Origin of the sequence: Enterococcus sp. C46 (assembly GCF_040887565.1) — a bacterium.
Classification (GTDB): Bacteria; Bacillota; Bacilli; order Lactobacillales; family Enterococcaceae; genus Enterococcus_B; species Enterococcus_B lactis.
The window spans coordinates 1-57,671 of sequence record NZ_JBFOGA010000009.1 but is presented as its reverse complement, the minus strand read 5'-3'; the positions used below and the strand labels follow the sequence as shown (position 1 = coordinate 57,671).

Sequence of the window (57,671 nt, the reverse complement as noted above, 5' to 3'; positions counted from 1 at the left end):
TATTTAGCAATTTGCTTTTTATCTAACGTATTAAGCAAATCGACAGCATTATCTGTATACATCTCAGAAAGCATATCTGCTGCATAGCTAGGACGCATCTCATCCAGATATTCTTTCATATGTTCGTTGTCTTCTTCAATCACATCGAACATATCCGCTAATTCTTTAGGCGACAGATAGGAATAGATCAGCTGCCTGTTCTCTTCTGTAAGAGATTGGTAGAATTGCCCCTGCTCATAGATATGCATCTCTAAAAAACTGTTTCTGAATGCCTGAATATTATTTTCCCTTAAATCTTGAGTCAACTGGGCAAATCTTTCCTCTAATTCTTGATTTTCATCCAAACCAATCTCACCTCGCCTTATTCTTCAAACCGTCTCACAACTGCCTCCATGTCTGCGGCTAAAGGCTGCTTGAACTCTAGCAGCTCTTCTGTAAATGGGTGGTAAAAACGCAGATCATAACAATGAAGGGCTTGTCTTTTTATTCCCAGATCCATTCGTCCGCTATACATATCATCACCGAGCAGTGCACAGCCAATGGCGGAAAAATGAACTCTTATTTGATGTGTCCTTCCTGTATGCAGCTGGATATCAACTAACGCGATTTCTGTTAGTCGCTTCTCTATCCAGTACTCCGTCTGTGCAGAACGTCCTTCATCAGAGACCATTCGCTTCAGTAGCGAAGAATAATCTCGGGCAATCGGCAAATCGATATGACCATGTGCCGATAAATTTGAAAGCATTCCACTGACTAATGCCTGATATTTTTTTACAAACTTCTTTTCACGAAGTTGCGTGTCTAATTTTGCGTGCGCAAACCCATGCTTGGCAAAAAGCATCAAGCCAGACGTATCACGGTCTAGTCGTGTAACTACATGGATTACTTGGTTTTCGTACCCTTGTTTTTTGTAATAAGCCTTTACACGATTAGCCATTGTCCCATTTGGATGGTATTGGGCAGGAATGGACGAAACGCCTGCTGGTTTGTTTACTACCAGAACATGTTCATCTTCATACACGATATCGATCGGCGTTTCGTCCAAAAGTACGGTTTCATGTTCTCCTTCAGCAGGAATCACAATGGTTACCTTATCATCCTTGGCTAGAGAAAACAAGACATTTTCTACTTGATCATTGACTTTGATTTGACCGCCTTGAAATTTTATTTTCGCTAACAGACCTTTTGAGATCCCTTTTTCTTTTAAAAAATATTTTACCTGCTGAGAATGATCTTTCTCATAATCCCATGTAAACTGCATATTAATCCTCACCAATAAAGGCATCTTTCACGCGATGCCAAAAATGCATATGTCGATAAGAAGCAAAATGGATCCGTTCTTCTGCTATTCGATAATAAATAGAACGGATATCGGCTTTTGCGACATTCAATTGATCAACCGTTACAAGATAATCTTCTGTATTTTCCAATTTTATTTCTAACCACTCATCATGGGCAATCACGATTGGAGAACCCAAAGTACGAAACACTCGATTATTCAGCGAAGCAATCTCAGCCAATTGAAAGGCATTGATACTAGGATGGATCACTGCACCGCCGACACTTTTATTATAGGCAGTCGAACCAGTGGGTGTAGAAATCGTCAATCCATCTCCTCTGAAACTTTCAAACAATTCATTTTTAATGTATACATCGGCTACCATCGTACGATTGGCCCGTTTAATCGTTGATTCATTTAGTGCTAAAAAATGCTGATCAGGCGTTTCATCCAAATAACTGATCCGAACATCCAGCAAGGGATAGCTGACACTTTGTTCCAGATTTGTTCGCAAGCTGTCTACTAGTTCTTCCAGCTCGTAATCTCGCCAATCAGTATAAAACCCTAAATGACCTGTATGCACGCCTAAGAAACGCACATCATTCAGACAATGACTGTAGTGATGAAATGCCGATAATAATGTGCCATCTCCACCAATTGAGATGACCAACTCTGGTTCATGATCATCTCTCTGGATCCCAGCTTGTTCTAATAGTGTGTTCAAGCGCTCAGCCACTTCTATAGTCTTTGCTTCTTTATTGTGAACGATCGCTACTTTCATCCCCTGCCTCCTCTCTTTCGCTTTCTTTCTTCAAAAGCGTTCGATAGTAGACATCATCTGATTTTCCTCTTCCATGGGAGAACAATCGCTGTGCTTCTTGGATTTCTTCACGGATACTGGACATCTCTTCATCCAGTTGATACGCAGCTTCTGCCGCACGCTGAAGTCGTTCGCTCATTTCTTCTGGAAAAACGCCTTGATATTTATAATTCAGCGAATGCTCGATCGTTGCCCAGAAATTCATCGCAAGGGTCCGTATTTGGATTTCCGCCAAAATTTTCTTCTCACCACTGATCAGCTGTACAGGATACTCGATCACCAGATGATACGAACGGTAGCCGCTTGCTTTCTTATTAGTGATGTAATCCCGTTCTTGAAGAACTTTCATGTCTTTTCTTTTACGGATAATCTCAACAACTTGATGGATATCTTCTACAAACTGACACATGATCCTTAAGCCGGCAATATCAGACATTTCTTCTTCTAAGCGTCCCATTGGAATATGACGTAACTGTGACTTTGTTACGATACTGTCAACTGGTTTGACTCTCCCAGTGACAAATTCAATTGGAACATGACGATTTTGTTCACGAAACTGTTTACGGATTCCCCGCAGTTTCACTTTCAATTCTGATACAGTTTGTTCATATGGTGCTAAAAATGCTTCCCAATCTCGTTCCATAGCTGATACCTCTACTTCATTAACATTCATTGTTTATTCTACCATATATGCAAAGTTTTTTCGTACTCTTGAGTTATGCATTGACCAAAAAAAGAAAATTAGGCAAAATAGACAAAAAGGAGTCGATCAAATGACGCAAATGCTTGAAATCGAATATAAATCTATGCTGACAAAGCAAGAGTACGAGATATTCATCGCTCACTATCAATTAACAGATAATGATTTCCGTGTACAGACTAATATTTACTTCGATACCGTTGATGAACAGCTGAAGAAACAAAATTGTGGCCTACGAATCCGTTTCGTTGGTCATCAAGCTGAATATACATTAAAAACACCTGCTGAGGAAGGTCGTCTCGAAACGACGGATACCTTTGTAACAGAAGAAGCAGAAGCATTCATCTTTCAAAAACGTTTGCCTCGCTCAGGCGCAGTTTTTCAAAAACTTTCTGATTTGAATATCGATCCTGCTTCATTGATCCAAACAGGAAAGCTTACAACAAAACGGGCTGAGTTCCCCATTAAAGAAGGACTTTTAGCTATCGATGAAAGCTGGGGAGACAATCTTCACGATTTTGAACTAGAACTAGAGGTAGTGGATGCATCTGCGGGAAAAATTGCTTTTATAAATTTTTTAAAACGTTTTTCTTTGCCTTATCGTCCTGCTAAGAACAAGATTCAACGTATGCTTGAGGCTAAAAATTAGAAACCTTTCATTTTCACGAGGCACTTGAGTTCATTTTTTTACTTTTTTCTGTTAAGTTATAGGATGTGAAAGAATCTAGTCACTAGTTGTATAGAATCTATTTTGGGGGAGATTCATATGATCGAAATCTATTTATTTGTTAATCCTTTAGGGGAATATTGTTTCAAAATGGAGCAACAGTTATTACAATTTATTGAAGAAGAGTACGGAACACCATCAAAAGAAAAGATGCAATTTCGCTTTCTTCCTTTGGTCAATTTGCAGACAATTGGGGATGTCATGCAACAAAAAGGAATTTCTCAAAACAATCTTGAGAAACGCAACCACTTATTCTCAACGACTTATTCTGCCGCATTAGACTGCAAAGCGGCTCAATTCCAAGGAAAGAAAAAAGGCCGCCATTTTTTGATCAAACTGCAAGAAGCAGTCGGCTGCAATAACATACCATATTCTCATGCACTTGCTGAATCGATATTTGAAGAGATTGGCGGCGATTTGAATATGTTTAAAGAAGATCGGCAATCTGACTTTGTTAAAGAAGTATTCTTTTCCGATCAAAAAATTGCTCGAGAAATGGGCATCACGAAACATCCTTCCGCAGTCGTTTACAATTACGCTTGCGATCGTGATTTTGGTGTTTTAGTAGAAGTAGAAGGCACAAGCAGCCTTTGGAGAATCAAAGAGCTGTGTAAAACAACAGATAACTCGTATCAAGTTTTTAATGGTGAACATTTACATACAAATGATTCTCAGTTCCATTCACGAACTAGCCATTTACACTTGCTTTCTAATTAAAAAAATACGTCGACTCCCTTACAAGAGAGCCGACGTATTTTTTTCGTTTCTATTCGAAAAAATCAAAAATCTTATAAACGATCAATCAATTCTTCTAATTCGTTTAGTCGTTGTTCAAACATCGACATTGCATCTTCGATATACGCAGCCTGTGTCATATCTACTCCTGCTTTTTTCATCACTTCAACAGGATAATCACTGTTACCAGCTTTTAGATAAGCCAAATAGTTCTCTAGCGCATCTGGTTCCTGACTAAGTATTCTTTTCGCCAACGCTGAAGCAGCAGAAAAACCAGTCGAGTATTGGAAGACATAGTAATTATAGTAAAAATGCGGGATCCGTGACCATTCAAATTTGATTTCTGGGTCTTCTTCGACTGCCGGACCATAATATTTTGCATTCAATTTACCATAACTATCACTTAGATATTCACTAGTCAATGGCACACCTTTTTCATCTTCCGTATGCATGAAGTGCTCGAATTCAGCAAATTGTGTCTGGCGGAAAACTGTTCCTTTAAATCCATCCAAGTAATGGTTGAGCACATAAGCTCGGACGCGAGGGTCTTTTTCTGTTTCCAATAAATATTCTGTTAGGATATTTTCGTTCGTTGTCGAAGCTATTTCTGCTAAAAAGATGGAGTAGTCACCGTATACATAAGGTTGGCTCGATCGTGTGAAATAACTGTGGACACTATGTCCCATTTCGTGGACAAGCGTAAACAATTGATCCAATGTATCATGCCAATTCAATAAAATATATGGATTTGTGTCATAGCTTCCCGAAGAATAGGCACCACTTCGTTTTCCTTTATTTTCGACAACATCGATCCAACGTTCAGAGAATGCTTTTTCTACAATAGTCATGTACTCTTCGCCCATTGGCTTCAGTGCTTCCAAAGCTTTCTCTTTTGCTTCTTCATACGTAAAGGTGATTGGAGCTTCTCCTAAGACCGGTGTATAAAGATCGTACATGTGCAGTTTTTCCACTTCTAATAAACGTTTCCGTAATTCCATATATCGATGCAGCAAAGGCAAATGCTTGTTTACTACATCTACCAAAGTGTCGTATACACTTTCAGGAATGTGATTATTGCTCAAAGATGCTTCTCTGGCAGAGCTGTAATTACGAACTTTTGCTTTAAAATTATGTCCTTTTATATGCGTACTTAAAGTAGAAGCAAACGTATTTCTAAATTGCTCATAAACACTGTACAACCCTTTAAATGCGGCTTCGCGAACACTTCGATCCGTGCTTTCTAGCAACTGACCGTACACACCATGAGATAATTGGACTTTTTCACCATTCTCTCCTTCGATCGTTGGGAAAACTAAATCTGCATTATTCAAAACAGCAAATGTATCACTTGAAGCCTCAAAGATTTCTCCTGCTCCTGCAAGAAGCGATTCCTGATCGGCAGATAAAACATGGGCACGATTATCTACTATTTGCTGGATATAGTGACGATAGACTTCTAACTTCGGTTCTTCTTTGAAATATTGCCAAATCCGTTCATCTGATAACTGCAATATTTCTGGTTCAAACCAGGAAACAGCTTCACTAACCTTTGAAAACAAACTACTTGCTCTTGCATAAAGCGCTTGATATTCTGTATTCCCAGTATCTTGATCGTTTTTAAGGTGTGCATAGACATAAATGATTTCGGTTTGGCGATAAACACTCAACACAAATTCAATCGCATCAAGAAATTGAGAAGCGCCTTGATTAAGTGTTCCTTTATATTTTTCAGATTTTTTTAACTTTTCTGATAATTCTAGATATTTCTCATCAAATTCTTTGTCGCTTGAAAAGATCTTGGTCAAGTCCCAAGTTAAATTTTCAGGCAATTCTTCGCGTTTTGGCAACTGCTTTACTTCCATGAAATCCACTCCTTTTTATATCCTTTTGTCTCGGTCTTTCAAAATAGATCCTCGTCTCACATCCACATGTTACAGCGTCTGATTTTTCTACTAATCTATGTGTCTGCTTCTATCAATTTTAGCACAACTGAAACTTGTTTTACATAGAAAACCGGTTCCTGTTCTATTTTTATACTTACTATATTTTCCAAGAGGATAAATGTGTGCATTCATCAAAAAATTGCCGATAGACCATCTCTTCCTCAATCATAGGGAAAAGCCACTCCCTTTTATATTCTTTTACTTGGCAAAACCATGAGCTAAAATCAGGTACTTTCTGTTGCTTTAAGGATTCTTCGTACAACATTCGATAAAGAAAAACCTGTTCTCGTAAATAAAAGAAAAACCGACTGTTTTGATAGATCCACGGTGATAGATACAAAAGGTGCTTGTGACGCAAGTAGCACTGTTCTTGTATGGATACTGTATTTTTTTGTTTGTAAATCAGCTGGCGCGCCAACCACTTCTTCCCATCCTCGCTTAACTTGTCTGTTTTCTTCATCTGATTTATTTTGATCTCATTATTAGTAAATATTTTTTTAAGATCATTACCAGAAAAAGTCCAGCAGCTACTGAAAAAAGAAATGTGGCCTGATACAGTCTCTGTAATATGATGATATAAATAAAGTTTTTGGTTCTTAAGGTCAGCTTTCCAGCAATGTACCCCCCTTTTTCTATTATAATAGCAGCAACTTTTTTCTATCAATGAAAATTGCCGTTGTCCAAGAAAAGAATGACCAAGTATCCACCATACTTGGTAACCGTTGTTCAAATAATTTTTGGTTCTTTCAAAAAATCTCTGATGAGACAACCTAGAACATTGGATTTCTAATGCTAGATTAGCCAATAAAATATCTGGTCTCTGCCTCAATCTTGGCAAATAAGCTTCCAAAAATACAGGTTCTGCTGACTGTCCCAGCCAATCCATGAAACATTCCTTTAACTGCAAGTGTTCTTCTGATTCCCCCTCACTAAAAACCGAACAGTTTTCGGTTTTTCGATGGGCAAAATGAGCACATTTTTTCTTTCCCTTTTTCAAAACCACTCTTTTCCGACAACTACGACAATAATACATTTTCTCTTTTTCTGCATATTTAGCAGAACAGCATTCATGATATTCATTCATCGCAAGCAGCATTTTTCTCCCTCTGAACTTATTTACGTCTAGCCATTTATTTACACGAAAAAGAGCCATATCGATATATGATCGATATGGCTCTTACTATAATAGTGATTTATACAAAATAAAATTTCGTACGCTCGATAGCATTACGCGCCATCAGACACTTTCCATATTCATTCAATGTTTCTGGTGTACGATCGCTCTTTTCTGCAAACTCCAAAATTCGAGCAATCTGATTCTCTACATCCGCTTGGTTGAGATTCTCCATCCAGAAATGAACGACTAGGTAATAACGCTCTTCAAATAAGTACAAATCAGTCCAAGCAGACTCTAGTTCAACGTCTGTTGCCAGCTGGATCACTTGCTCAAAATCTTCAAAAGCAAAAATTGCTTGTCTTTCCTGTTCTTCTAGGGCGCTTCCAGATAATTCTTCTTCCGGATCGCTACCAATAATTTGCTGACGGAGAAATTCGCTCACGTCTTCTGAATCAACAGCAGAATCTTCTGATTGAGAAATTTCTTCATCTGGCAGGTTTTTACTGATAAACAGTTCTAATCCGTCTCCTTTTGGCAAAACTTGGAAAGTGACAGCTTCGCTTCCTCGGAACTCCTCTTCGATATCAACTTCTTCCAGAATACTATAAAAGAAATTTTCGATTCCTTTGTGATTGCCAAGTAAATCCAAAAATGAAACGCCCCGTTCTTCTAAATCTTCATGACCTATCAGTACACGGATCGTATTTTCATTAATGTGTTCCATTTCCATTTTGCTACACCTCACTTTGCCGCAATGTTCAATATAGATTCATTGTAGCGAAATCAGCTTAAATGTAAAGAAAAAAAATCCCGCTGTTAAGTGAATTTAATAAAACCAGCAGATTTTTTCAATCGTTCAAGCTATCTTATTTAACTATAACATTTTTGGGAGATGAATACTATATAGCCGACTTTTTAGCTAATCAATCACTTCTGTTTTTCATACCATGACCACTCTCACACCCTTTTTTGTGCCCACAATAAAGAACACTATTTATAAAAACAAAAAAACTTGGAAAAACTATCATCGTAATAGTTTTTCCAAGTTTCATTTTATCTTCTATAATCCAGCCATCAATTGTGCTTGACGCAATTCTAATTGTCGTACATCGCGCGGCAGGAATCGACGAATCTCATCTTCATTAAAACCAACTTGTAGACGTTTATCATCAATCATGATTGGACGGCGAAGCAATCCAGGATTGTTTTGCACAAGTTCCAATAGTTCTTGTAACGGCAGATCATCTAAATCCATGTTCAGTTTTTGGAATACTTTGGAACGTGTCGAGATGATTTCTTCTGTTCCGTCTTCTGTCATTTGTAAAATCGCTTTTAATTCAGAACTGTTCAATGGTTCTGAAAAAATATTACGTTCAACAAATGGAATCTGATGTTCTTGCAACCACGCACGAGCCTTTCTGCAGGAAGTACAACTTGGGGAAGTATATAATGTTAACAACGTGCACCACTCCTTTTCGTGATAAGAATCACTTTTTTGTAACAGAAGATCATAATAATCTCCCATCTGTTTCTATTATACATAATCAACTTTTAAATAGCTACCTTTTTTTCATAATTTTTTTAAAAAAATGAAAGTTATCTAAGGTTAATATACAGTAAAACCAGCGTTCTTGCTTTTTCTATCATTTAAAAATTAGAGTTTTCAAATCTAATTCAAATTTTACAAGACGATGAAACAGCCAATAAAACTGTACTATTATTTTATCTAGAAGCACAAATGAAACCGATTTCTTAAGATTTTTTATGTTTTTTATTTCTTTGATAGTAATGTTTCTTGTCATTTTAGATAATATTGTTCTTTATTATAACGCTTATTTTCTCTGTTATATAAGCACAATATTTTAAAGCAATGATTACTAGATAAAATTTACTATAAACAAATAAACTAAATAACGTTATTTTATGTTTGAATAGTTATATTGAGACTGTATTAAAAAAATAAACCTTTCGAAAATTCCTCAGAGATTGCATTAAAATAAACCCACCGAGTTACACAATAATGATTAATTTGTTCATCAAACCTATTGACGTGTTTCATGATTTTTAGTGAAAAAAACTGAAATCTAAAAACCTTATTCTGTCAAGGAAACAGAAATATAGTAAGAAAAACCTTTATTTATCAGCTTTTTTAGATAATTTTTTCTGTTACAATAGTCAAGGATTTGTGAAAAAATCAATGAAAACCGAAAGGCGTGTAAAATTTTGATTAAATCAGTTGTGTTTGATGTTGATGATACAATGTATGATCAGCAGCAGCCATTTCGAAACGCGGTAAAAAGAGTCGTGCCGCTTGTTTCAGATGAAGATATGCATCCACTATATATCCGCTTCCGTCATCATAGTGATGAAAACTTTCCAAAAGTAATGGCAGGAGAGTGGACGCTAGAATATATGCGAGCACATCGAATCAGCCAATCACTAAAAGATTTAGACTACCCTCACATCACAGAAGAAGAAGGTCTCCTATTTCAAAAAATTTACGAGGAAGAACTTGATAATATCTGTTTGCATGAGGAGGTCAAAAAAACACTTGACTTCTTGAAGGAAAAAAATGTCCCATTAGGAATTATCACAAATGGACCGACTGACCATCAGACAAAAAAATTAAAACAACTTCAATTGAACAATTGGATTCCTTCCCACAACATGCTGGTTTCTCAAGCAACAGGGTTCCAAAAACCAGAAAAAGAGATTTTTCAGCTTGCTGAGAAAGAATTTCATATGCTTCCAGGAGAAACTCTATATGTTGGCGACAATTATGACAATGATGTTCTAGGTGCAAAAAGTGCCGACTGGCAAGCACTTTGGTTCAACCATCGAGAACGCAAAATCGACCAGACTCCTATTTGCGATATCGAAATTTCTTCTTTTGATCAGCTGTTAGAAACAATGAAGACAATCTTTGCTTAACTCCTATAAATAAAAACAAAAAATAATAGCAAGGAAATCGGGTTAAAACGGAAACCCAACTTCCTTGCTATTTCTTAAATCAACTAAACACCTGCTTTTTTCGAAAGATCTTCTTATCCATTACTGAACGATTGTTTCGAATCTCTTACTTCTCAATCTCTCCTACACTTAAGATCATGCGGATATCTTCTTCAGTCAGTTTTGTCAGCTGTTCTTCATTTCCTTGGATCACTTTTTGGAACAGTTCGCGTTTTTCTTGTTGGAGCGAATCCATTCGTTCTTCAATCGTTCCTTCAGAAATCATACGCCACACTTCTACCACATTTTTCTGACCGATTCGATGCGCACGACCAGCAGCTTGTTCTTCAATTGCAGGGTTCCACCAAAGGTCATACAAGATGACCGTATCTGCTCCTGTCAAATTCAGTCCCGTTCCCCCGGCTTTTAAAGAAATCAGGAAAACATCTTTTTCGCCTGCATTAAATGCATCTACCATACTTAATCGATCTTGCGGTTTTGTACTGCCTCTTAAATAAAATGTTGAGATCCCCAGCTCGGCTAACTCTTCTTGTAAGATAGTAAGCATACCTGTAAATTGAGAAAACAGCAGAACTCTGCGTTTGTTCTCTTTGGCAGCGACTAATAGATCTTTTACTTGTTCGAGTTTGCCAGAATCGCCTTGGTAATCTTCAATAAACAGACGAGGATCGCAACAAATTTGACGCAACCTTGTCAGACCTGCTAGTATCCCGATCCGGTTTTTCTTGAATGCTTCAGAATCCATTGACGAGATTTCTTCACGCATTTGACGCAAGTAAGCTAAATAAACGGTCTTTTGTTCTTCTGTCAGTGCAGAATATAGATTCATTTCTGTTTTTTCTGGTAAGTCTTTCAACACAGTTTGTTTATCTCGCCGTAAAATGAACGGTCGGATCATTTGCGCAATTTCTTCTGCGGCAAGTTCTCTGAATTTTGTTTTGGTTGGGAAAAATCCTGGCATGATTGTTGCAAACAACGACCACAATTCTTCTAAATTATTCTCGATTGGTGTCCCACTTAATGCAAATCGCTGAGGCACAGCTAATTCTCTCAATGCTTGAGCAGTTTTCGTACTACTATTTTTGACCATTTGCGCCTCATCAAGGATCAAATAATCAATTTTTTGTGATTGGTAATCAGCTAAATCTTGTCTCAAACTGGCATAAGAGGTCACTCGAATATCTGTGTCTTTAGCCAGCAATTCTTCCCGTTCTTTTTTATTCCCATTGATTACTTGGATACTCAAAGAAGGAGCGAATTTTTTTACCTCTGCCTGCCAGTTGTAGATTAAGCTGGCCGGCGCTACGATCAAAGCAGAAAAGCTTTCCCGTTCTTCTTTTTCCGAAAGTAAAAAGGCAATCGTCTGCAGTGTTTTCCCAAGTCCCATTTCATCGGCTAAGATACCGCCAAACTGATAATGGCCCAACATCTTCAACCATCGGAACCCTTGCTTCTGATACTCTCTCATCTTTGCATTCAATCCTTTGGGAAGTTGTGCCTGATACCCTTCTGGATGAATGAGATTTTGGACCATCGTATGAAACGATTCGCTAAAAGTAGCATTGCTTTTTTCCAATTGATTTTGAATGATCAGTCCTTGATTCTTAGGTACATGGATCGTCCCTTCTTCTGAACGTATTGACTCCCGTAATTGTTGCAATACTTGGCTTGTTTGTTGGAATTCCTCTGAATCAAAAGAAAGAACCTGTCCGTTTTCCAATGTATAAAAAGCATCGTTTCGCAACAAGCTTTGCAGTACATGATCAATCTCTTGCTCTTCTATCCCCGATACGTCGAATCGAATATCAAGCCATGAACCAGTCTCGGTTACTTCGATTTGCGGTTGATGTTTATGCGCATCTAAATACAACTCTCGCAACTTTCTGCCAAGTCTGACTTCACCAAACTGACGGAAAACAGATAGTTCTGTACGGAAAAAGGCATACAGTTCCTCCCCGCTTGGCAACGGACGCTCATAGCCAGTTTCATTTTTCTGGTAGCGATACATCCTGAATAAATCAAGGACTCGTTTCTCTTCAGCTCTGTCACGCAGCACCTGAAAGTCCTGATTGGCCGAGACCTCATGTTTTGGATCGGTCGAATAGATGACTTCGCCATAAACGAAATCGACTCGAGCTTGGATTTTTCCTTTGGCTTTTCGGAAAAAGAAAATAAATTCGACTGGAATATCCGCTACTTCCTTTTCTACTTCAGAGGCAACCACTACGTCTCCAATCTCCGAAAGAAGAGGAATGATTTCTTTAAACAAGGCCGGTAGTTCTTTTTTCTTGAATATTACTTCTGGTTTCTCCAATCGGCGAATCAATTGTTTCCAAGTTTGATAAACTGTTTGTTGATGTTTCGTTAGAGAATAGAATACTCCCTGGATAAGTCCCCACTGATAATGCATAAAGAAAAAATCAAAATCATTCAATGCTTGCAATAAATAGTCTTCTTCCTGTTTTTCCACTTTGAATGATAAAGGCTTGTTTTGATCGGAAAATTGGATTCCTTGATCGTTTTGTCCATTTATTTGCAGATGCAAACGTGTCGTCTGATTCATCTGTTCTAGCAGGAAGCGGGCTTGTTCTACTGGGAGAAGCAGGTATCTTTTATCTAGTTTCCCTTTGACTTGCAAGCCATTCGTGCCTAATAATTGATGCGTTTGGGCACTTCCTGCAAGGTGAGCGAGTATTTTTTGATCTTCTTTTTGAAAAGCCCGTTTATCTAGACGAAACTGATACTGCTTATTGACTGTGTAGGTTTCTTTTTCTGTGTAAGCCTGTAAAAAATCATAGATGTTTTTTACGATATATGTCTTTTTCGGCGATGCCAAAGAACCGATGCGTAAGTAAAGCGCCAAAATAGAAAGCTCTGGATGATACTGATTTGTCTCAATCGTTTCTACTTGGTATTCAATAATCAAGGGTTGCACCGCTTGAGGATTTTTTTGTGTTTTTAGACGAGAAAAACCTTTTGCAATGATTTCTCCTTCACTTGTTGTTTTTACCGGTTCTAACATCGGCTGGTCTTTTTTCATGATACGAGATAGATTTTTCGACCGTAAGTAAAGTTCCACAGCAACTGTATGCTTACAATATTTATGTTCCTCCCAATATGGACATTGGCAGTAATCTATCTCTTTTGCTGTCCCATCCAAATCAACCATGTACAATTCACTGCCCAAGACTTCTGCATGCCACACGTTTTCTTCTTGGTCAGGGACAACCGATAACACTCGGCCTTCTTGCAAGTATTGACGCCCACGTGCAATGACTTTTTCCGGAATACTCCATTTCATAGTTACCAATCTCCCTTTTTATCCAAGTTGATAGCGTATTTTGCTTTGTCCGCTACCTTCTGTATCAATTCTTATTTGCTGTAATACTCGTTCTTTCAATTCTCTTACATGGCTAATGATTCCAATCATTCTTCCTTCACTTTCAATCGTTTCTAAAGCTTCCATCGCCATTTCCAAAGCTTCTTCATCTAATGACCCAAAACCTTCATCAATAAACAATGCATCGATTGCTACCCCACCAGCTTGTGTCTGGATCACATCCGCAAGGGCTAATGCTAAAGAAAGTGCTGCAATAAAACTTTCACCGCCAGACAGCGTATGCGCGCTTCGAGACATGCCTGCCTGATCATCATAGATATTGATTTCTAATCCGGTTTTCCCTCGATAACTGCCGATCGTATCCGCTAGTTCAAACTGATAACGATTTTTCGTTAAACGTTGGAGATGATCATTTGCTACTTGTAACACTTCTTGTAGATAAACTTGAAGCACATACCGTTCTAAACTAGTTTTCTTAGGATTTTCTCCGTTGAATGTTTGCGAAAGTTGCTGTAATTGCGTAAGTTCATCTAATTGCGTCTGGCTTGCGTGATAAATCGAAAGACATTCATCGTAGATTTTCTGGTTATTGATTTTTTGTTCTTGTAAACTGTATATCTTTTCTTGCTTTGTTTCGATCATCTCTCTTATCTCTTCCAATTGCTGGCTGATCTCTTCTGTATCTGGAACTATCTCCGTCAGCTGGATATTTTCTAATTGACGTAGTCGGTCAGCTGTCACTAATTGTGCTTCATGATAAGTAGTGATTATGCGCTGGTTCTCTTCGTATTGTGCTTGCTGTTGTGCGAATGCACAGACTTCCTCAGTTGTTGAAAAATACGCTTGGGTTTCCAGCTTTTCAGCTATTCTTTGCTGTTCTTTTTCTATTTTTTCATCTGTTTTTTCTATTTGTTCCTGTTGAAGATCAAGTTGTGTCCGAAACATATGCAGATCTTGCAACAATTGCATTCCTGCTTTCTGTTCAGCAGCGAGTTGGTTCGAGTCTTCTTCTAACCGTTTTTCAAGTTGTCGTATCTCTTCTTCTAAACAGTTGCTATCCGTATCTTGTAATTGTTTTTCTAAACTTTTGATTTCGCCTTGCAGTTGTTGAAGCTGATTATTTTTTGCTGTCTGTTGCTGCTTGTAGACAGCTAATTGCTGCTCAATCTTTTCTACTTGTTGGCTTATTTCTTCTAGTTCTGCTCTTGCATTGGCTATCTTGCTTTTTCGTTTATCTAAAGATTGTTCGACTACTGTAAGAGCAGTTGTTGTTTGTTCTGTTATCGCAGGAAATGCCTGTTGTAAAGCCTGTTGTAAGTGTTTTTCTTGTCCAGCTAGTTGTATATTCGTTTCCATGATTTTTTGTTCTAAATCAGATAATTGCTGTTGAAGATTATTTTCATGTGCTTCATTTTTGGCAATGATTTGCTGGGTTCTTTCTACAGCTGACTCAGCTTCTGCCAGTTGTTGCTCTACTTTCAAGATATCTTCTTTATTTGGCTGTTCATGTTTTGATTGTTGTACGGGATGTTCTGTCGACCCACAAACCAGACATGGTTCCCCCGGACGCAAGAAAAGCTGAAGACGAGCAATTTGCTGCTTTGCCCATTGGCTTTTCAGCTGTTCTGCTTGTTCTATCTGTTGTTTCAATCGCTGATTATTTTTTGTTGTTTCTTCGGCTGCTTTTTTGAGCTCTTCTCTTATCTGTTCGAGTGATTCGATGCTTTTTGTTTTTTGTTGTTTTATTTCCTGCTGTTTTTCATCTAGATATTTTAACTGTCCAAAAGCAAGACGATCTTCCTGCAGTTTTTCCTGATCTAATAAGATTTCTTGAAGAAATCGAGTTCTTTCCTGATAAATAGCCTGTTTTTGATGTAGCTTTTCGGCGTTCGTTTCTTCTTTATCTAATGAATGTTTTAATTGTTCTGCTTCTTGTTTTTTACTACGCAAGGCTTCGACAATCGGTACCATCATCTGTTTGTTTTGCAATTGTTGAGCAGCTTCTTTGATTTTTGTTTGCCGATGTATGCGGTCTGTTTCATTTTTTTGCCACTCTTCATAATGTTGCGTAGTCATCGCTAGTTTCTTTGTTTGTTCATTGCTTTTTTGTGACAGTTCTATTTTTTCAGCTTTTATTTCTTTCAGGTGCTGGATTGGTTCAATTAAGCGTTGTGTAAATTCATAATACCCAATCCATCGTTTCTTTTCCTCTATTTCGTCTTTTTGAGCGGCTAATTTCTTTTGCTTATTTAGTAATGTCGCTTTTTCTTCATAGCTTTTTTTCAAGGTTTCAAAACGATAGTAGGAATTTTCTAATTGTTTCTGTTTCTCCTGATAGTCTGCTAAAACTTCTTTTTCTTTAGTGATTTGTTTTTCTAGTATGGCCTGATGGTTTGTCCATTGGGAAAGAACGGCTTCAAACCCTGCTACTGCTTCCTCTTCTTTGACTAAAACAAATCTTTTTTGCAGAAGATGAAGATTTTGCTCTAAATGATCTAGTTTTTGTTGCTGTTGCTTTGCTTTTTCCTTTAATCGCTCATTGAACTGTTGGAAAAGCTGAGTACCGAACAAATGACGTAAAACAGTCTCTTTTTCACTGCTTGATGAAACCAAAAAATTACGGAATTCTCCTTGGGGCAGTAAAACGATTTGGGAAAACTGTTTCGCATCGAGATTCATCAGTTCTCTGATCAACTGGTCTGCTTCTGTACGTTTTGTGATTTGTTTTATTTCTTTTCCTTTCCCATCAAAAATGGTCAACGTTACTTTAGCTGCCTGTTTTTTTGTTCCGTTTCCTTTTCGTTTCGCTAAAACTTGCTCTGGTTTTCGTTCGATTTCATAGCTCATCTGCTGATGTTCAAAAGAAAAAGTCACGCTTGTTTCTTCTTCTGGTGTAGCAAACAAGGAACGCATCTCTTTTCCAGAACGAAGTCTTCCGGAAGTTTCACCAAAAAGTGCGAAAGTGATCCCATCAAAAATCGTCGTTTTTCCTGCTCCTGTCTTCCCGCTGATCAAAAAAAGCGGTGCTTCTGTCAATCGTGAAAAATCAACGGTCTCATTGATAAAAGGACCAAAATTTTTAAGTTTTAATTTTTTCGGTTTCATTCTTGATCATTCCATTTCCATGATTTCTTGCAACGTTTCTCCGAGCCATTTTTCTTGGTTTGCCGTTAGCTGTTCTTCCGTCATTTCACTAAAAAATGCTTCTGCTAATTTTTGAGGATCTTTCATTTCTAGTACTTTTCGTTTGTGCTTTGTTTGTTCTGCTCGGCCGTTTGCCCGTTCAATCCCCAAAATACGAGGATATATTTGCCGAAGCTGGTTCATCATATTCGGGATGATCGTTCTGTCCGTGAGATAGATCTGGATATAATTCTCCCGATTGACGGACTGATAGAAGGCAGGATCCAACAATTCTTTAAAACTTGCTGTTATTTCTTCAATATCATGCAGTGGTTCGATCTCCCTAAAATTCAACTCTAGGTCTGTTGCCAGGTCAACGATCCATACGCCTTTTTTCTGGTTGATCTCAGATAGAGAAAATTTCAACGGCGAGCCACTGTAGCGAGCATTATCCTGTCTTAAAGCTGCTTGATTATGCAAATGTCCTAGTGCTACATAATCAAACGGTGTAAGTAGTTCTCCTGGGATCGAATCCAGACCCCCTACTTCGATTTTCGTTTCCGAATCAGATTTTACACTTCCCATTACAAAAAAATGGCTAATCAATACGTGTTTTTTCCCTGAATCGAACAGCTCCTCCATTTTATCTATCACTTTTGCTACCGCTTGCTGGATCGTGCGGATACTGTCATCTTCAAAATATAATCTGGCTGCAATTGGTTCAAAGTAAGGAAGAAAGAAAAATTGTATGTTGTTAAACTCGACTGGTTCGAAAGCTTCTGCTAGCTGCGTTCGCAAAAAATAGTTCGAATAACTGAACCATGGCGTACCAGCTGAAAGTCGCGTACTGCTATCGTGATTTCCTGATATAGCAAAAATTGGGATCCCTTCCTTTAAATTCCAATCAACCATCAATTCATTGTATAATGCTACGGCATCGACAGCGGGCACACTCCTATCATATAAGTCTCCTGCAATCACGATTGCCTCTACTTTTTCTTCTTTCGCGATATCCAGTATAGAAGATAATACATGACGTTGGTCTTCAATCAAGTCATAACCTTGTAGTTTTTTTCCGATATGCCAATCGGCTGTATGTAAAAAACGCATCCAATCACCTCAAAAAATGTCCTTCTAATCATTATAACACTTTGATCCATTACATGACACCTGTCTTCTATTTTGCACGTTAGAAAGCAAAAAGAGGGCAGACTTGACGTCTCTCCCTCGTTTTTCATCGAAAAGTCTGAACAGAACAGGAGATTCAAAAAGACCGCCCACTCCTAAACTTATCACTTTATTTTTTTTTGATTTCATATTTAAAATCTGGGTTCACTTCTTTGTCCAATTTGTCAAAAGCCGCTTGTGTTCGTCGTTCAATCTCCGCCATTCCTTCTTTATCCGTTTTCTTGATATCTGATAGGTCGATTGGTTCACCGAAACGCACTGTTACTCTCTTACGTTTGAACAAATCCCCAAGTGTCAGTGGACCTTGGTATACGGCTGGTACGATTTTCGCTTTAGACATTCTGGAAATCAACGCCATCCCGCCTTTAAGTTCTGTAGCATGCCTTGTCCCACTGGGGAACATGATTAAACTTAAATTTGTCGATTTTAAAATCTTTACAGGTGTTTTAATGACGCTTGGTCCTGGATTCTCTCTTTTAACTGGAAAAGCATTAGATCGAGTTAATATAAATCGCAGAACCGGATTTTTGAACAGTTCTTCTTTTGCCATAAAGCTGAATTCCTTCGGTGCTGCAGCTACCGCTAGATATAATGGGTCCCACCAAGTACGATGGGGGGCAACTAGTATGTAATTCTCATCTTGCGGTAATACTTCTTTATTCTCATAACGGGCATTCCCATTGACTAAAGCTAATAGTACTCGAACTACCCCTCGCATAAATCGATAAAACATAGTCTCTTCCTTTCCCTTCTTATGGTCATAGTATGCATAAAAAACAGAGGTTTGACAAGCCACCTTGGTTCTTTTTAATAAAAATAGTATAATACAAACGACTATTTTTTTCATTTTGGAGGGAATCCATGCTTCACGAAGACGAACGAATCGACCAATTATACGCAGAAGATATCAAAATTATCCAAAGTTCCCAAGTATTTTCTTTTTCTTTAGATGCTGTGCTACTTGCTCACTTCTCTCGTGTGCCTAAAAAAGGACAGATTGTTGACCTTTGCGCAGGTAATGGTGCAGTTGGCCTGTTTTTAAGCAAACGAACTCAAGCAGCTATTGATGCTATCGAACTTCAGCCTCGCCTAGCAGACATGGCAAGACGTAGCATCGCGCTGAACCATCTAGATGAACAGATGACAGTCCACACCATCGATCTGAAAGACAGCTTATCCGTCATTCGGCATAATTCTTGTGACTTAGTCGTCTGCAATCCACCTTATTTCAAAGGGCTGCCAACAAATAAAACGAACCCTAATAAACACCTAGCAATCGCCCGTCATGAAATCCATACAACATTAGAAGAAGTGATCGACAATTCAAGTAAGTTACTAAAAACAAATGGGCGTTTCGCTATGGTCCATCGACCTGAACGATTCTTAGAGATCATCCAAATTATGCAAAATCATCGGATTGCACCTAAACGGATCCAATTTGTTTACCCAAAAGCTGGAAAAGAGGCAAATATTTTGTTAGTTGAAGGAATCAAAGAAGGTAAATTAGATGGATTCAAAGTCGCTCCGCCATTGATCACTTACGATGCAGACGGGGAATACACAGCAGAGATTCGTGAGATGCTCTATGGCAAATAAACATTATTTTTACGTATTATTCTGTAAAGATCAGACATTTTATGGTGGGTACACAACAGACCTTTCTAGGAGACTAGGGGAACATAACAATGGTACTGGCGCTAAATATACACGTCTTCAAAAAAGAAGACCTGTTAAGATGATCCATGCAGAAGTATTTTCTTCAAGAAGCGAAGCAACAAAAGCAGAAGCTGCATTCAAAAAACTCACCCGAAAACAAAAAGAACATTATTTGAAGACACACTCAACTGTTTTGCTTCCTGAAAATAGATGACTGTTAAAAACACGATAAATATAAAAAAACTTCAGGCAAAAACAATTGTTTTTACCTGAAGTTTTTTGTAGCTATTATTCTGATACGTTTGTCTCGCTGCTGTTCGTACTTGAACTTCCTCCTAGCAAGGCTTCGCTGACTAGGTGAATGTAATGTGTCATCCCTTCAGGATTTGGATGGACTTGATCATCATAAAACCAGTCATTATGGTCATTACTGTAGCTATACCAATCAATCAGCGTCATATTGTCGTATTTTTTTGTCATCTGTTCAAGCATCGCATTCACGTCATTTTGCCAACGTTTCGTCGGTACTCGGACATTGACCCAGTATACTTTTCGATCACCGATTGCATCCATCACGCTATCAAACTGAGCTTCAGAGAATGAGCCATTCGTTCCTAGTCCAATTAGAACAGTGTCTTTCAATAAATCTTGTTCCTTTAATTTTTCAATATACGGTACACTGGCGTATAATTGTCGCCCCACATCGCCATCTACCACTACTTTTGGATAAAGCTCTTGTAGATCAGTTGCAGCATCTAGCATAACTGAATCACCAAATGCCGTTAGCTCTAATTTTTGTGCCTTGTTTCCTTGGGCCTTAGACAACTCGTACTTATCAAGAATCGCTTGGTCAACGGAACTAGTGGTATTTTCTGAATTGTTTCTGGTTTCTTCTGCTAATTTTTTACTTTCAGCGATCTTTGCCTGCAATTGTTTTTGATCGGCCGTTACAGCATTTTTCGGTGCCGTAACGAAACCAACGAATGCAATTGCTACAAGTAATGTGCCTGGAACAACCCATGGTTTGCTCTTACTGATGATTGGTTTACTGAACCATCCTTTCATCACTTGGAATGTACGACCATAGTCAAAACGTGCTAGCGGACGTTCCACATATCGATAAGAAAGTTCACTGATGATTAAAATCAATGTGATTTCTACTAAAGTATGGAACAGAACATGATCAGCAATATCAGTCACTTTTGCTTCATAAAAAATCATAACTGGAAACTGATACAGATAAATCCCGTAGCTTCGTTTGCCAATCCAAGTAAATACTGGATTTGTCAGCCAACGATTCAAGCTTGCTCCAGGATGTGCTGTCACTGCAACTAGTACTACGCATAACAGACTCACTAGGAGCATCCCTCCATAATAGATGAAATTGTAATGATCATCTAAAAAGAAGAAGCAAAGAATCAGTGCCAGCAGTGAGATTCCTCCAGCGATATTCAGGATACTTTTTGCTTGTTTCGGGATGTTTTTCTTCAAACGAGTACTTGGCCAAACAAAAGCGAGCGCACTCCCCAACCATATAGAAAACAGCCGGGTGTCCGTTCCATAATAAACACGGGTTGGATCGCCCCCTGGTGTATACAAAATCATCATCAAGATCGCAGAGAGGAAAGATGTACCTAACACGGTATAAAAGATCCATTTTCTTTTACGAACAAATACCATCAACAATACAAACAAGATTGGCCAAACCAAATAGTTTTGACCTTCTACCGCTAAAGACCAGATATGTGTAAACGGTGATTCATTAGCAAATCGGTCGAAATAAGATAAACCGTTATTGATTTGCCACCAATTGTTGACATACAGTAAGCTGCTGACGACAACTCCTCTAAGATTATTCAACAATCCTCGCTGGAACAAGGTGATATAAGCCGAAGCTGTAACAAGCATAAAAACGAGTGCCGGATAGAGTCTCTTCATTCTTCTGACATAAAATTGCCAAATATTGATTTTTCCATTTTGTTCCCATTCCTGCCTTAGCAGATCCGTGATCAGATAACCAGATACGACGAAAAAAATCGGAACGCCCAAATAGCCGCCTTTCATACTAGTTGGCAGAAGGTGATAGAAGATAACACCAACCACAGCTAATGAACGGAGCCCATCAAACCCAGTGATGTAGCGGCTGTTTTTTAACCTTTTTTGTTTTTCCATTCAATATTCCAACTTTTCATAAACTTTTTTCATTCGTAATATACGGGTATTAAGTGAAAATAGCAAGTAGAATCGTGTCCTTTCTCTACTATTTTTTTCTATCATCCCATAAATTTTAAAAAATAAACATGCTTTTTTTCAACTTTAAGAAAATTTCAAATAAAAAAGTAGTTTCTATTTGCTGATCCATCCTTTGGTAGAAAAAAACTGTAGACAAACGAATGTCTGTCTACAGTAGTATTTCATGAATTTTTGTCAAACTCGATCTAAATGCCATCCTCGTAGAAACGCCCAAGTATCTGGACATTTTCTGCAATACTTACAAAAGCTTGCGGATCAGAAGCTTTCATCGCTTCTCTGAGTAGAGGCAGTTCGTAACGTGTAACGATTGTCATCAATACTGTCTGCTTATCATGTTTATAAGCACCTTCTGCTTCATTGATAATCGTGATTCCTCTACGCATACAGTTTTGGATTTCATTCACTACTTTTTCTGGATGTTTCGTTACGATCATTACCTGCATTTTCTTTTGTTTAGTATAAACGACATCAGTTACTTTTCCACTGACGAAAATAGACAACGTACTGTAAAACATATATTGCCAGCCAAATAGAATCCCAGCAACAAAAACGATCAATGCATTGAAGTAGATCGAGATAGAACCAATCGACTTTCCTGTTTTTTTACGAATCGTGATACTCACGATATCTAGACCACCCGATGATAGGCCATTTCTCAACGCTAGCCCAATCCCTAGTCCCATCACAGCCCCACCAAACAACGCACAAATGATTGGATCGGTAGATAAGACTGTTTCCGGTAAAATATGGATACAAAGGGAGGTCAAAGTGACTGTGATAAAAGTGAAAATTGTAAACTTCTTCCCGATTTTGAACCACGCCAAGACGAACAAAGGTATATTCAGTAAATACAAAGTGGTTGATACCGGCACCTCGAACCCTATCAGTGATTTTGACAAAGTCGTCAAAATCTGAGCCAGGCCCGTAATACCACTTGAATAAATATGTCCTGGTTGATAAAAGAAATTCAATGCGACAGATGCAATCAACGCATAAACGATTGATACCGAAAGTTTGGTCGTGTAATCATGGTAAGCCCAATTTTCGAATGTTTTTTTCATGGAAAAGCCCCGCTTTATATGTTATGGCTTCATTATAAAGTGTTTTTCAATTAAATCAAGGTTGCCAAAAGAAGCAGATTCGACAAATCCTTTTTGCCTTTTTATCGGCTATTCTTCTATATTGGTTACATCAATATTCAATTCGAACAATTGTAAAGGTGAAACCATACTTGGTGCATCACTCATCACATCGGCTGCTTTTCCGTTTTTAGGAAAGGCAATGACTTCACGAATATTGTCTTCCCCTGCTAATAACATTGCAAAACGATCCAATCCTAATGCAATGCCGCCATGTGGAGGGAATCCGTAATCTAAAGCTGTTAGCAAGAACCCAAATTGTTCTTCCATTTGTTCTTTTGTGAAGCCTAAAGTTTTCAACACTTTTTCTTGAAGTTCCCGAGTATGGATCCGGATAGAACCTCCACCTAATTCATAGCCGTTCAAGACGATATCATAAGCTTCTGCATAGACTTTTGCAGGGTCTTCAGCCAGTAATGGGATATCTTCTGCTTTTGGCATCGTGAATGGATGGTGAGCAGAGACATATCGACCTTCTTCTTCTGAAAATTCAAATTGAGGCCAATCAGTTACCCATAAGAAATTGAATTTTGATTCATCGATCAGTCCTAATTCTTTTCCTAAACGTGTTCGGATAGCCCCTAATGCAGCAGCGACGATTTCACTTTTATCTGCGCCAAACATCAGCAAGTCACCTGGTTCTGCATCTGTTGCTTTGATGATTGCTTCTGTTGCTTCTCCCATGAATTTAGCAATCGGGCCTTTCAGACCGTCTTCTTCCACTTTCAGCCATGCAAGTCCCTTAGCTCCGAATTGCCCTACATATTGTCCTAACTGATCCATATCTTTTCGTGAGTAGCGATCTGCAGCGCCCTTCGCATTCAATGCTTTCACGACTCCGCCGTTTTCAAGAGCCATTTGGAAGACTTTGAATTCTACTTCTTTGACTGTTTCGCTTAGATCAATCAATTCCATTTCAAAACGTGTATCCGGTTTGTCGCTGCCGTAGCGAGCCATTGCTTCATCATAGGTCATACGGGGAAATGGCAATGTGACTTCGATGCCGCGAACTTCTTTCATTACCTTCGCAATCAATCCTTCTGTGTAAGTTTGGATTTCTTCTGCTGTTAGGAACGTTGTTTCAATATCTACTTGCGTAAATTCAGGCTGACGATCTCCACGTAAATCTTCGTCACGGAAACAACGAACGATTTGATAATAACGGTCGAACCCAGCATTCATCAGCAATTGTTTGAATAGTTGAGGAGATTGCGGCAACGCATAGAAATGTCCAGCATGGACACGTGAAGGAACTAAGTAGTCTCTTGCGCCTTCTGGTGTAGATTTTCCTAGGTAAGGTGTTTCAATATCTAGAAAGTCATTATCGTCTAAATAATGACGAATCGCTTTTGTTGTCGCATTTCTCAATTTGATGTTTTTAGTCATTTTGGGACGTCGCAGATCCAAATAACGATATTTCAAACGTATTTCGTCACTGATTGCTTGATCATCTTCAATTTGAAATGGCGGTGTTTTTGCTTGATTCAAAATCACGATTTCACTTGCAATCACTTCAAATTCACCAGTGGCCATTTTAGGATTTACTGCATTTTCACCGCGTCTTCTGACTACCCCAGTTACTTCGATCACGTATTCACTGCGACATTTATCTGCGATTTCCCATGCTTCCTTGTTGATTTCAGGATTGAAGACGACTTGAACGATTCCTTCACGATCCCGTAGATCGATAAAGATTACTCCCCCAAGGTCTCGTCTTTTTTGTACCCATCCTTTTAATGTAACTGTTTGTTCTAATTGTTGTTCGGAAACTAATCCGCAATAAATCGTTCTTTGTGCCATTTCTTTTTTCCTCCTACTCGAATAAAGTCATTTCATCATAGACTTCATCAAAATGCTCATATATTTCTTCTAATGGAAAACTTTTTTCTTTTCGGCTTGCCATTGCTTTGACATTGATTGTTTGGCTAGCAAGCTCATCTTCACCGATCACCAATACTAACTTGGCATTCGCTTTATCTGCTGTCTTAAATTGTGCTTTTGCTTTACGGTTCATGAAGTCGCGATCAGCTGAAAAACCGAAGTTTCGAATCGCTTGGACCACTTTCAATGCTTCGATATTTGTTTCGTCTCCGAGTGCGACCACATAAGCATCCAACTCATTAAATGCAGGGATAACTACTTCCTCTGCTTCCATAGTCAAGAGTAATCGCTCGATACCCATTGCAAATCCAAAGCCAGGTGTTGAAGGACCACCCAGTTCTTCCACTAGATTGTCATAACGTCCGCCTGCGCAAATCGTTGCTTGTGCCCCCATTTTCGGTGCGTCACTCATGATTTCAAAAATCGTATGCGTATAGTAATCTAATCCGCGAACCATATTACTGTCGATTTCATAAGGAACAGCCAATGCATCCAGCATGGAAACAACGGTATCAAAATGTTTTTGAGCAGGTTCGCTTAAATAATCTAAGATAGATGGCGCATCTGCTACAAATTTTTGATCTCGTTTGTCCTTACTATCCAACACACGCAATGGATTTTCGTGAAGACGGCGTTTAGAGTCTTCACTCAACTCTGCTTCAAAAGGTAAAAGATAGTCGATTAATGCTTGACGATAGGCTTGACGTGTGTCTTTATCACCTAATGAATTGATGACTAGACGGATTTGCGTGATTCCCAACTGTTTGAAGAAATCGAGTGCCATCACCATGCTCTCCACATCTGTTGCAGGATTCTCTGATCCAAATGCTTCTACTCCGATCTGATGGAATTGACGTAACCGTCCTTTTTGCGGACGTTCGTAGCGAAACATTGGTCCCATATAAAAAGTTTTGAACGGTTTTGCATACTCTGGACCGAACAATTTATGCTCAACAAAAGAACGAACGATTGGCGCTGTACCTTCTGGTCGAAGCGTCACATGACGTTCCCCTTTGTCATAAAAATCATACATCTCTTTTGAAACGATATCCGTCGTATCACCTACACTGCGGGATATCACTTCATAATGTTCAAAAATCGGTGTACGCATTTCATTATACTGATAATCTCTGAACAATAAACGTGCTGTTTCTTCGACAAACTGCCATTTTTCTGATTCGCCTGGCAAAATATCATTTGTTCCTTTTGGTCTTTGGAAACTCATAGTTTTCTCTCCCTTTCTTAGCTATGTAAATAAAAAAATCACCCTTGTTCATCTTGAACAAGGGTGAATGAAATTCATACACGGTACCACCTAATTTTGAAAGATTTCTCTTTCCTCTTACGAATAACGCTCGTACGCGGGACGGCTTTTCACTCGTCCATCTCCAGAGTGTCTTTGGGCTAATGAAACTTTGGATCATTTTCAGCCTCGATGATCCTCTCTTGTAAAGTTTCAAAAACTTACTCGCTCTTTCATTGACATTTCGATATTACTTATAACCTACTAAAAACCAATCTCAAAGTCAAGAGTTATCTGACTATTTTCCCTCACAAAAACATTTTAGTTCAGCTTTTTGTTCTTTTGTTTTAGACTAGAAAAAAAGGAGGAATCAGCTATGGCAGAAATAAGAATCGGACATTCACAAGTCTACGCAGAACAGCTTGGACTAGGAGCAAATGCCGTTGGGGGACACAATCTTTTTGACGGTTTGGAAGACGAGACAGGAAAACAAGTGGTTCGTACAGCTTTGAATAGCGGAATCAATTTGATCGATACCGCCTATGCTTATGGAAACGGCCGTTCTGAAGAACTGATCGGTGAGGTATTGAAGGAAAAAGAATATGATCGTTCACGTATCGTCATTGCTACAAAAGCTGCTCATGTGCCAAATAAAGGACGAACATTTGACAATTCACCCGAATTTCTCAAACAATCGGTGGAAGACGCACTGAAACGTCTGCAAACTGATTACATCGACATTTTTTATATCCACTTTCCGGATAAAAGCACACCAAAAAATGAAGCAGTTGCTGCATTGCATGAATTGAAAGAAGCAGGAAAAATCCGAGCAGTTGGTGTATCGAACTTCACGTTAGAACAATTGAAAGAAGCGAATGCAGATGGATATGTCGATGTAGTAGAAGATAAATACAGTTTGATCCATCGGGAGGCTGAAAAAGAATTATTTCCTTATCTTGAAAAAAACAAAATCAGCTTTGTCCCCTATTTTCCTCTTGCTTCCGGTTTACTGACAGGAAAATATGAACGTGGTCAGGAAAAACAATTCGGCGAAGGAGATCCTCGAAAAAGCAATCCGGATTTTCAAGGAGAACGTTTCAAAGAAATTTTAGCCGCTGTCGACATACTTCGCCCCATTGCTAAAAGATACCAAGCCACCCCTACGCAACTTGTTCTAGCCTGGTATATGAAGAATCCAAGAGTGTCTGTAGTCATACCCGGAGCTAAACGTCCAGAGCAAGTCTCTGATAATGTCCAAGCTTTAGATTTGCATTTATCCAGTGAGGATTATCAAACCATTGATGAAGCATTTCACGGATTTTGAGCAATTGACCTTATCCACTTATAGTAGTATGAAAAAAGGAAGATCAAACAGTGCTGATCTTCCTTTTTTCGATAAGTTTATACTAATCTAATTCTTATAAAGTAGCGCTCGGCTATTTGGATAAGTCGGAAACTGATTGAATGGGATCGTCCAATCTTGTTCAGGTACAGAGAATTCAAACTTGTTTACTAGCTGATCAGAAAACACACGTAGGCTGTGGAGAGTGATCCATTCTCCTGCGCAGCGATGCATTTGTCGAAAGTTTCCTCCACCTTGGGCAATCATCTCATATTCTTCTTTATATGAAATATCTTTTGCTTTTCCTAAATATCGTTTGATCATAAAGGAGTCTGGTGCTTCAACCGTTCGTTCATCATGATCTGTTCCATATAAATCTAGAATGACCCAGCTATCTTCTGGTATACGATAACCATCGACTTCTACTTCTTTCAGAGAAATCGCAGGTAACATCGGAAAGAACGGATAATAGCGTCTCATTTCTTGAATGAACGGATCTTGCAACGTAGAAAAGTCGTTTTTCAATTGTTGGTACAAATCAGGTCTGCTGAAAAGCGCGTGTCCCATCAACGCCGCCCACACAGTTAGAGCAACCGTTGGACGGATGATGTTCAATAATTCAACAGCTGCTACTTCCAGAGGCAAAAGCTGACCATCTAAATCTGTGGCATTGGCAAAAGCATATAATGCCACATTTTCTTTTCCAGCCACAGGATTTTGCCGAGCTTCTTCAATCAAGCCTTGCGCCCATTTTTCTGATTTTTTGCGATTTTCGACACCTTTTATGTGATCAATCGGAGAAGTAAACGTTCCGCTGATCATAGAGATTTGATATTCTGCTAATTTTTTGACTTCATCCTTAGAAAGCAAAGATAAATTGATACCTGCCCACTCACAAATCGATGTAAAGAAAACCATCTTGCTTAAATCAAATAATTCAAATTGACCATGCTGTGTTTCAAGTGCTTGCGTCAGGTTCTTATCTAAGATACGATGATAATCTTCCATTCTTTCGGGGGTCATCAGATCCATAAAAATATTTTTCCGATGATGATGGGCAGCTCCATCCAAAGTCTGTACTCCATCTTGACCAAAAAGTGTCTTCAACACTAATTTTGGCATAGCACCTTTTCGTTTGAAATTTCTTGGGTCATAAAATATTTTTGCCGCTGACGATCCGTAGATCACAATAGCTTCTTTATTGAAAATCTTTGCTTTGACAACGGGAGCGTCTGCTTCATGACGTAACTCCTCCAACATATTGTATCCCTTTTGATACAATCTTTTTAGATCCGTGATTTTGACATCTATTACTGGTACTTCTTTCATCTTCAGCAACCTCCCAAAAATAACTTGTATAATTTAAGCTTAACTTTTTTTCTGACTGCTGACAAAAGAAGCGCTTTTTATAGACGAGAAAAAAGTCGCTTAAGTTAGAGTTTTTCAGTCTAACTTAAACGACTTGATTTATATTTCTTATTGATGAAAACCAACTGACTTTATTTGTTTTTAGAATCAATAATAATCGTTACAGGTCCATCATTGACGAGAGAAATCGACATATCTGCTCCGAATTGTCCGGTAGCGACTGTGATGCCGCGACTTCTGATTCCTTCATTGAACGATTCGTATAAAGGAATAGCTATTTCTGGTCGTGCGGCTTCCACAAAACTTGGTCGATTTCCTTTTTTCGTATCCGCAAATAGTGTGAATTGAGAGACACTTAAAATTTGACCTCCTACGTCTTCTACACTAATATTCATTTTTCCTTGATCATCTTCAAAAATACGCATTTGTGCGATTTTTTTTACTAGATATTCCACATCTTTTGGCGTATCTGTTTCATGGATACCTAATAAAACGAGTAGGCCACAGCCAATTTTTCCAATCTCTTGCTGATCAACTGACACTGCCGCTTGACTCACCCGTTGAATGACTGCTCTCATATCTGGCCCTCCTATCCATTCATCCGGCGTACACTGTAGACATCAGGTACTGCTTTGATTTTATCCACGATACTTTTTAGGTGGGACAAATTCTGGATACCAACCGTCAAATGGATTGTCGCCATTTTATCTTTATTCGTCCGAGCTTCGACGCTGTTGAGATTTTTCGTCAGCGCATTGACTGTTTGAAGTACATCATTCAATAAGCCTGAACGGTTATAGCCGTAGATTTCCAAGTCTGCATCGTACTCTTTTCGTGTATTCGATGTATCTTCCCATTCGACTTCAATCAAACGTTCTGCTACATTTGGTTTATCAGGCTGAACATTCGGACAATCTCGACGATGGATGGATATCCCTCTGCCTTTAGTGATGTAGCCAACGATATCATCACCAGGAATCGGATTACAGCATCGGCTGATACGAATCAGTAAGTTTTCTACCCCTTGAATGACAACGCCACCTTCATGACGTACTTTCATTTTCTCAGGTTCTTTTTTCGGCTGATTCATGATTTCTTCTGCTTCTTGCTTTTGCTGCTCGATTTTTTGTTCTTTCCGTTCTTTTTCTGTCAGACGATTGGCCATTGTCAAAGGACTGACTTCCCCATATCCTACAGCTGCATATAGATCATCTTCTGATTGATAGTTAAAACGATCAAGTGCTTCTTGAAGTTTGTTTTTTGTCAAAATATCTTTAGGTGTAAACCCTAAATCTGTAATACACTTGACCACAGACTCGTGACCTTTGATCACATTTTCTTCCCGATCTTGTGCTTTGAAGAAACGCTTGATCTTATTTCTTGCTTTGCTAGTTGCCACCAATTTCAACCAGTCACGACTTGGACCAAATGAATTTGGAGAAGTCATGATTTCTATGATATCCCCGTTTTTTAATTTGTAATCAAGTTGCACCATTTTGCCATTTACTTTTGCACCAGTGGTTTTATTACCGATATCTGTATGGATACTGTATGCAAAGTCCAGTGGTCCAGATCCTTTTGGCAGCTCAGTAACGTCTCCTTTTGGCGTGAAGACATAGACTTTATCACTAAAGATATCTCCTTTTACACCTTCCATAAATTCAGAGGCATCATAGCTTTCATCTTGGAGTTCAAGTATCTCATGGAACCAACTTAATTGTTTCGTCATACCATCTGGTTCTACTTTTTCATTTTTTCCTTCTTTATACGCCCAGTGCGCAGCCACCCCAAATTCAGCGATTTCATGCATTTCCTGTGTACGGATTTGGATTTCTACTGGATTTCCTGCCGGACCAATCACTGTAGTATGCAAAGATTGGTACATATTAGCTTTCGGCATGGCAATATAGTCCTTGAATCTGCCAGGCATTGGTTTCCATTTTGTGTGGATCGCACCTAATACAGCATAACAATCCTTGATTGAATCTACGATTACTCGAATGGCTAGCAAGTCATAGATTTCGTTGAATTGCTTTTTCTGGTCTTTCATTTTACGATAGATCGAATAAATATGTTTTGGCCGTCCATAGATCTCTGCAAAAATCCCTAGCTCTTCTGTTGCTACTCGAATATCCTCAACAGTACCATTCACGTATTTTTCACGTTCTTCTCGCTTCGTCTGCATCAAATGAACGATACGGTAATACTGTTTTGGATTAAGATAACGAAGTGCTGTATCTTCTAATTCCCATTTGATTCGGCTGATACCTAAACGATGTGCAAGAGGTGCATAGATTTCTAAAGTTTCTTGGGCAATCCTTCTTTGCTTATCTTCTCGCAGATGTTTCAACGTACGCATGTTATGTAGTCTATCAGCTAATTTGACCATGATAACGCGTAAATCTTGAGCCATTGCCAGCAGCATCTTTCGATGGTTTTCTGCTAGCTGCTCTTCGTGGGATTTGTATTTTATTTTCCCTAATTTGGTTACTCCGTCTACTAACATAGCGACATCATCGCCAAATTCTTCTCTCAGATCTTCTAAGGTGACTTCTGTATCTTCAACAACATCATGCAAGAAGCCAGTAGCCACTGTGTGGGGGTCCATTTTTAAATCTGCTAATATACCTGCGACTTGGATAGGATGGATAATGTAGGGTTCTCCTGATTTTCTAAACTGTCCGTCATGTGCAGCAGTCGCATATTCGCATGCTTTCTCAACAAATGCTACATGTTCGGGCCCCATATATTGACTAACGAGCTTTATGACACCGGGACCCGTTAAAATTTCTTCTTTTGGCACAGGAATCGATCCCCCTTTCTTTTTCGGTAAAACAGGAATCGGGACAAATATCTGTTTGATAGTTGCCCCAAAATCCGTGAAGTTATACATTTTTTTACGGAAATGTTCGCTTTTAAAAAGCTTTTTCAAACAATTTTTCGTATTCATTGTACAAATAATTGTTTCTATTATACAAATTGTTCCCTATTTTTTCAATTCTTTCCGTCGATACTCTTTTATTGATGAAAAATGTTAGCTATGAGAGGGATCCATTAACTCCCATTGATAGCTAGCAGCACTTAATAAATAAAGAGGCGCTGTTTCTGTACGAAGGATTCTTGGTCCTAATCCACATAGTATCCCTTTGTGTTCTACGAAATAATCGATTTCCTCGTGGGACAAGCCGCCTTCTGGTCCAAAGACAGCTAAGATTCGACTGCCCGGTTTTGTTTCACTAAGAATTTTGGCTACATTTGATTTTTCGCCTTGTTTTGCTGATTCCTCATAAGCAACCAAGACTACATCATAATCATCTAACCGTTCAAATAAGTCACGTTTCGTTTCCAGTAACTCTACTGAGGGCACGATTTGCCGATGGGATTGTTCCGCTGCTTCTTGAGCAATCTTTTCAAGCCGTTGTTGTCGCTTCATACGTTTCTTTGCATCCCATTTAACCACAGAGGCTGATGCCGGAAAACCAATAAAAGCTTGTGCGCCTAATTCAGTGGACTTCTGAATAACCCAATCCAATTTTTCTCCTTTAGGATAGCCGCTAGCTATGGTTATCGAACTTGGCAGTTCCTTTTGGTTTTCTTCTTTTTTAATTTCTTTCAGATAAACAGCATCTTCGGTGATTTTTGTGATTTCTGCAACAATGGCTATCTGATCATTGAATGCCAAAAAAACTTCATCTTTCGGTTCCATTCTCATAACCCGTACAATGTGATGATAGGTTTCCCCTTTTAAAATAAAATGGTCTTTTGGTTCATACGATTCTTTCAAAAAATATCGCTGCATCTATTCCACCTCTGGTTTTTTCAAAATAATTGCATACCAGTCTTTTTGTTGGAAAATTTGATCCACGATGAATCCTTGTTCTATCATAGCATCTAGAACCATTTGCTTTTTCTCTTCAATGATTCCTGAAACGATCAATGTCCCTGTTTGTTTTAGTAAACGCCATGCATCCGGGATCATCAATAAGATGATATCTGCTAAAATGTTCGCAACGATTACATCACTTTCAATCTCGATTCCTTTCAAAAGATCATTAGCTGATACGTGAACATCTTTAGCTACTTCATTCATATCCATATTTTCTTTCGCTGAACGAACAGCTACTTCGTCTAAATCAAAGGCATAGACATCTTTCGCACCAAGATATTTTGCTGCAATACTTAGTACACCCGAACCAGTTCCAACATCTAGCAATGTTTCGCCACCACGCAATACTGTTTCTAGTGCTGTCAATGACAAAGAAGTCGTCGGATGGGTGCCTGTTCCAAACGCCATGCCTGGATCTAATGTGATGATTTTTTCTAGAGGATCTTCTGTCTGATAGTTTTCCCAGCTTGGCGCAACCGTCAGCATTCGTGTAATACGCACCGGATGATAATATTTCTTCCATGCTGTTGCCCAATTGCTTTCCTCTACTTCGCTAACAGTTACTTTGTTTTTTCCAATCGCTAGACCAAACTCAGGCAATTGCGTGATACGATCTTTGATAAAAGGCAAGATTTCCGGTAAAAAAGTCGTTTCTGGAAAATAAGCCATGACTAGCGCGCCTTCTTTCAACGATGTAAAATCATTTTTATCTAAAATTTCACCATATTGATCCGATTGAAAATGTTCAACATCTAAAGAGTCTTCAATCGCAACACCACTCGCTCCTGCCTCCATCAAAATATTAGCGACCGCTTCGACTGCTTCACTTTCGGTTTCTACTTTTACTTCATTCCATTTCATGTCTGTCACTCCTTAATAACTTGGGTACGGTAAATAAGTCTCTATTTCATTTTGCTGTTTTGCTTCTACTAACTCTGCTAGTTTCTGATTATCCCAATGGAGTTCGAATACAGCTTCGTCATCATCTTCATCTAAAAAATCAAGCAAATCACTTTGCCCTTGTGCTAATACTTCATTCAAATATTCCACTAAAGAATCAGCTACTGATTTTGCCAATCCTTTTTTTCCTTCATAGGGGATTACCGCTAGATAATTTTGTTCATCAAAAACAGATTTCTGAGGATTAAAAAGGAGTACGCCATCTTCAAATTCGATAATTGGTTCTTGCGAAACGATCCCTTCTGCATCATCAATCTCAAATTGTGCTTTATTTTCCGCAAACAAACGAACAACGATTTCGATCGTATGATTTTTTGTATCCCAATCTAAAGCCACATCATAGTCCGTCACTTGTTTTTCGATTATTTCATCTAAGTATGTTAATAGATCCTTCTTTTTCATTTTCTTTCCTCCAACCCCAATCTTCCTCGATTTGGTTTTTTCTTTGTAAAGAGATATATGGATTGCCAGACACAACAAAACGCAACGGCTTTTCTGTCCATTCTCCTTTGTTCGGGATACCGATCCTAGGCAAAGCATCGATTTTTTTTGGTATCTTCTTTTTCTCAAAAACTAAACGTAATGAACTATCTGCTATAGATTGTCCGTAGAGTTCTTTAGGAATTGCTAATGCTTCCACTAATTTTCCAGGGCCGTTGCTGATATCTGGACCAGTTTTTCCACCACGATTTTTACTCATTTGTTCAATCATTGTAGCTGGTTCAATTGCACGTATCATTACTCCTTGAGGAATCCCTTCTGGCTGAGTGATGATGTTCAAAATCCGATGAGTATGCATCGTGTAAAGGTAGATTGTACCTGGTTTTTCATACATTGCCCGCACACGTGGTGTTCTTCTTAAACCATAGCTATGGGCGGCCTCGTCTTCTGGACCTAAGTATGCTTCCGCGTCTACAATATATCCAGCTAATCTTCCTTCAGGTGTGTCATGCTCCAAATACATCCCCAATAAATCCCGCGCTACTTCCGGCGTCGTTTTATTCCAAAAAAATTCATCTATCTTTTGTTTATCCGTCATTTTTCTCACCTACTTTATCATACACAATATTAGTTGGATAAGCTATGAAAACAAAACAACAGAAGGCTGTTCTTTCTAGCTATATTACTAAATATGTTATAATTAAGGAACGTAAAAACAAGAAGGAGGAAAATCCTATGCAACAGCCATTGGCTTATCGCATGCGACCTCGAACGATCGATGAAGTCGTTGGTCAGCAACATCTAGTCGGTGAAGGAAAAATCATACGCCGCATGGTCGATGCTCGTATGCTTTCTTCCATGATTTTATATGGGCCTCCTGGTACTGGAAAAACGAGTATCGCAAGTGCGATTGCCGGTTCTACTAATTATGCATTTCGCATGCTGAACGCGGCTACAGATTCAAAAAAAGAGCTGCAGGTTGTAGCGGAAGAAGCTAAAATGAGTGGTACTGTGATCCTCTTATTGGATGAAGTACACCGATTAGATAAAACAAAACAGGATTTTCTGCTTCCTCATTTAGAAAGTGGCCGAATCATCTTGATCGGAGCGACTACTGAAAATCCTTATATTACTATCAATCCAGCGATCCGCAGCCGCACACAGATTTTTGAAGTCAAGCCATTAACAGAGCAAGACATCCAGTTGGCAGTGAAACACGCCTTAAAGGATAAGGAACGCGGTCTTGGTCAACAAGCAATCCAGTTAGATGAAGAGGCTCTTCTTCACCTTTCTCGTGCAACGAATGGCGATTTGCGGAGTGCTTTGAATGGGTTGGAACTGGCTGCACGATCGACTCCTCCAGATAAAGAAGGAAAGATTCATCTTACTCTGTCGATTATCGAAGAATGTGTCCAAAGAAAAGCTCTTACCCATGACAAAAATGGAGATGCTCATTATGACGTTATTTCAGCGTTTCAAAAATCGATTCGCGGAAGTGATGTGGATGCTGCCCTTCATTATCTCGCCCGTCTAGTTGAAGCAGGTGATCTGGCAAGTATTTGTCGTCGCCTGATGGTTATCGGTTATGAAGATATAGGTTTAGGCAATCCTGCTGCTGCTGCGCGTACAGTAAACGCTGTATTAGCTGCTGAACGATTAGGGTTACCTGAGGCACGTATCCCGCTAGCAGATGTCGTCGTTGATCTTTGCTTGTCGCCAAAATCCAATTCTGCCTATATGGCATTAGATGCAGCACTTGCTGATATTCGAGAGGGCAAAGCTGGTGATGTTCCCGACCATTTGAGAGATAGCCATTATAAAGGTGCGAAATCCCTCAACCGCGGTGTGGGTTATCAGTATCCTCATCATTTCGATCATGCTTGGGTCAATCAGCAATATTTACCAGATAGGTTAAAAAATGCTCAATATTATCAGCCAAAGGATACAGGAAAATATGAACAGGCGCTAGGTCAACAGTATTACCGCATAAAAGAGTGGAAAAAACATCCCCTAAAAAATTAAACAAGAAAACGGTTCTATTTCTGCGAGCTCTCTCATTGCTCTTTTTAAATTCATATGCTACTATAGAGATGGGAAATCTGTGATGTTCGAATTGTCCTCTTTGTGTGTTGACCGAACATTTTTATTGATATCTTGGGACCCGTCTTGTGTCACTGCTGGTAACATGCCTTATCATTTGGTAGTTCGAAGCTACGACCATGGGACCCACCTGCTTGAATTCGCGGGATCAATACTACAGGACAAATAACGGCATTAACGGAGATTACCATCTTTTAAAGAATAAAGCAATTTGCTCTTGGCAAATTGCTTTTTCTATTTGTTGCTTATTTTGGAGGATTTGTTCATGATTAGGATTTTGATGATTATCGCCACTTTACTATTATTATTCGTTAGCTATTATTTATTTAATAAACAGGATATCTTTTTTGTATTGATCAAGAAAAATGACAAAAATCAAGGATTCCTACAATTTTATGGAGCTGCGTATGCTGTTTTAGGCGTTATGGGTGTTTTAGCCGCTTTTTTCAATCAACGCTTCATCGCTTTGATCTTTTTATTGATTGTGATTCTCGTTTCTGCCACCTTCAGTATCTGCTTTGCAAAAAAAATTGCTGAACCAAAGCAGTAAATAATTCTCTTTTTCCACAAATTGTTCTACAATAAAAGAGTACAACACGATTGACTTGAGGAGTGAATGCTTATGTTACAACAATACAAAAAAATCATGGTTGCCGTGGATGGTTCTGATGAAGCTGAATTAGCTTTTAAAAAGGCGGTCAATGTAGCTATCCGAAATAATGGAGAACTTCTATTAGCACATGTCATTGACACACGTTCTTTCCAAACCGTTTCATCTTTTGATGGAATGTTGGCAGAACAAGCTACTGAAATGGCAAAGCAAACATTGGCAGATTATGAAAGCAACGCGAAGAAAGCTGGCTTGAATAATGTAACCTCTGTTGTAGAATATGGCTCACCAAAACAAATTATTGCGAAAGAAATCCCAGAAGATAATCAAGTAGACTTGATTATGTTAGGAGCTACAGGATTGAATGCTGTAGAACGTTTATTTATTGGTTCTGTTTCTGAATATGTTATTAGAAACGCGGCTTGCGATGTGCTTGTTGTTCGAACTGATTTAGAAAACCAATTGCCTCCTAAAAAAGACTAATTGATAAAAAGCTGTGTTTCAGAGGGGATCTCAAAAGTAAAACTTTTGAAGATCACTTGTCTGGACACAGCTTTTTTTGCTCTTCAAAAAATAAAGTCGCTTATTGAGCGTCTTTCCTCTCACGATTCATAGAATACTTGGATTCACTCACTTCTTTATATTCAGCTCCTTCTGTGTAAAAAATAAAAAAGCATGTCCTCTTAGAAAACGGATATAAAATTATCCATTTTCTAAAGAGAACACGCGTGTATTTTTAGCCGCGCAAACGCTCCACGTCACGGGCAATCATTAGTTCTTCATCTGTTGGAATCACTAATACTCTTACTTTTGATTCTTTTGTAGAGATATCTACTTCTTCACCATGCAATTCATTCAACGCTGGATCGATTTCACAGCCAAACCAAGACATACCTTTAATGATTTCGTTGCGTACATGTCCGTCATTTTCGCCGATACCAGCAGTAAAGACGATTGCATCGACACCATTCATCGTTGTCACGTATCCGCCGATATATTTTCGGATGCGATCCACGAAGATATCATAAGCTAAACGAATGTGTTCTTTTTCATAGTTTTTTTCAAGATCACGCATATCGCTAGACAATCCTGTTAGGCCTAGCAAACCAGATTTCTTATTCAAAACATTGATCATTTCATCAATATCAATCTCTAATTTTTCCATTAAGTATGGAAGAACAGCCGGATCGATATCGCCTGAACGCGTACCCATTGTTACACCAGCTAATGGCGTGAATCCCATAGAAGTATCCATGGATTTACCACCATTTACAGCTGTGATTGATACTCCGTTTCCTAAGTGGCAAGTAATGATTTTTAAATCTTCAATCGGTTTATTCAATAATTTTGCTGCACGTTCCGATACATAACGATGGCTTGTGCCGTGGAAGCCATATTTTCTTACTTTGAAATCTTCGTAATAAGACACTGGCAAGCTGTATAAATAATTTTGCTTTGGCATTGTTGAGTGAAAAGATGTATCAAATACAGCTACGCTCAAAATGTCAGGTAAAATCTTTTTAAAGGCTTTGATTCCCATCAGGTTAGCAGGGTTATGCAAAGGAGCAAATTCTGCTAATTCAGCAATGCGGTCCATTACTCCCTCATTGATCACTACTGAATCCCCATAAGTTTCTCCTCCGTGAACAACACGGTGCCCTACACCGGTGATTTCATCATAAGAACTTAAAATTTGCAGTTCAATCAACTGATCTAACAGCATTTTTACTGCTACTTCGTGGTTTTCGATATCCATGATTTGTTCGAATTTTTGACTATCGCCGTACTTGATTGTAAAAATAGAATCTTGTAAACCGATACGTTCGACGATTCCTTTCGCAACTACGGTTTCTTCTGGCATTTGATATAATTGCCACTTCAAACTTGAACTTCCAGCATTGATTGCAATTGTTTTAGACATATGACTCTCCTTCTCGTTGAATGATTACAGAGCAGATGATTTCCAGTTTTTAAACTCGTTGAAAAATTCCGTCACCTTCTCTGGTTCTTTTAGTGAAGCAAGTTTCACAAGCAACACTTCTTTTACTTGTTTTGCTTGTGGTCCTTTTTTCTGTAAGATCAAAATACTTTTTTGTGATTGTTTGTTGCGGAACAACTCATCTGGCAATTGAATCATTCCTTGAAGATAGCCTTCTTCTTTAAACCATTTTTTGATTTCTTCGCTTTGATCCGTTTCTAAAAAACCGCTTGGCATCAAAAACAAACCAAAACCATCCGGCTTCACGTATTTCATTGATTGCTCCAGCAATAAATGATGTGCATAACTGTGGCCTTCTTCAGTACTTGTTAAAAATTCTTTTGCTTTTTCGTCATTCGGATAATAACCGATCGGCAAATCGCTGATTGCAAAATCGACAGGATCGATTAATAAATCCTGCAACCCGTCTTGATGGAAGTATTGAACATTTGCTTGTGTCAAATCACTTGTAGAAGCTGCCACAGCCAACAATGTATCATCAATATCCACACCAAATCCTTCTGTTTGATACCCCGCATTCGATAGGTTTAAAAGAACTGTTAATAACAAGTTGCCCATTCCTGCCGCAATATCCAGAATCTTAACTGGTTCCTTTTTATTTGTGTATAGTTGTTCAATAAGAAAAACAAATAAAAAACCGATACTATCAGGAGTGAGTTGATGGTTCGCCTGCAGATGTTCTGTCTGGTTGCCCTTCAATAAAAGCAATTGAGACAATCTGCGCCATTCTTCTGGCTCGAAAGAAAGTTTTTTCAACTCTTCATAAAGAGCTGTGATCCGTTGTGTTGTCTCTTTTGTCGGCACTCCATCCACCACACGTACTTGATAATCATCTATTAGATTTTCTGCATTTTCGACATAGGCTTCTAAAAAGGAAGTTCCCAATGCATTCTGTAAAAGCTGAATAGCTTCCAGGTTCTGATTGAACCCTTGTTCCATTTTTTCTGGTAACATGGTGCACCTCATTTCTAGATATATTATAACAATTTTTTCACCTGTTTAATTCTATCGAACAATTGACAAAATTTCAATCGTTTTCACTGTTTTTTATTTGTGAAACGGCAAACATTTTTTTATTAAAAACAGTGTTATAACAGAAAAGAGGGCGTTTTCACGAACAACCCCTCATTCTGTACCAGTATCTGTATCATTTTTTACTTCTTCTATGAATCGAAAGATAAACGGCGAGACTTCTACCTCCAAGAATAGAGACTGTTGTACCCATTGATATGTTACAGATCCAGTTGTGTAGTAAAAAATCCCTTCCGACTTCTCAGCAAGTATAGACTGTTCCGATAGAGCCATCTGTTTCATTATTTTTGCTATATAATAATTTTTTATTCGTATATTCAGATCTATTGACAAGCGATAGCTTTCTAATGCTGCCGTCAATAAAAACGTACATAAAAGAAATAAAAGCAACACAGAAAATAAAATAGATCCCTTACAACATTTTCTATTGATCGTTTTTTGTCCATATGGCATATCCATCTTCTCCATTTTCAAAGTGTACATAAAAAGAAATTGTGTGTTCTTTTTCCAATAATTGAAACTCAGTGATACTTGTTAACATAGGTTGATGTCCGCCGGAAGTTCTTCTTTTACGTATCATCGTCTGATATCTTTCGATGATGTACTGTTTATCCTCTACAGTGTAATACAATTGCTGATTTTTCACGGAAACATTGTGACTGCTGTTAAGTTCCTCTTCTAATTGTGCTAAAAATATCAGCCACTCTTTTTGATCTTTACGCTGCAGAAAGTCACTTACTTGGATAGTTTGCTGGATCAAAATATTGAATGACAGCAATATACTGCTTACTATCATTAGTCCGATTAGACATTCAATCAGCGTAAATGCCGGGATTTCTTGTTTTTTCAATATTGATCGCTTCTTTCTCCATATTGACAAGCACTTTTTCGATTACTCCATTATTTTCGACAATTTGGATATCGTACATAGTCATTTCTTCGCTTCGCTCTGGTCTTTTGTGATATATCCGTTGTGTCTTGGTATCTTCGTAAACCATTCGAATAAGTAGCATTTCCTCCCCGCTGTTGTTTTCTGCCTGAAGTAAAAAAAGCTGACCAAAACTCACTAAGTACACACAGACGGAAGCAATCATCAGCGCTGTAAGGGATTCTAATAAAATAAACCCTTTTCTATTCAATTCTTTTTGTATAACGTCCACTCCCCATCTGGAATTGATACGTAATCGTTTGCCCTTTTTCTTCCCAATAAAATTGATATGCTTTTAGTGAACTTTCATTTCCAGTTCCAGCAGCAAAAGTGATGGAAGCATGGCGTTTCAAGGTAATCTCATCAGGAATATCTAATACTTTCCAGCTCGCTTCATCGGGTTGCGACATACGAAAAATGATCTGATTTTCGTCAATGTTCCAATAAAAGCCTGTTTGGATTTGGTTCACAATAGCGATTTTTTGAGTGGTATAGATTCGTTTTTCAAACTGGCTGAAAAATTGATAGACTGCCAATTCATTCTTCCATGCAGAAAATGCGAGAACTGGAAAAGAAAGGATTGTTGTAAGCAATAAAATCAGTAAGAGTGACTCAACCAACGTATATCCTGATGCTAATGTTTTTCCTTCAAGGCCGCTGGTAGATGTCTGCATGTTCTCGTTTGATATAGCCTTCATTCAATAATTCCTCCACGGTAGGGATTCTTCCATTGTTTTGAAGCGCGTAGAGCTCTTTTTGTGTGTCTACCAACTGAATGATTGCTTCACGACTTTCTTGGTCTACATGATTCCTATAACGTGACAAATTTGGGACAAACAACAATACTAGTACACTGATGATCAGTAAAACGATCAGCATTTCGATTAATGTAAAACCGCTATAATAAGGTGTTCTTTTCTTTTTCATGGCAAGACCTCCTCGATACTTCCATAAACAGGTAATAAAACAGCAGCATAAACCAGTAAAATCAAAACCGCTACGCCCAAAAAAATAATTGGCTGAATAAAATGCAGCCAGTGCTGAAGTCGTTTGAAAAGCTGTTTTCTTGTCCATTCGCTGTAAAATATCAGCTCTTTCCCTAAATTTCCTTTTGCCTCTCCCTGCAAAATAATCTTGCTGAATTCTTCAGATAGAAAATGGTAATTCTGGAACTGATCAGCTAATGGTATACCTGCCTCTAATCCTTGTATCATCTTGGAAGCAAGGTGTTGAATCAGACTTTCTTGTTTCGTCTCCTTCAAGCAAACGATGATTTGCCTTAATTCGAAACCTTCATGAAAAAGTTTGCCAATCTCTAGCGACAAATAAGCAGATTGATATAAGGAATATATTGGTCCAATCACTAATTGTCTGCTTATCCATTCACTCCGATCAATAGGAGACAATTTCATCAGCCGATACCTTACTAGCAAAGTCAATAAAGTAACCACTAGGATAAATAGTAGAACGTACCAGTGAAAGACTTGTATCAGCTGAATCCCCCAATGCTCTTCTATAACCATCCCTGAACCAATAAGCTGAGGCAAAACGATCAAACGCATACTAAATAAGATACCTAGCAAAAAGGTGAGCAATAGCATCGGATAGGCGAGCAGCTTTTTCAAATCGTTGCGAAATCCTTCGACCAGACGTAACTGTTTGGCAATTTCCAACAAAGTTGCCGGCAGATTCCCGTGAAGTTCAGCTAATTCGATCTGTACCAGTTGTTCTGCTCCATACCCTGTTTGCGAAAGTACTTCACTAAACGGTTGTCCTTCCTTTAGCTGATGTTGGATGTTTGCCAAAATAGCAGGCTGGAACGAACGGATCGTGAGTAATAAATAAAGGGATTCTTGCAAACTAAAACCAGTTAAAAGCAGCTCTCCCATAGTTTGTGCAAACTGATTTTGCTGGCTTCTTGTCAATCCTTTAAAATAGTTCTGACTGCCAAGTTTTTTTCTGAGCTTCTTCATAGCTTTCCTCCCATGATTTTTTTACTGGTTCTTCCTCCATAAATTGATAACTCCACAAGACAGAAGGATGGTGATCGGCATCTTCTAAAAGTTCTTGATAAATGACTCCAGCTAAACATTCAGATAGCTCTTCTTTTTTCTTTGTTAGTTCATGGATTCTGATCAATGTACCTTCAAGATTGCGTGCATGTACGGTTGCGAATACCCGATGTCCCGTTAGTGCAGCTCTTACCGCAGCATGTGCAGTTGATTCATCTCTTATCTCACCAATAATCAACAAATCAGGGCGATGCCGTAATGCGAGCTTCAAAAGTGTGTCATAAGTCTGTGCTATTTTGGGATTGATCTGCAATTGCAGAAAGAATGGTTCTTCGATCTCTACAGGATCTTCGATCGTGATTACTTGCCGTTTTTCTTTCAAAGCCAACCGATACATTAATGACGTCTTGCCTGATCCGACTGGTCCACTGAATAGATATAATCCACGTCTAACGGTTTTCTGCAAAATAGTTGCAAAATCTCGAGAATTAAAGCAACGATGAGGTGTTTCAGAAATACCGTATAATAGCCGAATCACTAAGCTTTCTCGTTGAAGGTAATCTCCTACAGAAGACAGTCGTAACCGAACCTTCTGTTTTTCTAAAGAATAGGTCAATGCACCTAATTGAGCTTTTCTTTTTTCTCCGATATCCATTTGTCCCAAATACTTAAATCTTGAAATCAATTGCTGGCCATCTGCCGAAGATACTTCCTTCCAGAACGTTCGTTTTTTGCCATAGCGAAAATAGATGTAAAATACTTCTGAAGCTGGCAAGACATATACGTCTTGGGCATGTTTGGCGAAACTTTCACTTATCATTTGATCTGATAATCGTTTTATTTCCATTATTCTCCCCTCCACAAAAAACATACGTCTTTTTGATCTTTTTGTTTCAAATAAAATGAATTTATTAAAAAACATTGGCAAAAAACGAATTTATGTTATACTTATAAAAATTTATCTTGGGAGGCATTCCATTGGAATCAACATTAAAGAGATACATCGAAGTAGCAAGTAAAAAAAAGCCCGCTGATCTAGTAATCAAACAGGCTAAGATCGTCAATGTCTTTACGAAAGAGATCATGGAAAAAGATGTAGCGATTTACGAAGGAATGATTGTAGGGATTGGTGAATATGAAGGAAAAAGCGTACATAATGCTAAGGGGCAATATCTAGTACCAGGATTCATTGATGGACATGTGCATATTGAAAGTTCACTTTTATCACCAAGTGAATTTTCAAAAGTATCCTTGCTTCATGGAGTTACTACTGTAGTAACAGATCCCCACGAAATAGGAAACATCGCTGGGAGTACTGGTCTTCAATTTATGATAGAAGATGCAAGACAAACGCTTATGAATATTTTCTTTATGCTCCCTTCTTGTGTACCTGTCACTCCATTTGAGACAAATGGTGCAAATCTAAATGCCAAAAATCTAGCACCTTTTTTACAAAATCCCGAAGTTTTAGGCTTAGCTGAAGTCATGAACTATCAAGCAGTAGCAAATAATGAAGCAGATATCCTAGAAAAGATCCAATTGATGCACCAGCATAAGAAAAAGATTGACGGACATGCAGCTGGTATCGGCATGGAAGAATTAAATGTTTATCCCGCAGCTGGTATTCGGACGGATCATGAAGCTACAACTGCAAAAGAGGCTAAAGAACGTTTGGATCTTGGTATGTATTTAATGGTTCGAGAAGGGACCGTTGCAAAAGATCTGGCATCGCTACTACCGGCGATCACGCCTGATAATTCAAGAAGATGCTTCTTTGTCACCGATGATAAACTCATCAATGATTTAGTTAAAGAAGGATCAATTGACCATATCGTCCGTCAAGCTATTTCAATGGGAATTGATCCATTACAGGCAATCCAGATGGCAACATTGAATGCAGCAGAATGTTTTGATTTGAAAACACTAGGTGCGATTGCTCCTGGATATCAAGCTGATTTCTTCTTAACAGACGATCTTACCAAGCTGCCAATTCATGAAGTTTTCTATAAGGGAACATTGGTCGTCCAATCTGGTCAACTCGAAGACCATTTATTTGCTGATCATTCAAATCCATACATGTGCTGTCTACCAAACCTAAATGCTCAACCATTGCATCCTCGTTCGTTAGAGCTGCTTCTCCCTTCTTCACAAGCCCATGTGATCGAAATTATCCCGAATAGTCTCGTCACGAACGATTTGGTAGAAAAAGTGGACCGACAAGGCGAACGATTCATTCCTTCAATCGAAAAAGACCAATTAAAGATTGCGGTGATCGAGCGTCACCATCAAACCGGAAATATTGGGTTAGGCATCGTAAAAGGATTTCAGCTGAAACAAGGGGCGATAGCGACAACGATTGCTCATGACTCTCATAATCTAGTTGTCGTGGGGACAAATGATGAGGATATGCTGTATGCTGCTAATCTTTTGATTCAAAAAGGTGGCGGGATGACTGTTGTCAATAAACAGAAGGAAATGGCTTGTCTTCCTCTACCGATAGGCGGTATCATGACACAGGAACCTTTTTCGTTCGTCAATGAACAGCTGAATGAATTAATAGCTGAAACACATCAACTAGGGGCAGCTAAAACCTTTGATCCTTTTTTGACACTTTCTTTCTTAACCTTATCTGTCATACCCGAATTGAAGATCACTGACAAAGGATTATTTTCATTCTCTCGATTCCAATTGATTCCACCTTGTTGAAAACCGAGGAAATAGGTATATCTTAAATCAAAAAAGTCCCAGAAAATGCACATGACAGATGTAATGTGTTTTCTGGGATTTATCTTTTTATGAAAGTAAAAAGTTCATTCACAGACTTTTCTTTTTGGTCTTATCTTGAAATTGAGCTTCTACTCGATAAATACGTTGACCTTTCGAAGAAAATTTTTCTTCATACTCCGTCATAATATTGCCTTCAAATTGACTTTGATGCAAATCCAACCATACCTGTTTGAGGATCATGCCATATTGAGAAAAACTTGCCAGCGAATACTCAAACAATCCTTGATTATCTGTTTTGAAGTGGATTTCTCCATTTGGGCGAAGGATCTGTTCATCTACAGCAAGAAAAGTTTTGTATGTCAAGCGCCGTTTTTCATGTCGTTTTTTCGGCCATGGATCAGAAAAATTCAGATAAATCTGATCTACTTCGCTGTCAGCGAAATATTCTGTCAATGCTGATCCATCCACATGCAGAAGCTTCAGGTTAGGAAGCGGTTGTTCAATCAACTTGTCTAATGCTATAGAAACAACACTTACTTGCATTTCTACTCCAATATAATTGATTTCAGGATGGGCTTTTGCCATTCCAGTAATGAACTGGCCTTTCCCCATTCCAATCTCAATGTGGATTGGATGATCGTTTCCAAACAATTCATTCCATTTCCCCTTCCACAATGTTGGATCACTAATTACAAAATTCGGGTGAGCCGCTAACATTTCCGCTGCTCCCGGACGATTTCGGACACGCATTATTTATCTCCATTCCTTTCTCTAATTAAAAAGGTCTGGCCAAATCTCCGCAGAGTTTGGGCCAAACCTCAGCCACTGAAAATTCGTTTTAATTGTAAAATTTCTTCGTTCATTCGTCGATGATCTTCACGTTTGCAGTATCTAGTGATTTCTTGGAGCAAATTCATGGCCGCATACCAGTGAAACTTTTCAAGCATTTCGTCAGTTGGACGTATGCCATAACTGATCAGCCATTGATTCCAACTGGATAGAGGCACATAATTCCCTAAAATCGTTGCAATATCTACCGCAGGGTCTGCAAACATGATTGAATCCCAATCCACGAGATATAAATAATTTTTACATACTAACCAATTTCGATGATTTACATCTCCATGCACCACTGATAGATTTTCCTTATCTATCGGCGGGATCTGCTCACGAAGAAATCGATGGACGATTTGCAGAAATTGATTTTTCTGGAGTTCTTCTGGTAATTCTTTTTCATATTTTTGCAACATCTTCTCCGGCGTCATAACACGTCCGCCGATACGGGTCAGCATGGTTTTAAGAGAATTTGAATGATGTAAATGGTACAAAACATCAATCACGTCATTTCTTTGACCAATCTCATTAGGAGTTAGCAAGCGGCCTTCTAGCCATTCTTGTGCTGTCAAGGTATCGCCATTCCCCGTTCGTTTTGTCCAAACAAGTTTTGGTGTAATTCCTTCCCTTGAAAGAGCAGCCAACATCGGAGTCGTGTTTCGTTTAATAAAGACTTTGTCTTCATCACGCATGCCTATGTATGTTTTTCCTGTATCGCCTTTGATGGGACGTAACCGCCACTCTTGGTCTAACTGAAACTCCATCATGCATTCTCCCGTCCTCTTACTCTTTGTTTTGCAGTACTTATTATTCTAGTCGCCTGATCACTACACGTCAAGCACATATACGTTCTTTTTCATTTATTTGCCATTCAAAAAACCGACTTTTCTCAAAAAAAATAGAACGAACAGCATTCTTACTGTCAACGCTCTATTTTTCATGTTCATTTTTATCCTACACAGCTTTGTTTTCAGTCTGACATCTTCTTCAAACGAGTTGGTACATATAGTTTAACAAAGAGACCCGTAACAATCAAATAAGCCGCTAGCGGAACCCATCGCTGCTGACCATCCAATACGACTGCAGCAATCAATCCAAAGATAACCGATGCGATAACTAATACCCATGTGAGCAGATACTGGATTGCTTGCTTCTTCTGATTCTCATGGATTGGATAAAGCTGAACGAGCACCATGTAACGGAACTGGTTCGCTAAAGGCAACAATTGGAAACCGATTAAATATAAAAATAAAGAACCGATTATCAGACTAAAATAAAAGTCGATCACTCCGAAAATCAATAACCCACCTATAATTACTAACCGGAAGTAAAGACCACTAAAATCAGAACCTCTTGCCAATCTTCTTGCAAACAAATAAAGATAAGTGTTTTTTGATTCTCTCTTAATATGAGTCAATATAGGATCCAAGTAGCGTCTTCTTTTTACCTTTGCCGTAATTTCGGGAACATCGGTGAATAAATTAATAAATTGATAGATTTTATGCAACCTTTGTTCTTCTACATGCACCATTTTCTCCCAATCCAATCCTTTTTCCTGTTGCTTCCACAAAAACCAGTAATATAGACTTGCCTGTACCAATGCACCTGCTACCCCTGCCCAGACTAGCCAATAAAATGAAAGAAGCAAAATGAGCATAGAAGAAAGTAACCAACCTGTTTTCCAATAACGAATGACCTGTTGATCTAGCCGAAACAATTCTGCTCGCTTAATTTGCAGATGACTAAATTTCAAACTCCATAATATAATCAGATAGACGAAAAACATCGAAAAGACTTGCTGAGTACTAACCACCACTAATGGCATAGCAAATCCGCATGCCAATATCAAAAGGATCATCGGAAAAATGCAAGAATAGCGAAAAGCTCGTTCCAAATAGGTCTGCATTTCTTTTTCTTTCGGAAGTAAAAAAACAATATCTGCTGCCTCCGCAAAAGTAGCCATCTTGCCTACAAATAAACAGAGCATCCAAAATACAGAGATTATCATTCCCCCAAGTGCAAAAGGCGGATGCAAGGTTTTCAACCAGCTAGAATAGTACAATCCCACGCCACCAATTAAGAAAAGACAAACTAAAACAAAATGATCGTTCAACACATAGCGCATATATTTCATCATTTTCTTTTGATGCCTTGCTAAACGTTTTTGAAAAAAACTACTCATGTGCCTGCTCCTTTGTTAAAGCGATATAGATTTCGTCCAAAGAAGAATCCGGCAGATGAAATTCTTTTCTCAACATCTCAAGGGTTCCATCTGCTCGTATCTCTCCGTTATGTAAGACCACAAAACGGTCACAGTATTTTTCTGCAGTAGCTAAAATATGCGTAGACATCAAAATACCGGCTCCTTCTTTTTTCATCTCTACCATCAATTCAAGCAGCGCATTGATAGCTAGTGGGTCCAATCCTAAGAATGGTTCGTCAATGATATATAAAGAAGGCTCGATCAAAAAGGCGCATAAGATCATCACTTTCTGCTTCATCCCTTTTGAAAAATTAGCCGGAAACCAGTCAAGGCGATTAGACAAACGGAAAGTCTCTAACAGCTTTTCAGTTCTTTTCATTGCTGTATCCATAGGTATATCATAGGCCATTGCAGTGACTTCGATATGTTCCCTCAAAGTCAATTCTTCATATAAAGAAGGCGTCTCTGGAATATACCCAATTTGTTTACGATATTCTTCTGTATTTTTCTTTAAAGATAGATGATTGATTTCTATCGTTCCCTTTGTAGCTTCCAACAGACCGATAATGTGCTTGATGGTTGTACTTTTCCCTGCTCCGTTCAGCCCAATCAATCCTACTATCTCTCCAGGCTGTACGTTGAAACTGATATCTTTTAACACAGGGAGATGGCCATACCCTCCTGTGACATGATCGATAATTAAACTCATTCTTTTTCCTCCGCCATTTATTTTTATTTATTATACCACGAAGAAAATGACGGTATTTTGTTTTTTTCCTTACAATGGCTTTAACTTATGGTAAAGTTAAGCTGAAGTATTTATTCTTTATGGAAAGGATGTTTTTTATGGAAAACTGTATTTTTTGCAAAATCATCAATCAAGAAATCCCAAGCTATAAAATTTATGAAGACGACAAAGTCTATGCTTTTTTAGACATTTCTCAAGCAACGAAAGGACACACGTTAGTTGTTCCTAAACGTCATGTAGCAGATATTTTTGAATATGATCCTGAACCTGCAGGAGAAGTTTTTTCACGTGTGCCTAAGATTGCTCAAGCATTAGAAAAAGCTTTTCCAGAAATGAAAGGTCTTAATATCTTGAATAACAACCGTGAATTAGCTTATCAATCTGTTTTTCATTCACATATCCATTTAGTTCCTCGCTATAGCAAAGAGGACGATTTTTCTATCCACTTTGGCAACCATCAAGACAGTTATGGACCAGAAGAACTAAAAGCTATTCAAGAAACAATCGTAAAGCAGGTGCATAGCGATGATTAAAAACTTTTTCAAAGGACTGCTATTCGGAGCTGCTGCTGGAACTGTCGGTGGTCTGCTATTTGCACCTAGGAGCGGGAACGAAACAAGAAAAAAACTGATTGAAGAACTGGAAGAAGCAACCACTCTGACAAACGATTTAAATAACAGCTTGGATCATTTTAAAAGCGCATTGATCGAGACAAAAGAAACAGCTGAATCTGTGATTCCCGCTTTCCAAGAAGCCATCAACAAAGATATCGAAAATTTTAAATTCCAAGCCGAACCACGTATCGCCCAAATCAATGAACAAGTAGAAAAACTAACAGCTGATCTGCCTGAGTATCCTGATCACATACAATAATGATCATTTTCTCAACAGATATGACTGTCTAATAGAGGAATAATTGCACATTTCCTAGGAATGTGATGAAATTTTGAATTTTGTTTGAAACTATCACGAGAACGCTTTTAAAGGGCATGGGGTATGGTATAGTTAATATATAAAAAATAATAACTAATTACAGGAGTGCAAACATTAATGAAAAAAAAATCAATTATTTTGGCAGCTACTAGTGCGTTGGCTGTTTTAACTCTAGCGGCTTGTTCAGGCGATACCAATAAAGATATCGCAACGATGAAAGGCGGAACGATCACTGTATCTGATTTCTACGATGAAGCAAAGCTCGAATCATCGAACCAATCATTAGTACAACGGATGATCATCTATAAAGTATTCAATAACAAATACGGCGATAAAGTAACAGATAAACAAGTGGATGCAGAATACGACAAACAAGCGAAATCTTTAGGTGATACTTTTGAATCACAATTAGAAACTGCTGGGTATACGAAAGATTCTTACAAAGAATATATCCGTAACAATCTAGCTTTTGAAGCTGGTTTGAAGGCTCATGTAGATATTACAGATGATGATTTGAAAACTGCTTGGGAATCTTTCCATCCAGAAGTAGAAGCACAAATCATCAAATTATCAAGTGAAGATGAAGCAAAAGATGTCAAAAAATCAGCGGACGATGGGGATGATTTCTCTAAATTAGCCGAAGACAAATCAACTGATTCAGAGACAAAAGAAGATGGCGGTAAAGTCAAATTCGACTCAACGACAACAACCATTCCTGCAGAAGTAAAAGAAGCAGCTTTCAAATTGAAAGACGGCGAAGTCTCTGACGTTATTACTGCAACAAATACTACTTCTTATGCAACAGAATACTATGTTGTCAAAATGGTGAAAAACCAAAATAAAGGCAACGACATGGATAAATACAAAGATCAATTAAAAGAAATCGCTACTGAAACAAAATTAAGTGACAATGCATTCACGACTAAAGTAATCGGTGAAGAATTAAAAGATGCAAATGTAAAAATCAAAGACGATGCCTTTGAAAATGTGTTGAGTGCATTCACAACAACTTCATCAGGTGCTAAAGACTCAAGTGAAGCCACATCTTCAACAAAGAGCTCTGACACAAAATCAACTGATTCAACAAAAGAATCTTCAACTGAAGAAACAACTGATTCATCAAAATAAAAGAAAACAAAAAAAGCGAAGACTTATGTCTCGCTTTTTTGTTTTGAATGAAAAAAATAAATTTTTGCTATAAATCTTTTGGTACATAGAAACTTCGGTTGTCCATACCAAAAATCCGATCTGTGTATTTTCCTGGTTCTGTTTGACGAATCGAAGTCAACATCATCTGCATGGAAGCATCAATATTGTCGATTTGATGTAATATTTCTGCTTCCATTATCCTTGGACGTACAGGAGAACCATATTCTAATAGGCCGTGATGTGCTAAAACCATATGACGTAATACGAGAACATCTTCGTCAGCTTCGTTGATTTTCAGCGCAAGACAGGCTTTAGTTATTTCTTCGTCAATCAATACCAAATGTCCGATTAAATTCCCTGCAAGCGTATATTCTGTCGACATAGGACCGGAAAGTTCGATCACCTTTCCTAAATCATGCAAAATGATACCCGCATATAATAATGGTCGATTCAACTCAGGATATTCATCGGCAATTGATTTTCCTAAGTGAAGCATTGTCAAAGTATGATAAGCTAATCCACTGGCAAATGCATGGTGGTTTCTTTTGGCTGCCGGAAACTCAAAAAATTGTTTTTGGTATTTATTGAGTAGATAGCGAACGATCCGATTCCAATGCGCATTTGTGATTTCAAATAATAATTGATTGATTTCTTCTTCCATTTCTTCTTTCTTCAAAGGGGCTCTTTCCATGTATAAACTAGGTTCCCCTGGCTCATCCATCCTTGTTAAACGCATGTGAAGAATCTTTACTTGCGGGTTCCCTTGATAAACCTCTCTTTTACCGTTTAGAAAAACGACTGTGCCGGCTGTAAATTTATTGATTTCTTCTTCCGAAGCATCCCAGTACTTGCCATCGATAGTACCTGAAGTATCTTGGAAAGTAAAAGCAATAAATTTTTTTCCGTTTTTAGCGATTCTTACATCTGCACTTTTGATCAGGACAAATTGCTCAAACTGCTCATCGATTACTAAATCACGAATTTTTTTCATTATTTGCTCCTTCTAATTGTTTTACGGTTTGGTTCATCTCATGGTAATAGCTTACCATTTCTTTATCAGAAGAAAAACAAATTATTTGATACTTTTCTCCAAATTTAGCTAAAAGTTCAGCTAATTGATACTTTCGCTGATGATCATAATGAAGCCAGCCATCATCTATGATGATCGGGCATATCGAACGATTGGCTTCTAACGAGAGGTAAGCAAACCTCATCGCCATTATCAGCTGATCTTTCGTACCTGTAGACAACTCATAGATTGGAAAGTCTGTATATCCGTCTGTTAAAGTCAGTGTATCGTTTTTCAGTAATATCTTCTGATAATTTCCTTTTGTTAAAATACCTAAATAATCACCCGCTGCTTTTAACAACTGTGGTAATTGTCTTTCACTCATCTCTGTTGAAAGATCGCCTAAGAATGTTCCGGCGATTTCAAATGCGCCCCATTCCTCCAGCAATTCCTGCAATTTTGCTTTTTGTCGGCTAGCTTGTTGATAGAGTTCGTCCAATGTGCCGTCTCTTTGCAGCTCTTCTACTTGAAGTTGGAGTCGTTGCCGATTTTCACTTGCTTCTTTTTCTTCTTGCTGGAGTTGGCCTTGTTTTTCTTTCAGTTGCCGCAGTCTTACAGATAATTTCTCTTTCGTCAGTTCTTCAGGAAACAGTGGACGAAGCATTTCTGACAGTTCATTGTATCTTTTCATCTGCTGTTCGGCTTGTTTGGCTTTTTGTAAAAAGACAGGTACTTCCGAAGGATAAGATAATCCAGCTTGGCTCAATTGTTCGCTGTATTCTTGTACCCATACTTTTTGTTTCTTTTTCAATTGATTGATTTCTTGCTTCAATAAAGTATTTTGCTGATAGCTTCTGGCAAATTTCATCTGTTCCATTTCTTGGATAAAACGGGAAAGCATAGCCATTTTTTCTGAGATCGTCTTATCTTGTATGGGTAGCCATTCTTTAACAAACTCAAATTTCTGATCGATCTGTTGTAGTTTTTCTTGGATTTCCTGCTCTCTTTTATGTTTCCGCACAAATACGCCATACAATTTCTGATAATCTATGACTTCTTGCCCATATTCTTTCATGAGTTTGAGTGTATCCATCTTTCCTAAGTGCCGATGATCAGCAAAACGATATACTTCTTGCTGAAGAATCTGTTTTTCTTCTTCTATTCTCTTTTGTTTTTCTTCTGCTTCTGCTAATTGGGCTAAAGCTAAATCAAGCTGACCTAGTTTTTCTTGCCACATTCCTTTTATTTCTGAGAAATCATTTTTAGTTTTGACCTTTGGTTGCTGTTTGTAGAAGAAATAGCCAATCATGCCTGCACCAATTAGTAAAAGGATCACTTTTAAGGGCATTGGAACAAATATACCTGCAATGATTATTGCTCCGCCAGCAATTAGCATATAGGGTTTAGATGAAGGGGTTGGTGCTATCTCTGACTGATTTTGTAATAATGCTGGATAAGTCTCTTCCAACTCATTCACTTCTGCTTCGATCATTTTTTGCTGTTCTTTAGCTATCTGGAGACGCACAGAAATCTGGCTTTCTAGATCAGCAATCCTTCTTTCTTCAGCCAGAAGATTCTTCCACTCTTCTTCATATAAAAATTCTTCCGGTAACGGATTTTTCTGCCACTGCCATCTTTGTTCCAAGATTTTCAATTCTGAATTTGTTTCTCTAGTCTCTATTTGAAGTCTTTGCCATTCTTCGCTTAATTGTTCCGTTGTAAACTGGAGTTGTTGGAGGTCTTTTAGTTCTTGCTCCTGCTCTAAATAAAAATAATATCTAGCTGACTGCTGATCCATCCCGCTATGCTTTTCCAGAGTTGCTTCTAATTCTTCTAAACGCTCATTTGTTTGCTGATACCGTTTGGAAAAAGACTCCAGATCAAGAAGAAGTTGTTCATCAGGAAGACCTGTAGCGATGTTTTTTTTGAGGGATTGCCATTCTTCATATAAAGAAAAATTGAGTTCTTGCTGTCTGGCTAGTGCAAATTGCTTATTCGCCTCATTTAGTTGTTCCAGTAACTGTTGCTGTTGCGACTCGTATTCCTGTTCTTGTTGGATCAACTTGCCAAAATAAGCTTCCTGTTCTTGTTTTAGATGGATTTTCTCTTGAAGCTCTTTCCATTCATTTAATTTTTGATTGATCAGCAGTTTTTGGCCTTTTTTCTTGAATAACTGTTGTGCTTTCTGATAATATTCTTGTCTTTTTTGGAATACTTGAGAACTGCCCGTAATTCCTAAAGAAATCAGTGCATCATGTAGCTCTTTTTCTCTCAAGTGATCTAGTTCCATCAACTGTTCTTGCTGGAAAGTAAATACCTGCTGGAATAACTCTTTCGTCAAAGGTGCAATCAGTTTTTCTAGTAATTCATCACTTCCAACTTGATTCCCCAGCCATACCTTCGATTTTCCACGATTTTGCTGTTTATAGCGTTCGACAGCAAACTCACCGTATATAGGATGTTTAAGCCATATTTTGCCACCATAGGCTGAGCCGTCTTTTGGTGTATAATCCTTTTTTTTGCGGCCTTTTGAAGGGAATCCAAATAAGATGGCTTGGATAAATTGATAAATCGTTGATTTTCCTGCTTCATTTCCCCCATAGATCAGCTGATTGCCTGAATAAAAATCAAAACTTTTTTGACGCCATTTTCCAAAAGCAGCAATCTCGATCCTTAAAATCTTCATTCCTGATCCTCCTCAAATAAAAAATCTTGATTAAGTAGCTGCTTGGCTTTTTCAAGTGTTTCTTCTTGATATTCCGGCAGTTCGCTCAATATTTTAGCCGCTTCTTGGTGGCTATATACTTCATTTAAAATTTGTTGGAAATCTTGAGGTGTCTGATAGTATTGAAATAGCTGTTCCATCAATTTAGCAGAAGCAGCAAGTGGAATCTTCGTATAAAAAGTATCCTCCATGAGAGAAATACGCCAAATAAATAAATCCCTTATCCTATCTGAAAATTCCTCTAACAGATAATCTAATAACTCTCCTGATTGTATTCGCTCTAGAACATCTGTATTGAGATGGTCATAATCTTTTAATTTTATCTCAATTAAACTAAATCCATCCTCTACTTTTGAAAGTTGCTGACGAATATGAACAATGACCTCTTTTGTCGTCCTCGCTTGCCTCAATGATATTTCCTTTGTCTTCCAATAGACCTCTGCTACTTTAATCGGATGTATTTGACAACTTCCTTTACTTAATTCAACAAGTAGAATGGATGTAGAAGTTTGTTCTTTTTTAGTGTGACCTTGAGGCGCACCTGGATAAACGATGGTTTGCTTTTCATTTAAAACTGTTGGCACATGGATATGCCCCAAAGCCCAATAATCGTATCCTTTTTCTTGCATTTTTGAAGGTTGGAAAGGGGCATAGTTCCCTTTTTGCGAGGTACCAGGTTCCCCATGATACAAACCAATATGGTAATCTGTGAGTTCTCTAGAAGGAAATTCCATCACTTTGTCTTTTTGAATCCATGGTTGTCGATAACTGAATCCACTGAGAGAGACAGTTTCTCCACTTTTTATCGTTATTTTTTTTGTCTCTACCGTTTCGGATGTAAATAAATGGACATTTTTAGGAAAGGAGAACCAATACCGCTCTTTTTGATAGAAATCATGATTTCCGAATATTATAAATACAGGTATATGATTTTTTTCTAACCGTTTCATCTGTTCTGAAAAATGTTTCTGTATTTTTAATGAAGGACGATTTTGATGAAAATTATCTCCTGCAAGTAAAACAAAATCAACGTTATTTATTATTGCCTGTTCAATGATATTTGATAAAACGGTCAGATTCGTCTTCAATAGTTTTTCCTGTACAGTTTTATCTAGAGTTGTCAGTCCTTCAAATGACCGATCCATATGTAAATCTGCCGCATGGATAAATTTCACCATTAAAAATTCCCTCCTCTTTTTCTTTTATCATACCATTTTCAATGTTTTTTTTCATCAATAACCGAAAATTTGTTCGTATTATGTAAAGAAATTACGATAAATAGTCGGCTTCAAAAAATGAGTTTATTCGAAAAAAGATTGTGACATGATTTTTGTCACAATCCTAAATATTTATATTCTATACTCCCTAAATTAGTTTATATGGTAAGAATTCTTTCAAAAGCTTGAGATACTCCGTCTTTATCGTTTGAAACGGTAATATAATCAGCTTTTTTCATGATCTCTTGATGACTATTTCCCATTGCAAAACTAATATTTGCACTCTCAAACATAGATAAGTCATTTAAACTATCCCCGATCGCGATTCTCAAAGGTTTTTTTAAATTGTAGATTGATTCCAAACGATCAAACACCGTGCCTTTAGATACATTTTGAGGCACGATCTCAATGTTTACAGGTGCTGATTCAGTAACAGTCACATTTAGCATCTTTTTCAAACGGTTAAATATATTCGCTTTCAATTGACGATTGGGAATAAAAATAAAAAATTTGTAAATGCTGATATCATCCTTTTCTATAATTTCCTCAATATTATTATAAGGAATAGAGCAAATAGATTTTTCATACTCAAGCTCATAGTTCAACTCCTTGACAGAAAATTCACTGCCTACCTCGTGAAAGATTTTTTTCATTTTATTTTTATAGTTCTGCGATTCATAACTTCCGAGATTCGTATATATTTTAGTTGGAAATTTCGATATGACAGAATCAATTTTTTTTACATCCTTTTTATCGAAAAAAGACTCAAATATTTTTTTTTCTCCATCAAATCCAACAGAACCATTTAATCCTACTGCTGGAACCATTAAACCAGATTTTTTGAGAATATTATTAATGTCTTCTACTTCTCTTCCAGAACAAATGAATGGAAAACAGTCTTTAGGTAAATGTTGCATTGTTCTTGCATTTTTTTGACTAATGCTCTGGTCAGAATTCAAAAGAGTACCGTCTAAATCTATACCAATTAGTTTCATTTTATCCATGTCTCCTATACGTTAATTATACATTCACTACTGATTATAAGTCTAAATTTCTTACAAAACATATACTAATTATACCTAACTTTAAGTAAGTATAAGAATCATTTTAAGAATAGAAACGGACATTTGTATACTGTTCTCTATATTTTTGATTTATAAATAAACGTGTATTGTATCAAAATCAATTATATCGTTATTTTATAATAACCAACTATAAAAAAACAAAGTAGGTGAAAACTAACTTTGATATTCATAGAAAACTCTATTAGTTCAATTTAGTAAAAGATTTAAACAAAAAAAGATGAACTATTTCTAGTCCATCTTTTTACCTTT

At 38.1% G+C, this 57,671-nt stretch carries 53 protein-coding genes and 1 other RNA gene (1 of these 54 running past the window's edge); 14 read left to right on the top strand and 40 right to left on the bottom strand.

What is annotated here, in order from left to right:
- The 4 genes in view from mgtE to AB3I27_RS11835 are tightly spaced (at most 17 nt apart) and all read right to left on the bottom strand, a layout consistent with a single transcriptional unit that may run on beyond the window.
- On the bottom strand, positions 1 to 344 hold the beginning of the coding sequence (gene mgtE / locus AB3I27_RS11850) for a magnesium transporter (protein ID WP_002309985.1). The gene continues 1,018 nt to the left of window position 1, outside the view; 344 of the gene's 1,362 nt are visible here — the first part of the coding sequence; the start codon lies at positions 342 to 344; its stop codon lies beyond the left edge, outside the window.
- Between the two features lie 17 nt (positions 345 to 361).
- Positions 362 to 1,261, bottom strand: coding sequence for an RluA family pseudouridine synthase (locus AB3I27_RS11845; RefSeq protein ID WP_002335218.1), 900 nt, complete (start codon positions 1,259 to 1,261; stop codon positions 362 to 364).
- 1 nt (position 1,262) lies between these two features.
- Entirely contained in the window at positions 1,263 to 2,060 is a 798-nt protein-coding gene (locus AB3I27_RS11840) for an NAD kinase (RefSeq protein WP_002309983.1), read from the bottom strand.
- Positions 2,035 to 2,742, bottom strand: a complete 708-nt coding sequence (locus tag AB3I27_RS11835; RefSeq protein ID WP_002309982.1) for a GTP pyrophosphokinase family protein — start codon at positions 2,740 to 2,742, stop codon at positions 2,035 to 2,037. Before AB3I27_RS11835 ends, AB3I27_RS11840 begins: the two co-directional genes overlap by 26 nt.
- Before the next feature lie 130 nt (positions 2,743 to 2,872).
- Here AB3I27_RS11835 and AB3I27_RS11830 point away from each other — a divergent pair, with 130 nt between their 5' ends.
- Positions 2,873 to 3,448: a CYTH domain-containing protein gene (locus tag AB3I27_RS11830; RefSeq protein ID WP_002314142.1), complete on the top strand. Its 576-nt coding sequence runs from the start codon at positions 2,873 to 2,875 to the stop codon at positions 3,446 to 3,448.
- A 117-nt stretch (positions 3,449 to 3,565) separates the two neighbouring features.
- The gene (locus AB3I27_RS11825; RefSeq protein ID WP_002309978.1) at positions 3,566 to 4,243 is read left to right on the top strand and encodes a ClpXP adapter SpxH family protein; all 678 of its coding nucleotides are present in this window, start codon (positions 3,566 to 3,568) and stop codon (positions 4,241 to 4,243) included.
- Positions 4,244 to 4,314: 71 nt separating this feature from the next.
- Here AB3I27_RS11825 and pepF read toward each other — a convergent pair whose 3' ends face one another.
- The 4 genes from pepF to spxA all read right to left on the bottom strand — a co-directional run bounded on the left by pepF (position 4,315) and on the right by spxA (position 8,780).
- Positions 4,315 to 6,123, bottom strand: coding sequence for an oligoendopeptidase F (gene pepF, locus AB3I27_RS11820; RefSeq protein WP_002309974.1), 1,809 nt, complete (start codon positions 6,121 to 6,123; stop codon positions 4,315 to 4,317).
- 178 nt (positions 6,124 to 6,301) lie between these two features.
- Entirely contained in the window at positions 6,302 to 7,300 is a 999-nt protein-coding gene (locus AB3I27_RS11815) for a competence protein CoiA (protein WP_002335219.1), read from the bottom strand.
- Positions 7,301 to 7,397: 97 nt separating this feature from the next.
- Positions 7,398 to 8,051, bottom strand: a complete 654-nt coding sequence (locus tag AB3I27_RS11810) for an adaptor protein MecA (RefSeq protein WP_368023005.1) — start codon at positions 8,049 to 8,051, stop codon at positions 7,398 to 7,400.
- Positions 8,052 to 8,381: 330 nt separating this feature from the next.
- Positions 8,382 to 8,780, bottom strand: a complete 399-nt coding sequence (gene spxA / locus AB3I27_RS11805; protein WP_002296384.1) for a transcriptional regulator SpxA — start codon at positions 8,778 to 8,780, stop codon at positions 8,382 to 8,384.
- 764 nt (positions 8,781 to 9,544) lie between these two features.
- On the opposite strand from spxA, the gene AB3I27_RS11800 reads away from it, so the two are divergent.
- Positions 9,545 to 10,252: an HAD family hydrolase gene (locus AB3I27_RS11800; protein ID WP_002309968.1), complete on the top strand. Its 708-nt coding sequence runs from the start codon at positions 9,545 to 9,547 to the stop codon at positions 10,250 to 10,252.
- A gap of 145 nt (positions 10,253 to 10,397) precedes the next feature.
- Here the strand turns inward: AB3I27_RS11800 and AB3I27_RS11795 are convergent, their stop codons facing one another.
- From AB3I27_RS11795 to AB3I27_RS11780, 4 genes are all read right to left on the bottom strand, one after another.
- Positions 10,398 to 13,592, bottom strand: a complete 3,195-nt coding sequence (locus AB3I27_RS11795) for a DEAD/DEAH box helicase (protein ID WP_104760271.1) — start codon at positions 13,590 to 13,592, stop codon at positions 10,398 to 10,400.
- Between the two features lie 18 nt (positions 13,593 to 13,610).
- Entirely contained in the window at positions 13,611 to 16,736 is a 3,126-nt protein-coding gene (locus tag AB3I27_RS11790; protein ID WP_065772703.1) for an AAA family ATPase, read from the bottom strand.
- A 6-nt stretch (positions 16,737 to 16,742) separates the two neighbouring features.
- Positions 16,743 to 17,864, bottom strand: a complete 1,122-nt coding sequence (locus tag AB3I27_RS11785) for an exonuclease SbcCD subunit D (protein WP_002309963.1) — start codon at positions 17,862 to 17,864, stop codon at positions 16,743 to 16,745.
- A 187-nt stretch (positions 17,865 to 18,051) separates the two neighbouring features.
- Complete coding sequence (locus AB3I27_RS11780; protein WP_002309961.1) at positions 18,052 to 18,675, bottom strand: 1-acyl-sn-glycerol-3-phosphate acyltransferase; 624 nt, start codon at positions 18,673 to 18,675, stop codon at positions 18,052 to 18,054.
- A 128-nt stretch (positions 18,676 to 18,803) separates the two neighbouring features.
- Here AB3I27_RS11780 and AB3I27_RS11775 point away from each other — a divergent pair, with 128 nt between their 5' ends.
- Together AB3I27_RS11775 and AB3I27_RS11770 are read left to right on the top strand one after the other, a co-directional pair.
- Complete coding sequence (locus AB3I27_RS11775; protein ID WP_002309960.1) at positions 18,804 to 19,538, top strand: tRNA1(Val) (adenine(37)-N6)-methyltransferase; 735 nt, start codon at positions 18,804 to 18,806, stop codon at positions 19,536 to 19,538.
- Complete coding sequence (locus AB3I27_RS11770) at positions 19,528 to 19,812, top strand: GIY-YIG nuclease family protein (RefSeq protein WP_002309959.1); 285 nt, start codon at positions 19,528 to 19,530, stop codon at positions 19,810 to 19,812. Before AB3I27_RS11775 ends, AB3I27_RS11770 begins: the two co-directional genes overlap by 11 nt.
- 74 nt (positions 19,813 to 19,886) lie before the next feature.
- Here AB3I27_RS11770 and AB3I27_RS11765 read toward each other — a convergent pair whose 3' ends face one another.
- The 4 genes from AB3I27_RS11765 to hisS form a co-directional block, all read right to left on the bottom strand.
- On the bottom strand, positions 19,887 to 21,770 hold the full coding sequence (locus AB3I27_RS11765; protein ID WP_104760273.1) for an acyltransferase family protein: 1,884 nt from the start codon (positions 21,768 to 21,770) through the stop codon (positions 19,887 to 19,889).
- Between the two features lie 266 nt (positions 21,771 to 22,036).
- On the bottom strand, positions 22,037 to 22,912 hold the full coding sequence (locus AB3I27_RS11760; protein WP_002291388.1) for a YitT family protein: 876 nt from the start codon (positions 22,910 to 22,912) through the stop codon (positions 22,037 to 22,039).
- A 108-nt stretch (positions 22,913 to 23,020) separates the two neighbouring features.
- Positions 23,021 to 24,790 carry an aspartate--tRNA ligase gene (gene aspS, locus AB3I27_RS11755; RefSeq protein WP_002314149.1) on the bottom strand — a complete coding sequence of 590 codons (1,770 nt, stop codon included), beginning with the start codon at positions 24,788 to 24,790 and terminating at the stop codon, positions 23,021 to 23,023.
- A 13-nt stretch (positions 24,791 to 24,803) separates the two neighbouring features.
- Entirely contained in the window at positions 24,804 to 26,096 is a 1,293-nt protein-coding gene (hisS, locus tag AB3I27_RS11750) for a histidine--tRNA ligase (RefSeq protein WP_002291383.1), read from the bottom strand.
- Between the two features lie 394 nt (positions 26,097 to 26,490).
- Here hisS and AB3I27_RS11745 point away from each other — a divergent pair, with 394 nt between their 5' ends.
- Entirely contained in the window at positions 26,491 to 27,438 is a 948-nt protein-coding gene (locus AB3I27_RS11745; protein ID WP_002309956.1) for an aldo/keto reductase, read from the top strand.
- 87 nt (positions 27,439 to 27,525) lie between these two features.
- On the opposite strand, the gene AB3I27_RS11740 is transcribed toward AB3I27_RS11745, so the two are convergent.
- The 7 genes from AB3I27_RS11740 to AB3I27_RS11710 all read right to left on the bottom strand — a co-directional run bounded on the left by AB3I27_RS11740 (position 27,526) and on the right by AB3I27_RS11710 (position 34,709).
- Positions 27,526 to 28,785, bottom strand: a complete 1,260-nt coding sequence (locus tag AB3I27_RS11740; protein WP_002314151.1) for a cytochrome P450 — start codon at positions 28,783 to 28,785, stop codon at positions 27,526 to 27,528.
- Positions 28,786 to 28,955: 170 nt separating this feature from the next.
- Positions 28,956 to 29,402: a D-aminoacyl-tRNA deacylase gene (gene dtd, locus AB3I27_RS11735; protein WP_002291377.1), complete on the bottom strand. Its 447-nt coding sequence runs from the start codon at positions 29,400 to 29,402 to the stop codon at positions 28,956 to 28,958.
- An 11-nt stretch (positions 29,403 to 29,413) separates the two neighbouring features.
- Positions 29,414 to 31,627 (bottom strand): bifunctional (p)ppGpp synthetase/guanosine-3',5'-bis(diphosphate) 3'-pyrophosphohydrolase, encoded by a 2,214-nt coding sequence (locus AB3I27_RS11730; protein ID WP_002314153.1) that lies wholly within the window; start codon positions 31,625 to 31,627, stop codon positions 29,414 to 29,416.
- Between the two features lie 231 nt (positions 31,628 to 31,858).
- On the bottom strand, positions 31,859 to 32,623 hold the full coding sequence (locus AB3I27_RS11725) for a 16S rRNA (uracil(1498)-N(3))-methyltransferase (RefSeq protein ID WP_104771556.1): 765 nt from the start codon (positions 32,621 to 32,623) through the stop codon (positions 31,859 to 31,861).
- Positions 32,624 to 33,571 (bottom strand): 50S ribosomal protein L11 methyltransferase, encoded by a 948-nt coding sequence (gene prmA, locus AB3I27_RS11720; RefSeq protein ID WP_002309952.1) that lies wholly within the window; start codon positions 33,569 to 33,571, stop codon positions 32,624 to 32,626.
- 12 nt (positions 33,572 to 33,583) lie between these two features.
- Complete coding sequence (locus tag AB3I27_RS11715; RefSeq protein WP_002309951.1) at positions 33,584 to 34,072, bottom strand: DUF3013 family protein; 489 nt, start codon at positions 34,070 to 34,072, stop codon at positions 33,584 to 33,586.
- Positions 34,038 to 34,709, bottom strand: coding sequence for a DNA-3-methyladenine glycosylase (locus tag AB3I27_RS11710; protein ID WP_104760276.1), 672 nt, complete (start codon positions 34,707 to 34,709; stop codon positions 34,038 to 34,040). Before AB3I27_RS11710 ends, AB3I27_RS11715 begins: the two co-directional genes overlap by 35 nt.
- Positions 34,710 to 34,846: 137 nt before the next feature.
- Here AB3I27_RS11710 and AB3I27_RS11705 point away from each other — a divergent pair, with 137 nt between their 5' ends.
- The 4 genes from AB3I27_RS11705 (at position 34,847) to AB3I27_RS11690 (ending at position 37,304) form a co-directional block, all read left to right on the top strand.
- Complete coding sequence (locus tag AB3I27_RS11705; protein WP_002314154.1) at positions 34,847 to 36,133, top strand: replication-associated recombination protein A; 1,287 nt, start codon at positions 34,847 to 34,849, stop codon at positions 36,131 to 36,133.
- Positions 36,134 to 36,204: 71 nt separating this feature from the next.
- Positions 36,205 to 36,399: non-coding RNA, 6S RNA (ssrS, locus tag AB3I27_RS11700), on the top strand.
- 77 nt (positions 36,400 to 36,476) lie between these two features.
- A complete protein-coding gene (locus AB3I27_RS11695) occupies positions 36,477 to 36,761 on the top strand; it encodes a hypothetical protein (protein ID WP_021465204.1) in 285 nt (94 codons plus the stop codon).
- 72 nt (positions 36,762 to 36,833) lie between these two features.
- Positions 36,834 to 37,304, top strand: a complete 471-nt coding sequence (locus AB3I27_RS11690) for a universal stress protein (RefSeq protein ID WP_002335230.1) — start codon at positions 36,834 to 36,836, stop codon at positions 37,302 to 37,304.
- Positions 37,305 to 37,557: 253 nt separating this feature from the next.
- Here AB3I27_RS11690 and AB3I27_RS11685 read toward each other — a convergent pair whose 3' ends face one another.
- The 9 genes from AB3I27_RS11685 to comGA form a co-directional block, all read right to left on the bottom strand.
- Positions 37,558 to 38,742, bottom strand: a complete 1,185-nt coding sequence (locus AB3I27_RS11685; protein ID WP_104760277.1) for an acetate/propionate family kinase — start codon at positions 38,740 to 38,742, stop codon at positions 37,558 to 37,560.
- A gap of 24 nt (positions 38,743 to 38,766) precedes the next feature.
- Positions 38,767 to 39,774, bottom strand: coding sequence for a class I SAM-dependent methyltransferase (locus tag AB3I27_RS11680; protein ID WP_002316844.1), 1,008 nt, complete (start codon positions 39,772 to 39,774; stop codon positions 38,767 to 38,769).
- 171 nt (positions 39,775 to 39,945) lie between these two features.
- Positions 39,946 to 40,305: a competence type IV pilus minor pilin ComGG gene (gene comGG, locus AB3I27_RS11675; protein WP_061086289.1), complete on the bottom strand. Its 360-nt coding sequence runs from the start codon at positions 40,303 to 40,305 to the stop codon at positions 39,946 to 39,948.
- A complete protein-coding gene (gene comGF, locus AB3I27_RS11670) occupies positions 40,277 to 40,702 on the bottom strand; it encodes a competence type IV pilus minor pilin ComGF (RefSeq protein WP_257971296.1) in 426 nt (141 codons plus the stop codon). The genes comGG and comGF overlap by 29 nt, the downstream gene beginning before the upstream one ends.
- Positions 40,665 to 41,012: a hypothetical protein gene (locus tag AB3I27_RS11665; RefSeq protein WP_002345560.1), complete on the bottom strand. Its 348-nt coding sequence runs from the start codon at positions 41,010 to 41,012 to the stop codon at positions 40,665 to 40,667. Before AB3I27_RS11665 ends, comGF begins: the two co-directional genes overlap by 38 nt.
- A complete protein-coding gene (comGD, locus tag AB3I27_RS11660) occupies positions 40,984 to 41,454 on the bottom strand; it encodes a competence type IV pilus minor pilin ComGD (protein WP_002316846.1) in 471 nt (156 codons plus the stop codon). The genes AB3I27_RS11665 and comGD overlap by 29 nt, the downstream gene beginning before the upstream one ends.
- Positions 41,429 to 41,707 carry a competence type IV pilus major pilin ComGC gene (gene comGC, locus AB3I27_RS11655; protein WP_002309938.1) on the bottom strand — a complete coding sequence of 93 codons (279 nt, stop codon included), beginning with the start codon at positions 41,705 to 41,707 and terminating at the stop codon, positions 41,429 to 41,431. Before comGC ends, comGD begins: the two co-directional genes overlap by 26 nt.
- Positions 41,704 to 42,753 carry a competence type IV pilus assembly protein ComGB gene (comGB, locus tag AB3I27_RS11650; RefSeq protein WP_002314159.1) on the bottom strand — a complete coding sequence of 350 codons (1,050 nt, stop codon included), beginning with the start codon at positions 42,751 to 42,753 and terminating at the stop codon, positions 41,704 to 41,706. The genes comGC and comGB overlap by 4 nt, the downstream gene beginning before the upstream one ends.
- Positions 42,710 to 43,639 (bottom strand): competence type IV pilus ATPase ComGA, encoded by a 930-nt coding sequence (gene comGA / locus AB3I27_RS11645; RefSeq protein ID WP_002320414.1) that lies wholly within the window; start codon positions 43,637 to 43,639, stop codon positions 42,710 to 42,712. Before comGA ends, comGB begins: the two co-directional genes overlap by 44 nt.
- A gap of 131 nt (positions 43,640 to 43,770) precedes the next feature.
- Here comGA and ade point away from each other — a divergent pair, with 131 nt between their 5' ends.
- Complete coding sequence (ade, locus tag AB3I27_RS11640; RefSeq protein ID WP_002335236.1) at positions 43,771 to 45,498, top strand: adenine deaminase; 1,728 nt, start codon at positions 43,771 to 43,773, stop codon at positions 45,496 to 45,498.
- A gap of 108 nt (positions 45,499 to 45,606) precedes the next feature.
- Here ade and trmB read toward each other — a convergent pair whose 3' ends face one another.
- From trmB to AB3I27_RS11620, 4 genes are all read right to left on the bottom strand, one after another.
- Positions 45,607 to 46,269: a tRNA (guanosine(46)-N7)-methyltransferase TrmB gene (trmB, locus tag AB3I27_RS11635; RefSeq protein ID WP_002314161.1), complete on the bottom strand. Its 663-nt coding sequence runs from the start codon at positions 46,267 to 46,269 to the stop codon at positions 45,607 to 45,609.
- 68 nt (positions 46,270 to 46,337) lie between these two features.
- Entirely contained in the window at positions 46,338 to 47,120 is a 783-nt protein-coding gene (locus AB3I27_RS11630) for a phosphotransferase family protein (RefSeq protein ID WP_002291341.1), read from the bottom strand.
- 203 nt (positions 47,121 to 47,323) lie between these two features.
- Complete coding sequence (locus AB3I27_RS11625) at positions 47,324 to 48,535, bottom strand: ABC transporter permease (RefSeq protein WP_104760279.1); 1,212 nt, start codon at positions 48,533 to 48,535, stop codon at positions 47,324 to 47,326.
- Entirely contained in the window at positions 48,528 to 49,265 is a 738-nt protein-coding gene (locus AB3I27_RS11620) for an ABC transporter ATP-binding protein (RefSeq protein WP_104760280.1), read from the bottom strand. Before AB3I27_RS11620 ends, AB3I27_RS11625 begins: the two co-directional genes overlap by 8 nt.
- A gap of 137 nt (positions 49,266 to 49,402) precedes the next feature.
- Here AB3I27_RS11620 and AB3I27_RS11615 point away from each other — a divergent pair, with 137 nt between their 5' ends.
- The 3 genes from AB3I27_RS11615 to AB3I27_RS11605 all read left to right on the top strand — a co-directional run bounded on the left by AB3I27_RS11615 (position 49,403) and on the right by AB3I27_RS11605 (position 51,365).
- Complete coding sequence (locus tag AB3I27_RS11615; RefSeq protein WP_325908098.1) at positions 49,403 to 49,837, top strand: HIT family protein; 435 nt, start codon at positions 49,403 to 49,405, stop codon at positions 49,835 to 49,837.
- Entirely contained in the window at positions 49,830 to 50,177 is a 348-nt protein-coding gene (locus AB3I27_RS11610) for a YtxH domain-containing protein (protein ID WP_002309926.1), read from the top strand. The genes AB3I27_RS11615 and AB3I27_RS11610 overlap by 8 nt, the downstream gene beginning before the upstream one ends.
- A 177-nt stretch (positions 50,178 to 50,354) precedes the next feature.
- Entirely contained in the window at positions 50,355 to 51,365 is a 1,011-nt protein-coding gene (locus AB3I27_RS11605) for a peptidylprolyl isomerase (protein ID WP_002316849.1), read from the top strand.
- Positions 51,366 to 51,432: 67 nt separating this feature from the next.
- Here the strand turns inward: AB3I27_RS11605 and AB3I27_RS11600 are convergent, their stop codons facing one another.
- The 4 genes from AB3I27_RS11600 to AB3I27_RS11585 all read right to left on the bottom strand — a co-directional run bounded on the left by AB3I27_RS11600 (position 51,433) and on the right by AB3I27_RS11585 (position 57,341).
- Positions 51,433 to 52,377, bottom strand: coding sequence for a 3'-5' exoribonuclease YhaM family protein (locus AB3I27_RS11600; RefSeq protein ID WP_002314163.1), 945 nt, complete (start codon positions 52,375 to 52,377; stop codon positions 51,433 to 51,435).
- Entirely contained in the window at positions 52,361 to 55,081 is a 2,721-nt protein-coding gene (locus AB3I27_RS11595) for an AAA family ATPase (RefSeq protein WP_002314164.1), read from the bottom strand. The genes AB3I27_RS11600 and AB3I27_RS11595 overlap by 17 nt, the downstream gene beginning before the upstream one ends.
- Positions 55,078 to 56,298, bottom strand: coding sequence for a DNA repair exonuclease (locus AB3I27_RS11590; RefSeq protein ID WP_002335238.1), 1,221 nt, complete (start codon positions 56,296 to 56,298; stop codon positions 55,078 to 55,080). Before AB3I27_RS11590 ends, AB3I27_RS11595 begins: the two co-directional genes overlap by 4 nt.
- Before the next feature lie 197 nt (positions 56,299 to 56,495).
- Positions 56,496 to 57,341: a Cof-type HAD-IIB family hydrolase gene (locus AB3I27_RS11585; RefSeq protein WP_002314166.1), complete on the bottom strand. Its 846-nt coding sequence runs from the start codon at positions 57,339 to 57,341 to the stop codon at positions 56,496 to 56,498.
- Positions 57,342 to 57,671: the final 330 nt, after the last annotated feature.

Bases quoted from the DNA above. Each gene is read 5' to 3' on its own strand.
- AB3I27_RS11780 (WP_002309961.1), bottom strand. From the start codon at position 18,675: ATGTTTTATCGATTTATGCGAGGGGTAGTTCGAGTACTATTAGCTTTA.
- comGA (WP_002320414.1), bottom strand. From the start codon at position 43,639: ATGGAAATAAAACGATTATCAGATCAAATGATAAGTGAAAGTTTCGCC.
- AB3I27_RS11680 (WP_002316844.1), bottom strand. From the start codon at position 39,774: ATGTTACCAGAAAAAATGGAACAAGGGTTCAATCAGAACCTGGAAGCT.
- AB3I27_RS11845 (WP_002335218.1), bottom strand. From the start codon at position 1,261: ATGCAGTTTACATGGGATTATGAGAAAGATCATTCTCAGCAGGTAAAA.
- AB3I27_RS11770 (WP_002309959.1), top strand. From the start codon at position 19,528: ATGGCAAATAAACATTATTTTTACGTATTATTCTGTAAAGATCAGACA.
- AB3I27_RS11790 (WP_065772703.1), bottom strand. From the start codon at position 16,736: ATGAAACCGAAAAAATTAAAACTTAAAAATTTTGGTCCTTTTATCAAT.
- pepF (WP_002309974.1), bottom strand. From the start codon at position 6,123: ATGGAAGTAAAGCAGTTGCCAAAACGCGAAGAATTGCCTGAAAATTTA.
- comGG (WP_061086289.1), bottom strand. From the start codon at position 40,305: ATGCCATATGGACAAAAAACGATCAATAGAAAATGTTGTAAGGGATCT.
- AB3I27_RS11840 (WP_002309983.1), bottom strand. From the start codon at position 2,060: ATGAAAGTAGCGATCGTTCACAATAAAGAAGCAAAGACTATAGAAGTG.
- comGD (WP_002316846.1), bottom strand. From the start codon at position 41,454: ATGCAGACATCTACCAGCGGCCTTGAAGGAAAAACATTAGCATCAGGA.
- AB3I27_RS11825 (WP_002309978.1), top strand. From the start codon at position 3,566: ATGATCGAAATCTATTTATTTGTTAATCCTTTAGGGGAATATTGTTTC.
- AB3I27_RS11725 (WP_104771556.1), bottom strand. From the start codon at position 32,623: ATGCAGCGATATTTTTTGAAAGAATCGTATGAACCAAAAGACCATTTT.
- AB3I27_RS11715 (WP_002309951.1), bottom strand. From the start codon at position 34,072: ATGAAAAAGAAGGATCTATTAACATACTTAGATGAAATAATCGAAAAA.
- AB3I27_RS11740 (WP_002314151.1), bottom strand. From the start codon at position 28,785: ATGAAAGAAGTACCAGTAATAGATGTCAAAATCACGGATCTAAAAAGA.
- AB3I27_RS11625 (WP_104760279.1), bottom strand. From the start codon at position 48,535: ATGAGTAGTTTTTTTCAAAAACGTTTAGCAAGGCATCAAAAGAAAATG.
- AB3I27_RS11760 (WP_002291388.1), bottom strand. From the start codon at position 22,912: ATGAAAAAAACATTCGAAAATTGGGCTTACCATGATTACACGACCAAA.
- AB3I27_RS11590 (WP_002335238.1), bottom strand. From the start codon at position 56,298: ATGGTGAAATTTATCCATGCGGCAGATTTACATATGGATCGGTCATTT.
- prmA (WP_002309952.1), bottom strand. From the start codon at position 33,571: ATGAAATGGAATGAAGTAAAAGTAGAAACCGAAAGTGAAGCAGTCGAA.
- trmB (WP_002314161.1), bottom strand. From the start codon at position 46,269: ATGCGTGTCCGAAATCGTCCGGGAGCAGCGGAAATGTTAGCGGCTCAC.
- aspS (WP_002314149.1), bottom strand. From the start codon at position 24,790: ATGGCACAAAGAACGATTTATTGCGGATTAGTTTCCGAACAACAATTA.
- AB3I27_RS11835 (WP_002309982.1), bottom strand. From the start codon at position 2,742: ATGGAACGAGATTGGGAAGCATTTTTAGCACCATATGAACAAACTGTA.
- AB3I27_RS11815 (WP_002335219.1), bottom strand. From the start codon at position 7,300: ATGCTGCTTGCGATGAATGAATATCATGAATGCTGTTCTGCTAAATAT.
- AB3I27_RS11610 (WP_002309926.1), top strand. From the start codon at position 49,830: ATGATTAAAAACTTTTTCAAAGGACTGCTATTCGGAGCTGCTGCTGGA.
- AB3I27_RS11710 (WP_104760276.1), bottom strand. From the start codon at position 34,709: ATGACGGATAAACAAAAGATAGATGAATTTTTTTGGAATAAAACGACG.
- AB3I27_RS11795 (WP_104760271.1), bottom strand. From the start codon at position 13,592: ATGAAATGGAGTATTCCGGAAAAAGTCATTGCACGTGGGCGTCAATAC.
- AB3I27_RS11615 (WP_325908098.1), top strand. From the start codon at position 49,403: ATGGAAAACTGTATTTTTTGCAAAATCATCAATCAAGAAATCCCAAGC.
- AB3I27_RS11600 (WP_002314163.1), bottom strand. From the start codon at position 52,377: ATGAAAAAAATTCGTGATTTAGTAATCGATGAGCAGTTTGAGCAATTT.
- hisS (WP_002291383.1), bottom strand. From the start codon at position 26,096: ATGAGTTTCCAAAGACCAAAAGGAACAAATGATATTTTGCCAGGCGAA.
- AB3I27_RS11620 (WP_104760280.1), bottom strand. From the start codon at position 49,265: ATGAGTTTAATTATCGATCATGTCACAGGAGGGTATGGCCATCTCCCT.
- comGB (WP_002314159.1), bottom strand. From the start codon at position 42,753: ATGAAGAAGCTCAGAAAAAAACTTGGCAGTCAGAACTATTTTAAAGGA.
- AB3I27_RS11685 (WP_104760277.1), bottom strand. From the start codon at position 38,742: ATGTCTAAAACAATTGCAATCAATGCTGGAAGTTCAAGTTTGAAGTGG.
- AB3I27_RS11785 (WP_002309963.1), bottom strand. From the start codon at position 17,864: ATGCGTTTTTTACATACAGCCGATTGGCATATCGGAAAAAAACTACAA.
- dtd (WP_002291377.1), bottom strand. From the start codon at position 29,402: ATGAGAGCAGTCATTCAACGGGTGAGTCAAGCGGCAGTGTCAGTTGAT.
- AB3I27_RS11690 (WP_002335230.1), top strand. From the start codon at position 36,834: ATGTTACAACAATACAAAAAAATCATGGTTGCCGTGGATGGTTCTGAT.
- AB3I27_RS11775 (WP_002309960.1), top strand. From the start codon at position 18,804: ATGCTTCACGAAGACGAACGAATCGACCAATTATACGCAGAAGATATC.
- AB3I27_RS11630 (WP_002291341.1), bottom strand. From the start codon at position 47,120: ATGATGGAGTTTCAGTTAGACCAAGAGTGGCGGTTACGTCCCATCAAA.
- AB3I27_RS11695 (WP_021465204.1), top strand. From the start codon at position 36,477: ATGATTAGGATTTTGATGATTATCGCCACTTTACTATTATTATTCGTT.
- AB3I27_RS11705 (WP_002314154.1), top strand. From the start codon at position 34,847: ATGCAACAGCCATTGGCTTATCGCATGCGACCTCGAACGATCGATGAA.
- AB3I27_RS11585 (WP_002314166.1), bottom strand. From the start codon at position 57,341: ATGGATAAAATGAAACTAATTGGTATAGATTTAGACGGTACTCTTTTG.
- AB3I27_RS11830 (WP_002314142.1), top strand. From the start codon at position 2,873: ATGACGCAAATGCTTGAAATCGAATATAAATCTATGCTGACAAAGCAA.
- comGC (WP_002309938.1), bottom strand. From the start codon at position 41,707: ATGAAAAAGAAAAGAACACCTTATTATAGCGGTTTTACATTAATCGAA.
- AB3I27_RS11745 (WP_002309956.1), top strand. From the start codon at position 26,491: ATGGCAGAAATAAGAATCGGACATTCACAAGTCTACGCAGAACAGCTT.
- AB3I27_RS11595 (WP_002314164.1), bottom strand. From the start codon at position 55,081: ATGAAGATTTTAAGGATCGAGATTGCTGCTTTTGGAAAATGGCGTCAA.
- AB3I27_RS11605 (WP_002316849.1), top strand. From the start codon at position 50,355: ATGAAAAAAAAATCAATTATTTTGGCAGCTACTAGTGCGTTGGCTGTT.
- AB3I27_RS11765 (WP_104760273.1), bottom strand. From the start codon at position 21,770: ATGGAAAAACAAAAAAGGTTAAAAAACAGCCGCTACATCACTGGGTTT.
- AB3I27_RS11810 (WP_368023005.1), bottom strand. From the start codon at position 8,051: ATGGAAATGGAACACATTAATGAAAATACGATCCGTGTACTGATAGGT.